Origin of the sequence: Chthonobacter albigriseus (assembly GCF_013839445.1) — a bacterium.
GTDB lineage: Bacteria > Pseudomonadota > Alphaproteobacteria > Rhizobiales > Pleomorphomonadaceae > Chthonobacter > Chthonobacter albigriseus.
In genome coordinates, this window is record NZ_JACDIT010000004.1 from 1 (window position 1) to 55,226 (window position 55,226).

54 protein-coding genes and 3 tRNA genes are annotated in these 55,226 nt (G+C 66.2%); 19 read left to right on the forward strand and 38 right to left on the reverse strand.

Features of this window, described 5'->3' with window-relative positions; all coding sequences use genetic code 11:
- The first annotated feature begins 772 nt into the window (after positions 1-772).
- A complete protein-coding gene (locus HZ321_RS12215) occupies positions 773-1,123 on the forward strand; it encodes a PilZ domain-containing protein (RefSeq protein ID WP_181702647.1) in 351 nt (116 codons plus the stop codon).
- On the opposite strand, the gene HZ321_RS12220 is transcribed toward HZ321_RS12215, so the two are convergent.
- The gene (locus HZ321_RS12220) at positions 1,113-2,066 is read right to left on the reverse strand and encodes a 1-phosphofructokinase family hexose kinase (protein ID WP_181702648.1); all 954 of its coding nucleotides are present in this window, start codon (positions 2,064-2,066) and stop codon (positions 1,113-1,115) included. The genes HZ321_RS12215 and HZ321_RS12220 overlap by 11 nt on opposite strands.
- Positions 2,067-2,198: 132 nt before the next feature.
- Positions 2,199-3,023: a nucleoside triphosphate pyrophosphohydrolase gene (gene mazG, locus HZ321_RS12225; protein WP_181702649.1), complete on the reverse strand. Its 825-nt coding sequence runs from the start codon at positions 3,021-3,023 to the stop codon at positions 2,199-2,201.
- 246 nt (positions 3,024-3,269) lie between these two features.
- Between mazG and HZ321_RS12230 the strand changes: the two genes are divergently transcribed.
- Together HZ321_RS12230 and HZ321_RS12235 are read left to right on the forward strand one after the other, a co-directional pair.
- Positions 3,270-3,827 carry a regulatory protein RecX gene (locus HZ321_RS12230; protein ID WP_181702650.1) on the forward strand — a complete coding sequence of 186 codons (558 nt, stop codon included), beginning with the start codon at positions 3,270-3,272 and terminating at the stop codon, positions 3,825-3,827.
- Between the two features lie 717 nt (positions 3,828-4,544).
- Positions 4,545-5,105, forward strand: coding sequence for a hypothetical protein (locus HZ321_RS12235; protein WP_181702651.1), 561 nt, complete (start codon positions 4,545-4,547; stop codon positions 5,103-5,105).
- Positions 5,106-5,121: 16 nt separating this feature from the next.
- On the opposite strand, the gene HZ321_RS12240 is transcribed toward HZ321_RS12235, so the two are convergent.
- The 6 genes from HZ321_RS12240 to HZ321_RS12265 all read right to left on the reverse strand — a co-directional run bounded on the left by HZ321_RS12240 (position 5,122) and on the right by HZ321_RS12265 (position 11,526).
- Positions 5,122-6,249 (reverse strand): ABC transporter ATP-binding protein, encoded by a 1,128-nt coding sequence (locus HZ321_RS12240; RefSeq protein WP_181702652.1) that lies wholly within the window; start codon positions 6,247-6,249, stop codon positions 5,122-5,124.
- Between the two features lie 82 nt (positions 6,250-6,331).
- Complete coding sequence (locus tag HZ321_RS12245) at positions 6,332-7,300, reverse strand: glycoside hydrolase family protein (RefSeq protein ID WP_206682776.1); 969 nt, start codon at positions 7,298-7,300, stop codon at positions 6,332-6,334.
- A 20-nt stretch (positions 7,301-7,320) separates the two neighbouring features.
- Positions 7,321-8,166, reverse strand: a complete 846-nt coding sequence (locus HZ321_RS12250; protein ID WP_181702654.1) for a carbohydrate ABC transporter permease — start codon at positions 8,164-8,166, stop codon at positions 7,321-7,323.
- The gene (locus HZ321_RS12255) at positions 8,163-9,056 is read right to left on the reverse strand and encodes a carbohydrate ABC transporter permease (protein ID WP_206682777.1); all 894 of its coding nucleotides are present in this window, start codon (positions 9,054-9,056) and stop codon (positions 8,163-8,165) included. Before HZ321_RS12255 ends, HZ321_RS12250 begins: the two co-directional genes overlap by 4 nt.
- Before the next feature lie 76 nt (positions 9,057-9,132).
- The gene (locus tag HZ321_RS12260) at positions 9,133-10,440 is read right to left on the reverse strand and encodes an ABC transporter substrate-binding protein (RefSeq protein ID WP_181702655.1); all 1,308 of its coding nucleotides are present in this window, start codon (positions 10,438-10,440) and stop codon (positions 9,133-9,135) included.
- Positions 10,441-10,506: 66 nt separating this feature from the next.
- Positions 10,507-11,526, reverse strand: a complete 1,020-nt coding sequence (locus HZ321_RS12265; protein ID WP_181702656.1) for a substrate-binding domain-containing protein — start codon at positions 11,524-11,526, stop codon at positions 10,507-10,509.
- 305 nt (positions 11,527-11,831) lie between these two features.
- Here HZ321_RS12265 and HZ321_RS12270 point away from each other — a divergent pair, with 305 nt between their 5' ends.
- A complete protein-coding gene (locus HZ321_RS12270) occupies positions 11,832-12,833 on the forward strand; it encodes an ABC transporter substrate-binding protein (protein ID WP_181702657.1) in 1,002 nt (333 codons plus the stop codon).
- Between the two features lie 50 nt (positions 12,834-12,883).
- Here the strand turns inward: HZ321_RS12270 and HZ321_RS12275 are convergent, their stop codons facing one another.
- The 8 genes from HZ321_RS12275 to HZ321_RS12310 form a co-directional block, all read right to left on the reverse strand.
- Positions 12,884-13,696, reverse strand: a complete 813-nt coding sequence (locus HZ321_RS12275; RefSeq protein WP_181702658.1) for an MBL fold metallo-hydrolase — start codon at positions 13,694-13,696, stop codon at positions 12,884-12,886.
- Positions 13,693-14,487: a TatD family hydrolase gene (locus tag HZ321_RS12280; protein ID WP_181702659.1), complete on the reverse strand. Its 795-nt coding sequence runs from the start codon at positions 14,485-14,487 to the stop codon at positions 13,693-13,695. The genes HZ321_RS12275 and HZ321_RS12280 overlap by 4 nt, the downstream gene beginning before the upstream one ends.
- A gap of 132 nt (positions 14,488-14,619) precedes the next feature.
- Positions 14,620-16,167, reverse strand: coding sequence for a methionine--tRNA ligase (gene metG / locus HZ321_RS12285; protein ID WP_181702660.1), 1,548 nt, complete (start codon positions 16,165-16,167; stop codon positions 14,620-14,622).
- A 120-nt stretch (positions 16,168-16,287) separates the two neighbouring features.
- Complete coding sequence (locus HZ321_RS12290; RefSeq protein WP_181702661.1) at positions 16,288-17,346, reverse strand: DNA polymerase III subunit delta'; 1,059 nt, start codon at positions 17,344-17,346, stop codon at positions 16,288-16,290.
- 3 nt (positions 17,347-17,349) lie between these two features.
- A complete protein-coding gene (gene tmk, locus HZ321_RS12295; protein ID WP_181702662.1) occupies positions 17,350-17,997 on the reverse strand; it encodes a dTMP kinase in 648 nt (215 codons plus the stop codon).
- 48 nt (positions 17,998-18,045) lie between these two features.
- Positions 18,046-19,233: a D-alanyl-D-alanine carboxypeptidase family protein gene (locus HZ321_RS12300; RefSeq protein WP_181702663.1), complete on the reverse strand. Its 1,188-nt coding sequence runs from the start codon at positions 19,231-19,233 to the stop codon at positions 18,046-18,048.
- Positions 19,234-20,622, reverse strand: a complete 1,389-nt coding sequence (locus HZ321_RS21520) for a septal ring lytic transglycosylase RlpA family protein (RefSeq protein WP_206682778.1) — start codon at positions 20,620-20,622, stop codon at positions 19,234-19,236.
- A gap of 217 nt (positions 20,623-20,839) precedes the next feature.
- A complete protein-coding gene (locus tag HZ321_RS12310) occupies positions 20,840-21,283 on the reverse strand; it encodes a hypothetical protein (RefSeq protein ID WP_244635839.1) in 444 nt (147 codons plus the stop codon).
- Between the two features lie 212 nt (positions 21,284-21,495).
- On the opposite strand from HZ321_RS12310, the gene HZ321_RS12315 reads away from it, so the two are divergent.
- Positions 21,496-21,585, forward strand: a tRNA-Ser gene (locus tag HZ321_RS12315).
- A 286-nt stretch (positions 21,586-21,871) separates the two neighbouring features.
- The gene (locus HZ321_RS12320; protein WP_181702664.1) at positions 21,872-23,275 is read left to right on the forward strand and encodes a pilus assembly protein TadG-related protein; all 1,404 of its coding nucleotides are present in this window, start codon (positions 21,872-21,874) and stop codon (positions 23,273-23,275) included.
- Between the two features lie 90 nt (positions 23,276-23,365).
- On the opposite strand, the gene HZ321_RS12325 is transcribed toward HZ321_RS12320, so the two are convergent.
- From HZ321_RS12325 to HZ321_RS12380, 12 genes are all read right to left on the reverse strand, one after another.
- Positions 23,366-24,547 (reverse strand): DegT/DnrJ/EryC1/StrS family aminotransferase, encoded by a 1,182-nt coding sequence (locus HZ321_RS12325; RefSeq protein WP_206682779.1) that lies wholly within the window; start codon positions 24,545-24,547, stop codon positions 23,366-23,368.
- 91 nt (positions 24,548-24,638) lie between these two features.
- The gene (locus HZ321_RS12330) at positions 24,639-25,406 is read right to left on the reverse strand and encodes an SDR family oxidoreductase (RefSeq protein WP_181702666.1); all 768 of its coding nucleotides are present in this window, start codon (positions 25,404-25,406) and stop codon (positions 24,639-24,641) included.
- Positions 25,403-26,398 (reverse strand): ABC transporter permease, encoded by a 996-nt coding sequence (locus tag HZ321_RS12335; RefSeq protein WP_181702667.1) that lies wholly within the window; start codon positions 26,396-26,398, stop codon positions 25,403-25,405. Before HZ321_RS12335 ends, HZ321_RS12330 begins: the two co-directional genes overlap by 4 nt.
- A gap of 63 nt (positions 26,399-26,461) precedes the next feature.
- Positions 26,462-27,502: a sugar ABC transporter substrate-binding protein gene (locus HZ321_RS12340; protein WP_181702668.1), complete on the reverse strand. Its 1,041-nt coding sequence runs from the start codon at positions 27,500-27,502 to the stop codon at positions 26,462-26,464.
- A 24-nt stretch (positions 27,503-27,526) separates the two neighbouring features.
- Positions 27,527-28,300: an ATP-binding cassette domain-containing protein gene (locus tag HZ321_RS12345; protein ID WP_181702669.1), complete on the reverse strand. Its 774-nt coding sequence runs from the start codon at positions 28,298-28,300 to the stop codon at positions 27,527-27,529.
- Positions 28,297-29,454, reverse strand: a complete 1,158-nt coding sequence (locus tag HZ321_RS12350; RefSeq protein WP_181702670.1) for an ROK family transcriptional regulator — start codon at positions 29,452-29,454, stop codon at positions 28,297-28,299. Before HZ321_RS12350 ends, HZ321_RS12345 begins: the two co-directional genes overlap by 4 nt.
- Positions 29,455-29,568: 114 nt before the next feature.
- Positions 29,569-30,384 (reverse strand): IclR family transcriptional regulator, encoded by an 816-nt coding sequence (locus HZ321_RS12355; RefSeq protein WP_181702671.1) that lies wholly within the window; start codon positions 30,382-30,384, stop codon positions 29,569-29,571.
- Positions 30,385-30,411: 27 nt separating this feature from the next.
- Entirely contained in the window at positions 30,412-30,795 is a 384-nt protein-coding gene (locus tag HZ321_RS12360) for a RidA family protein (protein WP_181702672.1), read from the reverse strand.
- 19 nt (positions 30,796-30,814) lie between these two features.
- Positions 30,815-31,585 carry an amino acid ABC transporter ATP-binding protein gene (locus HZ321_RS12365; RefSeq protein ID WP_181702673.1) on the reverse strand — a complete coding sequence of 257 codons (771 nt, stop codon included), beginning with the start codon at positions 31,583-31,585 and terminating at the stop codon, positions 30,815-30,817.
- A 10-nt stretch (positions 31,586-31,595) separates the two neighbouring features.
- Positions 31,596-32,255 (reverse strand): amino acid ABC transporter permease, encoded by a 660-nt coding sequence (locus tag HZ321_RS12370; protein ID WP_181702674.1) that lies wholly within the window; start codon positions 32,253-32,255, stop codon positions 31,596-31,598.
- A 5-nt stretch (positions 32,256-32,260) separates the two neighbouring features.
- Complete coding sequence (locus HZ321_RS12375; RefSeq protein ID WP_181702675.1) at positions 32,261-32,923, reverse strand: amino acid ABC transporter permease; 663 nt, start codon at positions 32,921-32,923, stop codon at positions 32,261-32,263.
- A 118-nt stretch (positions 32,924-33,041) separates the two neighbouring features.
- Complete coding sequence (locus HZ321_RS12380) at positions 33,042-33,872, reverse strand: transporter substrate-binding protein (protein WP_425305401.1); 831 nt, start codon at positions 33,870-33,872, stop codon at positions 33,042-33,044.
- A gap of 135 nt (positions 33,873-34,007) precedes the next feature.
- On the opposite strand from HZ321_RS12380, the gene HZ321_RS12385 reads away from it, so the two are divergent.
- Complete coding sequence (locus tag HZ321_RS12385) at positions 34,008-35,066, forward strand: alanine racemase (protein WP_181702677.1); 1,059 nt, start codon at positions 34,008-34,010, stop codon at positions 35,064-35,066.
- A 54-nt stretch (positions 35,067-35,120) separates the two neighbouring features.
- On the opposite strand, the gene HZ321_RS12390 is transcribed toward HZ321_RS12385, so the two are convergent.
- On the reverse strand, positions 35,121-36,551 hold the full coding sequence (locus HZ321_RS12390; protein WP_181702678.1) for a TadE/TadG family type IV pilus assembly protein: 1,431 nt from the start codon (positions 36,549-36,551) through the stop codon (positions 35,121-35,123).
- 180 nt (positions 36,552-36,731) lie between these two features.
- On the opposite strand from HZ321_RS12390, the gene HZ321_RS12395 reads away from it, so the two are divergent.
- From HZ321_RS12395 to HZ321_RS12410, 4 genes are all read left to right on the forward strand, one after another.
- Positions 36,732-37,772 carry an ABC transporter substrate-binding protein gene (locus HZ321_RS12395; RefSeq protein ID WP_181702679.1) on the forward strand — a complete coding sequence of 347 codons (1,041 nt, stop codon included), beginning with the start codon at positions 36,732-36,734 and terminating at the stop codon, positions 37,770-37,772.
- 102 nt (positions 37,773-37,874) lie between these two features.
- Positions 37,875-38,963 carry an ABC transporter ATP-binding protein gene (locus HZ321_RS12400; RefSeq protein WP_181702680.1) on the forward strand — a complete coding sequence of 363 codons (1,089 nt, stop codon included), beginning with the start codon at positions 37,875-37,877 and terminating at the stop codon, positions 38,961-38,963.
- The gene (locus HZ321_RS12405; protein ID WP_181702681.1) at positions 38,947-40,191 is read left to right on the forward strand and encodes an ABC transporter permease; all 1,245 of its coding nucleotides are present in this window, start codon (positions 38,947-38,949) and stop codon (positions 40,189-40,191) included. Before HZ321_RS12400 ends, HZ321_RS12405 begins: the two co-directional genes overlap by 17 nt.
- Positions 40,192-40,196: 5 nt before the next feature.
- Complete coding sequence (locus HZ321_RS12410; RefSeq protein WP_181702682.1) at positions 40,197-41,006, forward strand: ABC transporter permease; 810 nt, start codon at positions 40,197-40,199, stop codon at positions 41,004-41,006.
- Between the two features lie 12 nt (positions 41,007-41,018).
- Here the strand turns inward: HZ321_RS12410 and HZ321_RS12415 are convergent, their stop codons facing one another.
- The 7 genes from HZ321_RS12415 to HZ321_RS12445 form a co-directional block, all read right to left on the reverse strand.
- Positions 41,019-41,948 (reverse strand): LysR family transcriptional regulator, encoded by a 930-nt coding sequence (locus tag HZ321_RS12415; RefSeq protein ID WP_181702683.1) that lies wholly within the window; start codon positions 41,946-41,948, stop codon positions 41,019-41,021.
- Between the two features lie 81 nt (positions 41,949-42,029).
- Complete coding sequence (locus tag HZ321_RS12420; protein WP_181702684.1) at positions 42,030-43,271, reverse strand: M24 family metallopeptidase; 1,242 nt, start codon at positions 43,269-43,271, stop codon at positions 42,030-42,032.
- A gap of 115 nt (positions 43,272-43,386) precedes the next feature.
- Positions 43,387-44,127 carry a DUF2459 domain-containing protein gene (locus HZ321_RS12425; RefSeq protein WP_181702685.1) on the reverse strand — a complete coding sequence of 247 codons (741 nt, stop codon included), beginning with the start codon at positions 44,125-44,127 and terminating at the stop codon, positions 43,387-43,389.
- Positions 44,127-46,901: a valine--tRNA ligase gene (locus tag HZ321_RS12430; protein ID WP_181702686.1), complete on the reverse strand. Its 2,775-nt coding sequence runs from the start codon at positions 46,899-46,901 to the stop codon at positions 44,127-44,129. Before HZ321_RS12430 ends, HZ321_RS12425 begins: the two co-directional genes overlap by 1 nt.
- Before the next feature lie 123 nt (positions 46,902-47,024).
- A complete protein-coding gene (locus HZ321_RS12435) occupies positions 47,025-47,705 on the reverse strand; it encodes a PopZ family protein (protein WP_244635840.1) in 681 nt (226 codons plus the stop codon).
- A 159-nt stretch (positions 47,706-47,864) separates the two neighbouring features.
- A complete protein-coding gene (locus tag HZ321_RS12440) occupies positions 47,865-49,223 on the reverse strand; it encodes a TolC family outer membrane protein (protein WP_206682780.1) in 1,359 nt (452 codons plus the stop codon).
- A 228-nt stretch (positions 49,224-49,451) separates the two neighbouring features.
- Positions 49,452-50,114, reverse strand: coding sequence for a protein-L-isoaspartate O-methyltransferase family protein (locus HZ321_RS12445; RefSeq protein WP_181702687.1), 663 nt, complete (start codon positions 50,112-50,114; stop codon positions 49,452-49,454).
- Between the two features lie 202 nt (positions 50,115-50,316).
- On the opposite strand from HZ321_RS12445, the gene HZ321_RS12450 reads away from it, so the two are divergent.
- The 3 genes from HZ321_RS12450 (at position 50,317) to HZ321_RS12460 (ending at position 51,176) form a co-directional block, all read left to right on the forward strand.
- Positions 50,317-50,390, forward strand: a tRNA-Cys gene (locus HZ321_RS12450).
- A gap of 211 nt (positions 50,391-50,601) precedes the next feature.
- Positions 50,602-50,790 carry a hypothetical protein gene (locus HZ321_RS12455; RefSeq protein ID WP_181702688.1) on the forward strand — a complete coding sequence of 63 codons (189 nt, stop codon included), beginning with the start codon at positions 50,602-50,604 and terminating at the stop codon, positions 50,788-50,790.
- A gap of 83 nt (positions 50,791-50,873) precedes the next feature.
- Entirely contained in the window at positions 50,874-51,176 is a 303-nt protein-coding gene (locus tag HZ321_RS12460; RefSeq protein WP_181702689.1) for a hypothetical protein, read from the forward strand.
- A 12-nt stretch (positions 51,177-51,188) separates the two neighbouring features.
- Here HZ321_RS12460 and HZ321_RS12465 read toward each other — a convergent pair whose 3' ends face one another.
- Complete coding sequence (locus HZ321_RS12465; RefSeq protein WP_181702690.1) at positions 51,189-51,473, reverse strand: PGPGW domain-containing protein; 285 nt, start codon at positions 51,471-51,473, stop codon at positions 51,189-51,191.
- Between the two features lie 136 nt (positions 51,474-51,609).
- On the opposite strand from HZ321_RS12465, the gene HZ321_RS12470 reads away from it, so the two are divergent.
- The 3 genes from HZ321_RS12470 (at position 51,610) to HZ321_RS12480 (ending at position 53,283) form a co-directional block, all read left to right on the forward strand.
- A tRNA-Asn gene (locus HZ321_RS12470) sits at positions 51,610-51,685 on the forward strand.
- A gap of 193 nt (positions 51,686-51,878) precedes the next feature.
- Positions 51,879-52,256 carry a DNA-binding transcriptional response regulator gene (locus tag HZ321_RS12475; protein WP_181702691.1) on the forward strand — a complete coding sequence of 126 codons (378 nt, stop codon included), beginning with the start codon at positions 51,879-51,881 and terminating at the stop codon, positions 52,254-52,256.
- Between the two features lie 280 nt (positions 52,257-52,536).
- Positions 52,537-53,283 (forward strand): lytic transglycosylase domain-containing protein, encoded by a 747-nt coding sequence (locus HZ321_RS12480; RefSeq protein ID WP_244635842.1) that lies wholly within the window; start codon positions 52,537-52,539, stop codon positions 53,281-53,283.
- Positions 53,284-53,288: 5 nt separating this feature from the next.
- Here the strand turns inward: HZ321_RS12480 and HZ321_RS12485 are convergent, their stop codons facing one another.
- Positions 53,289-54,122: an aldo/keto reductase gene (locus HZ321_RS12485; RefSeq protein WP_181702693.1), complete on the reverse strand. Its 834-nt coding sequence runs from the start codon at positions 54,120-54,122 to the stop codon at positions 53,289-53,291.
- 136 nt (positions 54,123-54,258) lie between these two features.
- Between HZ321_RS12485 and HZ321_RS12490 the strand changes: the two genes are divergently transcribed.
- Together HZ321_RS12490 and HZ321_RS12495 are read left to right on the forward strand one after the other, a co-directional pair.
- Positions 54,259-54,432: a DUF1328 domain-containing protein gene (locus HZ321_RS12490; protein WP_181702694.1), complete on the forward strand. Its 174-nt coding sequence runs from the start codon at positions 54,259-54,261 to the stop codon at positions 54,430-54,432.
- Positions 54,433-54,451: 19 nt separating this feature from the next.
- A complete protein-coding gene (locus tag HZ321_RS12495) occupies positions 54,452-55,225 on the forward strand; it encodes a substrate-binding domain-containing protein (protein WP_181702695.1) in 774 nt (257 codons plus the stop codon).
- Position 55,226: the final 1 nt, after the last annotated feature.

The window sequence follows — 55,226 nt, forward strand, 5'->3', positions numbered from 1 at the left end:
GTCCGCCTGCGCGGACCATGACGATCGGAGGAGGGGTGGATCGGCTCTATCGACACGACGGCTCCACCTGCGCGGACCATGACGATCGGAGGAGGGGTGGATCGGCTCTATCGACACGACGGCTCCACCTGCTTCTCCACCACTTTCCCCACTTCCCCTTCCGCCGTCATGGTCCGCGCAGGCGGACCACCCACGCATTTTTCCGGGCCGGCGCCCAGCCGCTCGCGCCCGCCCGTACCGGATTCAACCCGAACTTATCCCCGCCTCCCCAACCCGTGCCTACACTCACCCATCCCTCCCATGCGGGGACGTGCTCGGATCCAAGTGCCGATCCATGGGGGAGGGTTGCGGTCCCGCGGTTGCCGACTGGCGGCGCCCCGGGCGGCTTGGCTTGGACACACTGCCCGGCACTACGACCGGGTGCCTAGTGCGTTGGCGATAGGCGCTGAATCGGCCGAAAGGCACGGCGGCGCTGAAGAAATGTCCTCGAACCTGTCCGTCGCCTGGCGGCAGGGGCCGACAAAGAACCGCACGTGGGCGCGGCAGGGCTGCACCACTACCAGTACCCGTCGCGGCCCTGCCGCGCCCACGCCCCGCGCATCGGGGCGAGCCTTGCATCCCATGCTCCGGCGGCACTCCGCGCGGAAACGAAGAGGTGCGCCGCCGTCGACCCGCCCCCGTCGCCAGCGGTAAAGTTAATTCTTTCTTTCACTTCAATTCAAGCGTGTGGGGGCTTATCAGAACATTTGTTAAATATACGGAGATCCGCGTTATGGCCGAAAGACGGAAATACCCGCGGCGAAGGAGCTATCTGGCCGGACGGGTCGTGTTCGCCAACCGCTACTGCTCGATCGATTGCCTGGTGCGCGATATATCCAGGGCAGGGGCCCGGCTCGTCCTTCCGCGTGTCCGGTTTCTGCCGCTCGAATTCGAGCTGATCCTGACCGACCGCAAGCGCACGGTCCGGGCGAAGCGGATCTGGAGCGACCCCAACGACGTCGGCGTCCGCTTCGAGGAGGAGGGCGATTACCTCTCGCCTCTCAGCGAAGCGGAGGAGCGGATCCGTCGCCTGGCGCAGGAGAACGGCCGCCTGAAGGCGCGGATCGACCAGCTCACGCCGTAGTCGGCCGGCCGAACGGCTGCCGCCGGACTTCCGCGTAGAGCCGGTCGATGTCCGGCTTGGCACAGAGCTCGGTTCCCGGCGTCAGCACAGCGGCGGTGCCGGTGGCGACTGCCAGCCGGAAGGCTTCCTCCGGCGGCTCGCCGCTTGCCAGCGCAAAAACGAAGGCAGCGACGAAGCTGTCGCCGGCGCCCGACGCGCTCTTCGCCTCAGCCGGCGGCGCCTTCAGCGACCATACGCCCGCCGCAGTCGCCATCACCGCGCCTTCGTGGCCGAGGGTGACGGCCAGGATCTCGGTGCGGCCCGCCGCGACCGCCTCCGCGGCGGCGGCCATCACGGCCTCGACGGTCGGCAGCTTGCGGCCCATCAGCGCCTCGAACTCGCCGCCCGAGGGCTTCACCAGGTGCAGCCCGCCGTGCGCCCAGGCCGCCTTCAGCGCCATGCCGGACGTGTCGAGCACCAGCTTGGCGCCGCGGCTGTGGGCGGTGCGGACGAGCCGGACGTAGAAATCGTCCGGCACACCGCGGGGCAGGCTGCCGCTCGCCACCAGATACTGCCAGCCGATCGCCTCCACGGCGGACAGGCACGCCTTCCACTCGGCTTCGGCGATCACAGGCCCCTCCGGCACGAAGCGGAACTCCCGCCCGGTAGAGCGCTCGTAGACCACGTGGCTGACCCGCGTGTGATCGGCGATCGGCACCCGGATCCGCTCGATCCCCCGTGCGTCCAGCAGTTCGTCCAGCACAATCCCCGTGGCACCCCCGGCGAGGTAGACTGCCGTTGCGGCCCCCCCGAGCGTCCGGATCACCCGGGCCACGTTGATGCCCCCGCCGCCCGGTTCGTAGCGTTCATTGGAAGTGCGGATCTTGTGCGTCGGAAAGACCGTGTCCGTCTCGCTGGCGCCGTCGATTGCAGGATTGAGGGTGAGGGTCACGATGCGCTGCATGGGGCCGCCGCTTCCAGAGTCTTTGGTCCCGGCACCCTAACCCGTCCGCTCCCCCTGATCACGTCGGGTCTGACGCGGATCCTTCGAAGGCCGAAGTTATTCCCGAAGCGTCGCCCGACCGTACACTCCGGCTTAGGCGTCCGGATTGGTCTTGGCCTGCTGCCACAAGGCTTCCATCTCGTCCAGGGTCGCCTCCGACGGTGTCCGGCCGGACTCGGCCAGTCGCCGCTCGATGAAGGAAAAGCGCCGCCGGAACTTCTCGTTCGTCCCGCGCAGCGCCGCGTCGGGATCGATGGAGAGGTGACGGCCGAGATTGGCGAGCGCGAACAGCACGTCGCCGAGTTCCGCTTCGACGGAGGGGGAGGGGGCTCCGTGGTCGATCTCCGCTTCCAGCTCGTCCAGCTCCTCGCGGATCTTGGCGATCACCGCGCGCGGGTCGTTCCAGTCGAAACCGACGCTTCCGGCCTTGTCCTGCAGCTTCACGGCCCGGGCGAGGGCGGTCATCCCCGCCGGCACGTCGTCGAGCAGGCTCGGCGCCGCCGCGACGCCCTGGGCGTCCAGGCGTTCCCGGCGGGCGGCCTTCTCCTCGGCCTTGATGCGTTTCCAGGCGTCCTTCGCCATGGTTGGCGAGCGAGCCTCCTCCGGCCCGAAGACGTGGGGATGCCGGCGGATCATCTTGGCGGTGATCGCTTCCACCACGTCGGGGAAGCCGAAGGCGCCGGCCTCTTCGGCCATCCGGGCGTGGAACACGACCTGCAGCAGGAGGTCGCCCAGCTCGTCGCAGAGGTCGCCGAGATCGCCGCGCTCGATGGCGTCGGCCACCTCGAAGGCCTCCTCCACCGTGTAGGGGGCGATGGTGCGGAAGGTCTGCACCACGTCCCAGGCGCAGCCCGTCTCCGGATCGCGGAGCCGCGCCATGATGTCGAGAAGCACGCTGATGTCCCGGCCGGCCTGCATGTCCCACTCCCTTTGTCCCCGCTTACCAGAACCGAGGGAGAATGCCCATGGACGAGGTCGGCGGCGCTTACACTGGCCATGGCGACGCCGGCTTCAGAACCATAGGTTAATGCGACTACAGAGAGTTACAGGACATTCCTCACGTAAAGGCACGATGGCACTTCAACAGCGCCAACCAAACCCATGATCAACTGAGCTTTTCGTGTTCCTCTGGACCGCTCCGCTGCGCCATGGTCCCTTGTTGCGATGAACGACTCGGATTCTCTTTCCACGCCCCTCGACAGGGCTTGGCTCCGGCGTGCGGCCTTCCACTACCTGGAGCGCTATGCGACGTCGGAAGCGAACCTGGAGCGGGTGCTCCGGCGCAAGATCGCCCGACGGCATCCGGACCCGCCGCCGGCGGAGGTGGTCGCCGATGCGATCGCCGTGGTCCTGGATGCGTGCCGCGACCTGGGACTCCTCAACGATGCTGGCTTCGCCGAGATGAAGGCGGCGTCCGGTCGTCGAAAGGGCATGTCGGCGAAGAAGCTGGTCGGCGTTCTGACGGTGAAGGGGATCGACAGAGCCGCTGCAGAGCAGGCCGTCGCCCAGGCGGAAGGGGACGATCGGCAGGCGGCCATCCGCTTCGCCCGCCGGCGACGCCTCGGGCCCTGGCAGACCAGGCCGGGAGACGATCGGCACCAGAAGGACATCGCGGCCCTCTGCCGGGCGGGCTTCGGTTATGGCCTTGCGCGGGAGGTCGCCGGGATGACGGCGGACGAGGCGGAAGCCGAACTGGCGGCTCCACAAGGCGATATCGAATGACGGCAACCCGGCACTTGACATCTATTATACGAGCGTATAATAAGGAGGTAGAAAAATAACGGGCAAACCGAAGCTCGCACGGAAAGACGCCCGACCGCCGATTACGCCGTCCTTGGCCATGGCCTGCGACGGGACGCCCGGTGGTTTCACGGCCCACCACCGCCAGCGCCAGTGCCAGACGGTCGCTTTGAGCCGCATGCTCAGCCTGACAGGACCTTGGCCCCGGATCCGGGAAGTGACCGGAAAGCGAACGGCGCGGCCGAGCTGGGCCTGGCCAACCATGAACCGTCCAGCCATGGACGACCGTGATGACTCGACAGCGCAACGTCCGATCCAGGCGATCCGATGAACCGAGCGCGGACTTTATCCTCGCGGATTCCGCGCGGCTTAGATTGGCTGATCATCGGGGGAACACGACTTTCTCGACTCCGCCGGCATCACCACCCAGCCGTTGCCTGGAGTTTTCAAGCCAGGTTCCTTCGGCGAAGAGCCTTGTCACCGCCCTTCCGGCCCACTCCTTAAGTTCCATAATATCCCTTATGCGAATCAAACCACCAGCAAAGGCGGAAGCCTGGCCCGGATGGTCCGACCGGCCGACGGCACGCTTCGCGCACCGTCCCTGCGGCGCAAACGCGCTGGCGGAAACCGATGCATCCGCGTTGTCGTATGAAAGGCACGAGACCGCCAGGGAGAAGCGGGACGATCGAGGAGGACGCGATGACGGGTTCGATACTCCGGACGGGATTTCACGCGGGAGCCGCACTGTTCGGCGCGGCGGCCATGATGGTGGGGCTCGCCGCCACGACGCCGGCTCAGGCTGCCGCCAAGGGCTGCTTTGCCGGGTGCATGGCCGAGACGCCGCCCAAGAACGACGACTATTTCGCTTACCAGCAGATCGTCCGCGCATGTCGCGACAGGTGCGATGCGGCGGCGCTGGACCAGCTGAAGGCCGACGGTCTCTACGAGGCCTACGCGGCCTGCAAGCCGGAGCCGCTCACCAAGACAGAGTTCCGCGATCTCCGGGCATCCAATCCGTCCTGGCAGGCCCAGTTCAACATCTTCAGCTGGGACGTCACCAACACCCTGCCGGACAAGATCCTGACCGAGATCGAGGTCGAGACGCAGGACATGAACCTCGTCAACGTCAGCTTCACCGCCAGCACCGTGATCGCGCCGAAGCAGTCCGGCACCTTCGTGGTGGAGGACTTCTTCGACGGCTATCCGGCGGTCCGATACGCCACCAAGGTCCGCGGCGCCAAGGCCTGCACGATCAAGTGACGGGCGACAGCCACGGTCAGGCCGCGGTACGTCGCGTCATCCGGGCGATTTCCGGCAGATGGAAGCGCTCCATGGCCCGGCCGCTCTCGCCGAAGAGATGGGCGTCGGCCGGATCGAAGCCGAGCGTCAGCGTCTCACCCGGCCGGACCAGCGTGGTGCCGTCGAGCAAGGCGGTGACGGTCGCCCCGCCCGCGGTCGCCACCTCCACGACGGTCTGGTGGCCGAGCCGTTCGACAAGCTCGACCCGGCCTTTGAACGTCACCGGCCGGTCGCCGCCCGTCACGTGCTCAGGGCGGATGCCGAGAACGGCCTTGGCGCCGGCGACGGCCGCATCCGGGGCGACCGGAATCAGCGTCCGCGCCAGGTCCGCGGAAGCGACCGTGACACCGCCGCTGCCCGCCTCGGCGATCTCGACCGGGATGAAGTTCATCTTCGGCGAGCCGATGAAGCCGGCGACGAAGCGGTTCTGCGGGTTGTGATAGAGCTGCAGCGGCGTTCCGGCCTGCTGCACCACCCCGGCCTCCAGCACCACGATCTTGTCGGCCAGCGTCATCGCCTCGACCTGGTCGTGCGTGACGTAGATCATCGTGGCGCCGAGGTCGCGATGCAGCTTGGAGAGTTCGGCGCGCATGGTCACCCGCAGCGCGGCATCCAGGTTGGAGAGCGGTTCGTCGAACAGGAACACCTCGGGGTTCCGGACGATCGCCCGGCCGATCGCGACCCGCTGGCGCTGCCCGCCGGAGAGCTGGCTGGGCTTGCGGTCCAAGAGGTGCTCCATGTGCAGGATGCCGGCCGCCCGCTTCACCTTGGCGTCGATCTCGCTCGTCGGCGCCTTGGCCAGCTGCAGGCCGAAGGCCATGTTGTCGTAGACCGTCTTGTGCGGATAAAGCGCGTAGGACTGGAACACCATCGCGATGCCCCGCTCCTTCGGGGACAAGTCGTTGACCACCCTTCCCCCGATCGACAGCGTCCCGGAGGAGATCTCCTCCAGGCCGGCAATCATCCGCAGGAGAGTCGACTTCCCGCAGCCGGACGGCCCGACGAAGACGACGAATTCCCCGTCGGCGACGTCGAGGTCGATGCCCTTGATGACCTCCACCTTGCCGTACTGCTTGCGGACATCCTTCAAGGCCAGTCCAGCCATCACAAACCTCCCGGATCTTGTTCCCGCCCTTCGAGGCCGTGGCAAAGTGGGTCCACGCCCCCTGCCCGGCCGGGCTTCCCGTTCATGTCGTCAGTGAAAGGAGTCCCGTCTTCTCGTCTTCCATCACCGGAACCGGATCGCTCACGGTGCCAATGAACCGTCCCTGTTCGTCCCAGTAATCGAAGCCCATCAGGAACAGCCGCCCGTCCACCTCGACCAGCTTACCGGCGTAGCGGCGGCAGATCTCGTCCCCGTCAAGGAACGGCCCCGGCGCGACGGTCCAGGGGCCGAGGTGGCTGTCCGCGATCAGGTAGTGCGTACCCGTCGTGCGCGGACCGCCCTGCCCGGCCGTATAGGCCTCCGACCAATGTTCTCCCGCCGTGCAGAACAGGCAGTACCAGCGCCCGTTGCGCTGGAACACCTGCGGCACCTCGAGTTGCCCGAAGCTGCCGGTGAACACCGGCTTCTCCAGCCGCCAGGTGGCGAGATCGTCCGAGCGGGCGAAACCGATCGCACCGCGTGCGTTCATCTCCTCGCCCACCGGCACCCGAGCGGTGAAGTACATGATCCAGCCCGGCCCGTCGGGATCGCGGATCACCCAGGGATCGCGCATGGCCCGGCCGTCCCACAGCGCCGGGTCGTACTCCTCGTAGACGCTGTCGTCGGGGAGATCGAGGATCAGCCCCGTGCCGACACGGGTCCAGGTGTGCAGGTCCGTGCCGACGGCATGGCCGATGCGTTGTTTCCGGCCGTCCTCGGCATTCGAGGTGCCCGTGTAGAAGAGGTGCCAAAGGCCGCTGTCGTCCCGGATGACGCTGCCGGTCCAGGTCGTGCGGTCGTCGAAGGCCGGGCTTGGGGCCGGTGCGAAGGTGGTGCCCAGGTGGGTCCAGGTCTTCAGGTCCTGCGACACGGCGTGGCCGTAGGTCACGTTCCAGTGGCGCATTTCTGGATCCCCCAGGCTCTTGTCGGCCTGCAGGAAGTAGATGTGCCAGTCCGCCCCGTCCTTGGCGAACCAGAAGTCCCAGATCCACTTGTCATTCAGGGAAAGCACCAAGACATCATCCTCCCGCATCAACCCTTCACGCCGCTGCCGATGGCCGACTGGATGAACCAGCGCTGGAAGGCGATATAGATCACCAGGATCGGCAGCGACATCAGCACGGAGAACGCCATCACGTCGCCCCAGATCGGCGGCGGTGTCCCGAAGAACTGCGCCAGCGCCAGCGAGATCGGCCGGACGTCGGATCCGCGGGTCACCATCAGCGGCCAGAGGAAGGCGTTCCAGTATTCCAGCGACTGCAGGATGGCGACTGTCGCGATCGTCGGCAACGACAGCGGCATCACGATTTTCCAGTAGGTCTGCAGCCGCGACGCGCCGTCCACGTAGGCCGCCTCGTCCAGGTCCTTCGGCAGCACCGCGAAGAACTGGTAGAACAGAAAGATCGAGAAGGGGTGCGCGATGAACGGCACGATCTGCGCCTGATAGGTGTCCACCCAGCCGACCTGGTTCATCATCAGGAGCAGCGGAACCGCAAGGCTCTCCATCGGCACGATGATCAGCGCGATCACCGCGATCACCAGGATGTTCCGGCCGGGAAACACAAGCCGGGCGAGCGCATAGGCGGCCAGCGAGTTGACCAGGATGCCCAGCACCACGATCGAGACGACGATCAGCACCGAATTCGCCATGTAGCGCAGCACTGGGAAGGTGTCGTTCCCCAGCACCTGCCGGAAGTTCTCCAGCGACATCTCCGACGGCCAGACCCAGAAGGCGTTGGCGTTGCCGAAGTCGCGCAGGATCTGGTTCTCGTCGGCCTTGAAGGCGGTCGCGAACATCAGGAACAGCGGCGCCAGCACGAAGGCGAGGACGACCACGGCGATGATGACGAGAAGGAGGTGTTCTCCGCGGGTCTTCATTGGATCGCCCTTTCTTCCTTGAGCAGGCGACGCTGGACGAGGCTGATGGCGAACACGAGGAGGAAGAACAGCACCGCGGCGGCGGCGGCCAAACCAACTTTCCCCTCCCGGAAGCCGGTCATGTAGATGTAGCGGACCAGCGTGTCGGTCACCCCACGCGGCCCGCCCTGCGTCAGCAGCTGGACCTGGGTGAACAGCTTGAACGCAAGGATGGTGGTGGTCATGACGACGAGGATGTGGGTGTTGCGCAGCGCCGGGATGGTGATGTGCCGGAACTCCTGCCAGCGGGTTGCGCCGTCGATCCGGGCGGCTTCGTAGAGGTCCTTGCTGATGCCCTGCAGGCCGGCGAGGTAGACGACCATCTGGAAGGGAAAGCCCTGCCAGGCGGACATCAGCACCAGCGACGGCATGGCCGTCCAGGGGTTGGCCAGCCAGTCCACGGGTTCGAGCAGCCCGAAGCTCGCCGCCCTCAGCGCCGCGTTGAAGAAGCCTTCCATCTGGAACAGCGAGGCCCAGACCACCGAGACCACGACCATCGAGATCACGGTGGGGAGGAAGTAGATGCCGCGGAAGACGTTGCGCACCGGCAGCGTCGTGTTGATCAGCATCGCCGCCCCGAGGCCCATCGCGCACTGCAGCGGCACGACGAGGATCACGAAGGTGGCGGTGCGCAGGAAGGCGTTGCTGAACGTGTCGCCGTCGAACAACCGCTCGAAGTTACGCACGCCCACGAATTTCGTGGTGATATTCGGGTTCGGTACCAGGCGCTGGTCGGTGAAGGCGAAGATTACCGACAGGGCGAAGGGGACCACGATGAACAGGCCGATCAGCAGGAACGCCGGGGCGAGCATGGACCATGCGCTGGCATTGTCGGATTTTCGGAACGACATCGGCGTCTCCCACCGGTGGAGCGAGGTCACGTCGGCGGGGAAGGACACCCTCCCCCGCCGTCGATGGTTGGACCGATCAGTTGCCGCCGAAGGGCGGGTAGCCGCTGTTGTCCTCGATGTCCTGGTCGATGCGCTTGGCCGCTTCATCCAACGCGGCCTTCGGATCGACGCCGTCCACCACGTCCGCCACGGCCTTGGCGAAGGCGGCGGTGATGGTCGGATAGGCCGGATGCGCCGGACGCGGCACGCCGAGGCCGCCGTTCAGCTGCTGGATGTAGAGGTTGAGCGGTCCGCCGTCCTTGTAGAGATCCACCGACGGGGCGGCAGACTTGACGCCCGGCACGCCGCCCATCGCGTTGGAAAGCGCCGCCACGTTCTCCGTGCTCATGAAGAACTCGAGCAGCTTGGCGACGTTCTCCGGCTGCTTGGAAGTCTTGGTGATGCCCCAGCACCAGCTGCCCATGCCGGTGACGTGCTTGTCGCCCCACTTCGGCATCGGCAGCAGCACGAGGTCGTTACCGAGCGCCTTGCTGTGCGCCGGCCACATCCAGTGGCCGACGAAGGAGAGCGCCGCGGTCTTCTTGCCGTAGAAGGCATCATCGCCCTCCGAGGCCGGCGCGACGTAGCCGGCCTTGACCCAGCCCTGCAGATGCGTCAGCGCCTTGACGGCCGCCTCGCCGTTGATCGTGCCCTCCGCCTTCCAGGTGGTGCGGTCGATCAGGTCGCCGCCCATCGACTGGACGATCGGCGAGAAGCCATAGGTGTACCACTCGCCCTGGCCGTAGTTGAGCTTGATGTCGAGCGCGTACTTCACGCCCTCCACCTTCTGCAGCTTGGCCAGTGCGTCCTCGAACTCGGCCATCGTCCAGGCGTCGGCGACGCCGGTCGGAATGCGGACGCCCGCCTTCTCCAGCAGCGACTTGCTACCCCAGATCGAGAGGCCGGAGTCGCCGGTGCCGAGCGAATAGACCTTGCCGTCCGGCGGATAGGTACCCTGCGCGATCACCGACGGCAGCGTATCGTCGAGCAGCTCCTTCGACACCAGGTCGTTGAGCGGCAGCAGGTAGCCGGACCACACGTAGTTGGCGTAGTTCGGGCCGTCGAAGTCGAGGAGATCCGGCAGGTCGCCGGAGAGCGCGGCCGCCTGGACCTGCTCGTTGTAGGCGCCTTCCGGCTGGATCTCCAGCTCGGCCGGGATATCGGGGTTCTGCTTGTTCCAGGCGTCGATCATCGCCTGGATGCGATCGCGCTCGCCGTCTCCGCGGCCGCCGTGGTGCCAGACCTTGATGGTGTCGGCCAGCGTCAGGCTGGTGGACAGAAGCAGCGCACCAAGGGCGACCATCGCCCGAACCGAACCGCGGGTGCGGTGTGTCAACGTTGTCATTCGTTTACTCCCTTTTCCCAGATTGTGGCGACCGCTCCTCCGCGAGCGCCTTTTTTGCCGCCCCCGTCAGATCGGGCGGCAGGATTCTCTTGTGATAAGCGGGCAGTCGACCAGAACGGGCTCGAAGGTCGCCGCCGGAGCCCGGTCGGGCATGCCGGTGAGGGTCTGCACCGCCAGTTCGCCGATCTCGTAGTAGGGCAACCGAACCGTCGTCAGGGACGGCCGAAGCGTCTCCGCGATCACGGTCAGGTCGTCGTAGCCCATCACCGACAGGTCACCCGGGATCGACAGTCCAAGCGAGGCCGCCGCCGCATAGACCTGCAGCGCCACCTTGTCGTTGCCGCAGATGATGGCGGTCGGCCTTTCCCGTCCGCCAAGCATGTCCCGGGCGACGTCGTAGGCAACCAGGCGTTCGTTTGCCACCGACCCCTGAAAGGCCGGAACCTCCATCGCCGGGTCGTAGGATACGCCGGCCTCGGCGAACGCCTTTCGATAGCCGGCCCCACGCAGCACCGTCGCCCGGATCGCCGGAAGCAATGTCAGGATGCCGATCCGGCGATGGCCGAGCTGCAGCAGGTGTTGCGCCTGATGATAGCCGCCGCGCTCGTCATCCGGGACGATCGACGGCCGGTCCGCGTTGCCCGAGTAGCAGTTGGCGAGCACGATCGGACCCTGGAAATCTGGCGTGCGCAGATCCAGCGGCCGGTGGTACATGGTCGCGTAGACCACCCCGCTCACCTTGTGGGCGCGGAACATGCGCCAATACTCGCGCTCGAGAACCGGGTCTCCCTCGGTGTTGGCGATAAGGAGGGTCTTCCCCTCCCCTTTCAGTTCCTGCTGGGCGCCGCGAACGATGTCGACGGAATACGGCGTCGTCGCCACCACGTCCGTCATCAGGCCGACGACGGTGGAGGTCGCCGTGCGCATCATGCGGGCGGCCTCGTCGGGCACGTAGTTCATGGCCCGAACGATGGCCATGACCGCATCGCGCGTGTTCGCGCTGACCGCCGGATCGTCGTTCACGACCCGCGACACGGTCTTCGGCGACACACCCGCCTGACGTGCGACGTCGCGCAGGGTTACCACGGCCTTGATCCTCCCGATCACACCACCCGTTGCTTCTTGTAATCGGATGATGACGGCGTAGACACCGTAAATCTCTCAATCCATGTCAACGATGTCAAGATCTTTGTTGACAGGAAGGAGCGCTCTGAAGGCAGGCAAGATTACGATAATTTAAGGCGGCTGCGCCGATCCGTCGGATTGCCCCTGCCATCCCGGGCCCATAGGCTTATTTCCCAAGGCGCTCTTCGGTATCGAGCGGGCCAGATGGCGCACGTGTTGCGCTGGGCGAAAAAATCGGGCGGTACAGCCCGGATCGGGAGGTTGGAATGTCGGGACTGCAACTCAACAAGCGTGAATTCATGGCCCTCATGGCCGGCGCTGGCGTCGTGCTGTCGTCAGGGCCTGCGCTCGCCGCCGGTAAGATCCGCATCGCCGTGCTGAAGACCGGAACGGTGAACTGGGAACTCGACGTCATCAAGTCGAACGGTCTCGACAAGAAGCACGGCTTCGAGCTCGACGTGGTCGAAGTCGCCAACAACGAGGCGACCCGCATCGCGCTGCAGGCCGGCGACGCCGACATCATCACCTCGGACTGGTTGCTTGTCGCCCGTGAACGCGGCGAGGGCAGCGATCTCGTCTTCGTGCCCTTCTCCTCGTCGGTCGGCTCGATCGTCGTTCCCGCCGACAGCCCGATCAAGACGCTGGGCGACCTGAAGGGCAAGAAGGTCGGCGTCGCCGGCGGTCCGCTCGACAAGAACTGGCTGCTGCTGCAGGGCGTCGCCAAGCGCGACTTCGGCGTCGATCTCGCCGCCGAGACGGAGCCTCAGTTCGGCGCGCCGCCGCTCTTGTCGGAAAAGCTGGAGTCCGGCGAACTCGACGCCGCCCTCACCTTCTGGAACTTCGTCGCCCGGCTCGAGGCCAAGGGCTTCCGCAAGGTGATCAGCGGCGAGGAAGCCGCCATCGCCATGGGTGCCAAGGGCGCCATCTCCGCAGTCGGCTACGTCTTCTCGGAGAAGTGGGCTGCCGAGAACCTCGACGCGGCAAAGGGCTTCGTGGCCGCCTCGCGCGAGGCCAAGGAGATCTTCAAGACCTCCGACGCCGAGTGGGAGCGCATCCGCCCCATGATGAACGCCAAGGACGACGCGGTGTTCGCGGCCCTGCGCGATCGCTTCCGCGAAGGCATCCCCTCGCGCGCCGTGGCCGACGAAGTCGCGGACGCCAAGGCGCTGTTCTCCGTTCTGGCCGGACTGGGCGGCGAGGAACTGGTCGGCAAGGCCACTGCCTTCCCGGACGGTACCTACTGGGCCGAACTCTCCAAGGGCGCCTGACGCCGATCGGGTCGGGGGAGGTTCGCCTCCCCTGCCCTCTGCCTTTCCGTTCAGGCCGGCAGTTCGATCACCATGCCGTCGTAGGCCGGCTCGACATCGGCCGGCAGGGCGGCATGGAGGGCCCGGTAGTCGAGATCGATGTGCATGTGGGTGAGGATCGTCCGCTTTGGCGCGAGCACCTTCGACAGCACCAGGGCCTCGTCGAGCGAGAAGTGGCTGGGATGCGGCGTGTAGCGCAAGGCGTCCACCACGAAGACCTCCAGGTCCCGCAGCAGCGGCAGCGATTCATCCGGCATCGCGCTGACATCCGAGGAATAGGCGAAGTCGCCCACCCGGAACCCAAGGCTGCGGATATCCCCGTGCTTCTGATCGTATGGTAGAAGCTCGATCGGCCCGCCCGGCCCGTCGATGGTGAACGCCTGCCAGGGGGTGATCCGATGCTCCTCCACGATCGGCGGGTAGCTGGAGCCGTGCGGCGTCACGAAGCAGTAGTGGAAGCCTTCGTGGATCCTCCGGGACGTCGCCTCGTCCATGTAGACGTCGACGCGGCGGCGCCGGTTCAGCACGAAGGACCGGAGATCGTCGATGCCATGGATGTGGTCGGCGTGCGCGTGGGTGTAGACCACGCCGTCGGCCCAGCCGATCTCGGCGGACAGCATCTGCTCGCGGAAGTCCGGCCCGGTGTCGACCACGACGACGGTCTTCTTCCCGTCCGGCGTGACGCGTTCGATCAGCAGCGACGCCCGACGCCGCCGGTTCTTCGGTTCGCGCGGGTCGCAGGATCCCCAGTCGTTGCCGATCCGCGGCACGCCGGGCGAGGATCCGCAGCCCAGAATCGTGAAGCGAAGCAGCGCGCCGGTCATTCAGCCGTCACCGCATCGCGCGGCACCTTGGAGAACAGGCGCAGGAAGTTGGCCGTGGTGGCAGCCGCCATCTCCGCCTCGCCGATGCCCTTCACCTCCGCCAGCACCTTCGCGGTATGCGCGACATAGGCCGGTTCGTTCCGTTTGCCGCGCCAGGGTTGCGGCGCCAGATATGGCGCGTCGGTCTCCACCAGCAGTCGATCGAGCGGCACGTCGGCGGCGATGGCGCGGATTTCCTCGGACCGCTTGAATGTGAGGATTCCGGAGAAGGAGACGTAGAGGCCGAGGTCAACGCCAACCTCCATCAGCCGCCTGCCGGAGGAGAAGCAGTGGAGGAGTGCGGGAAATATCCCCTTGCCAGCTTCATCCTGCAGAATGGCGATCATGTCGTCGTCGGCATCCCGGGCGTGGATCACAAGCGGCAGCCCGGTTTCGCGCGCGGCGGCGATGTGGCGGCGCAGGCCCGTTGCCTGCGCCTCGCGCGGCGCCTTGTCGTAGAAGTAGTCGAGCCCCGCCTCGCCGATCGCCACGCAGCGCTCGTAGGCCGACAGACGGACGAGATCGGCGGTGGTGACGTCGGTCTCCTCGCCGGCGTTGTGCGGATGGGTGCCGACCGAGCAGAAGATCCGCGGGTCCGACTCGGCGAGGGCCTTGATGCGGTCGAACTGCCGAACCCGCGTCGAGATCGTCACCATCAGCCCTACCCCGGCATCGCTCGCGCGCTGGAGCAAGGCCGGGAGTTCGCCCTCAAAATCGGGGAAGTCGAGGTGGCAATGGCTGTCGACGAGCATCGTACGCGATCAATCCGTTCCCTGGGCGAGCCTTCCCGAGATAGCGGGCCGGACTTGGCGTGTCGAGGGCGGTGCGGCAGGAATGCTGCCGCACCGCGGGATAATGCCTCGCGAAACCTCGAGCCGGCCCGGTCAATCCGCCGGCTTCTCCTCGACGAAGCGTGGGAAGATGCCCACCGGCGGCGGAAGCGTGCCGCCCGCGACCAGGCGATGATTCGGACCGAGCCGATCGAAACCGCGCTCCTCGACCGGAACGCCGAGCAGGTCCAACAGCTTGGCGGCGCTGCCCGGCATCACCGGCTGGATCAGGATCCCGACCTGCCGCAGCACTTCGGCCGTCACGTAGAGGATCGTTCCGAAGCGGACCTCGTCGGTCTTGCGGACCGCCCACGGCGCCTCCGCGGCGAAGTAGCGGTTGGCGTCGGCGACCACCGCCCAGATCGCGTTCAGCGCCTGATGGATCTGCTGGCGCCCGATCGCCTCCCGGCAGACCGGCAGAAGGGCATCGGCCGCGGCCATGATCTCGCGGTCGCTGTCGGAGATGTCGCCGGCCTTCGGCAGCACTCCGCCAAGGTTCTTGGCGATCATCGACAGCGACCGTTGGGCGAGGTTTCCAAGGTCGTTGGCAAGGTCCGCGTTCATCCGGGCGATGATGGCCTCGTGGCTGTAGTTGCCGTCCGAGCCGAACGGCACCTCGCGCAGGAAGAAGTAGCGGACCGGGTCGAGGCCGTAGGTGTCCACCAGCTCCTTCGGTCCGACGACATTGCCGACCGACTTCGACATCTTCTCCCCACGGTTGAACAGGAAACCGTGGGCGTAGACGCGCTTGGGCACCGCGACGCCCGCCGACATCAGGAACGCGGGCCAGTAGACGGTGTGGAAGCGGACGATGTCCTTGCCGATGATGTGGACTGCCGGCCAGTACTTGGTGAAGGTTTCGCCGGAGACATCGGGATAGCCGACGGCGGTGATATAGTTCGTCAGCGCGTCCACCCACACGTACATCACGTGGCGCTCGTCGCCGGGCACCGGGATGCCCCAGTCGAACGTGGTGCGGCTGATCGAGAGATCCTTGAGGCCGCTCCGGACGAAGCTCAGCACCTCGTTGCGGCGCTCGTCGGGGCCCATGAAGTCCGGATTGTCCTCGTAGAGCGCCAGCAGTTTGTCCTGGTAGGCGCTGAGGCGGAAGAAGTAGCTCTCCTCCTCCACCCACTCCACGGGCGTGCCCTGCGGCCCGTAGCGCACACCGTCGGCGCGCACTTCGGTCTCGCCCTCCTGGTAGAAGGCTTCGTCCCGCACGGAATACCAGCCGGCATAGCTGTCCAGGTAGATGTCGCCGTTTGCCTTCATCGCCTCCCAGATCGCCTGGCTTGCCTTCTTGTGGCGCGCCTCCGTGGTGCGGATGAAGTCGTCGTTCGACAGGCCGAGGAGCCTCGCCATCTCCTGGAACAGCGCCGTATTCCGATCGGCCAGTTCGCGCGGGCTGATGCCCTCCTTGCGCGCGGTCTGTAACATCTTGATGCCGTGCTCGTCCGTCCCAGTGAGGAAATGCACGTCATGGCCGTCGAGCCGCATGAACCGGGCGATCGTATCCGTCGCCATCGCCTCGTAGGCGTGGCCGATGTGGGGAGCTCCGTTCGGATAGCTGATCGCCGTCGTGATGAAGAATGTCGGTTTCATGGGGTCTCGTCGGTTCGGCCGCCGGCAGGGCGGCCCGCGTCCTTCGATAAACAACCGGGAGGGGGTTCCGCAAGCATCGTGGCCGGCGGTCGCCGCAAGACCGTGCCGCGCCGCTTGCCTTCAACCCCGTTCGGCTGCGCGGGCCAAAGCTTCCATCAGGCCGATCGCTGCCTGCTTGCGGTCGAGATTGAGACCGTCGGTCTCGGCGATGATCCGGTTCACCGCATCCCAGGCTTCGGCATAACCGGCCACCGCACCGGCGCCCTCGGGTGCCTTCGCCCGCATCGCGTCGGCCAGCCACTGCCGTGCGAAATCGGCAACCAGGGAAAGGCTGTCGTCGCCGCGCCGGCCGCCGGCGAGTTCTGCGAACCGGTGCAGCGCACGGCGGTCCAGCCGCGGCAGACCGTTGACGACCTGGACGAAGGCGGCATGCAGAGCCAGCCCTTCGCCTTCCAGGCATTCGGCCGCCCGTCGGACGCTGCCCTCCGCGATGGCTGCGAGCGCGGCTCGGACATCGGCGTCCACGGCGACGTTGAGCGTATCGAGTGCCGCGAGCAGGTCCTGGTCGCCCAGCGGTTCCAGGTTGAGCCGGCGGCATCGCGAGCGGATCGTCGGCAGCAACCGGCCGGGCGCATGGCTCAGCACCAGGAACATGGCGCGTGGCGGCGGCTCCTCCAGCATCTTCAGAAGCGCGTTGGCAGCGTTCGGGTTCATCTCGTCGGCGGCGTCGACGATGGCGATCCGGTAGCCCCGGCCGCCCGCGGATGTCCCGAAGAAGGCACCAGCCCGGCGGACCTCGTCGACAGTCAGCAGGGTCTTCAGCTTCTTCTTGTCCTCGTCCCAGGGTCGGCGGAGGTGGAGAAGATTGGGATGGGCGCCGGCTGCGATCTGGGCCGCGACCCTCGGGTCGACCGGCGTCAGCGGCTCGCCCTCGGCCGGCGGCGCCTTGGTGGGATCCGGATGGGACAGCGCGAACCGGGCGAAGCGGAAGGCGAGCGTCGCCTTGCCGATGCCCTTAGGTCCGGTCATCAGCCACGCGTGGTGCATCCGGCCGGAGCGATAGGCTTCGTGCAGGGTGCGGGCAGCATTCGCATGGCCATGAAGGGCCGTCTGCTCCCGCGGCAGCGGCAGCCCCTCCAGCCAGTCGGCTTCGAACGTGTGATCGACGATCTCCGCCATCCGCTATCGGGTCCGTTTCTCAAGGCCGAAGCGGTCGGCCACGGCGGCCCAGATCGCCTGTCCGACCGTTTGCGCATCCGCAGTGCCGTCGACCACCACGCAGCGCTCCGGCTCGGCCCGGGCGATCGCCAGGAAGCCTTGCCGCCTCGCCTCATGGACCGCGATCGCGTCGGCCTCGAAGCGGTCCGCCGGTTCTGTACCGGCCCGGGCCTTGGCGCGCGCCAGCCCGACGTGCACCGGCAGGTCGAGAATGATCGTCATTGTCGGCATCAAGGCACCAATGGCGGCCCGCTCAAGGTCGCCGACCGTTGCCGGATCGAGCCCCCCTGCCCCGCCCTGGTAGACCCGCGTGGAGTCTGTGAAACGGTCGCAGAGAACAAAGGCGCCCCGGTCGAGCGCCGGCCGGATCGTTTCCGCGATATGGTCGATACGGGCCGCTGCGAAGAGGTAGGCTTCGCCCAGAACGCCGAGCGGCCGGGCGCGTCCGGAGAGAAGCAGCCCCCGGATCGCCTCGGCTGTCGGCGATCCGCCGGGTTCACGGGTGGTCGTGACGTCGAAGCCCAACACGCGCAGTCGATCGGCAAGAAGCCGGACCTGCGTCGACTTTCCCGCCCCCTCGCCGCCTTCGAAGGTGATGAACCTTCCAGCCACCTGCGCTCCGCCCCTATCCGTCGTCCGGGCGTTCCCGGTAATCAGCTTCTACCACCAACCGACGAGGAGTTCGCGAAGTCCGTCACGGGCGCGATTGGCCATGGTCCCGGCCGGGACGTCCGCCGCAGCGACGAGCGGGACCTGCTGGTAAAGGCGCCCATCGACGCGAATCTCCAGCATGGCCACCGTGGAACCGGCGGTCACGGGTGCGCGGATCGGGCCATCGTAGACCACCTTGGCGCGGAACTCGTCCCGTTCTCCGTTCGGCAGCGTCACGTCCACCGAGGTCTTTCCCTTGACCGCCACCCGTGTCTCGGTGCCGCCGAACACGCGAACCGTGGTGACGACGACGTCCGCCGGATAGAGAGTGACGCGGGCGAATTCCGCGAAGGCGGCGTCGATCAGCGCGCGCACTTCCGCGTCGCGCTCGGCGGGCGACTTCAAACCGCTGGCGAGCACCAGCATCCGTCGCCCGTCCCGTTCCACCGTCACTACCGCCCCGAACCCGTCCGTTTCGTCATAGGCCATGATCATGCCCGAGACGCCCGGAATATCGCGCAGGAAGGTCGTCTTGTTGGTCTGCAGGATCTTGTTCCACTCGAACTCGGCAAGCCGATAGAGGCCGAAGAGATCCGGCCGATCGGTCTGGACATGGGCTACCAGCCTGGCAATGTCGGACAGGCTGGTCCTGGCGCCCTTGGCGTTCAATCCGGTGGGATTCACGAACCGGGTCTGCCGCATGCCGATCGCGCGGGCGAGATCGTTCATCCGCGCCGCGAACGCCTCCTCGGTACCGCCGATGCCTTCAGCCAGAATGATCGCCGCGTCGTTGGCGTACTGGACGACGAGGCCCTTGAGCAGCGCGTCGACGGGCACGGACGACCGGACGGCGGCGAACATGGTCGTCACGCGGGCCGGCGCGCCGCCGGTGCGCCAGGCATGCTCGCTGACCTTGTAGGACGTCTCCGGTTGGACCTCACCCTTGGCCAGAGCGTCCGCGACCACGGCAGCGGTCATCAGCTTGGTGAAGTTGGCAGGCGCGAAGGGGCGTTCGGCCGCCTTGCTGTAGAGGATGGAGCCGGTTCCGGTCTCCACGATCATGGCGCGCGGAGCAGCCGTTTCCACTGCGCCGGCCATGGTCGTCAGCGTCAGGAGCCCAAGGCAGAAGACCAGGAACAGCTTCACGTCGGCCTCGAAAGCCCCCGAACGATCGTCGCCGGCCGGTACGGACGGCAATCAGCGAACCGCGCGCGCGCCCGCAGCACCTGCCTGAACCGCAGCCGCAACGGCGTCCTCGACCGCGACGCCCGGTACCAGAGCTGCGATCCGCACGCGCTTCATGATCTTGCCGCCCACCTCCACATCGTCGATGGCGACTCGGCCGATACCGGCGAGCGCATCCGCCACGCGATCGGCGTTCTCCGGATTCCCGAACACGCCGACCTGAACCACCGTGTCGGGCAGAGTGCGATTGGATGCCCTCTCCAGGCTCTTGGCGAGATCACCGAGCGACACGCCGGAGCCGACGGCCTCCACGGCCGCATAGGCGAGGTCGACGCGCTCGGCCGCATAGGACGAGCGCGGCGGCGCGGCCTCGGGCAGCGGCACCTGGAGGCTCGGCTGTCCCTGGATCGCACCTTGATCGAAACCGATCGGCTGAGCCCCGACCTGGAATGAGTTGACCGTGAAGCCTGCCAGCGTCGGGCGGATGGTCTCGGCGGCTGCCGGTGCGGCGGCGACCTGGATCGGCTGGCCGCCGGCCGCGTAGTAGGCGTCGGCCGGGTCGAGCGAGGCGACCATGATGTAGGCTTCTTCCGCCAGCGGAGCCGGGCGGATCGGCGGCAGAGCCGCTGCGACCACCGGATAGGACGGCGCGGCGACCGGAGCGGCAGGAGCCGTCGAAGGCGCGGCCTTGGGCGCGCTTACGCCGGGCAGCGGTTCAGCCGAGGCGACCATCGTTTCCGGCATGCCGATCGGGCCGGGCGCCGGCCCCTGGTAGGAGGCCAGCAGGAAGCTGGAGTCGTCGCCGTCACGCGGCGCGGCGCTGACGTACTCGACCTTCACCTTGGCGATGCCGGCGCGGCGGATCCCGAGCATCTCGGCGGTTCGGCGCGACACGTCCATGATCCGATTGCCGTGATAGGGCCCGCGATCGTTGACGCGCACCATGATGCTGCGCCCCGTGGTCATGCTGGTGACCCGGGCATAGGACGGCAGCGGCATGGTGGGATGGGCGGCAGTCAGCGCGTTGGCGTCGTAGATCTCGCCGTTGGCAGTGTAGCGGCCGTGGAAGGCGTCGCCGTACCAACTGGCGAGGCCAACGTTGCGATAGTCCGGATCGAGGCGGGGCACATAACGTTTGCCGGCAACCGTATAGGGCTTGCCGACCATCTTGCGTCCGCCGCCCTTCGGCACGGCCTCTCCGACCTGGATCACTCGGGGGCTCGGAGCGACGCCGAGCTTGGGATCCACCTCGGACTTGGCAGTCTTGATGGGGGTGGTCGGGACACTGCTGCAGCCCGCCAGGGCGATGCAGAGGAAAACGGAACCAGCGACGGCGGTGAGGAGCGATGGGCCGGGCTTTGCTTTTTCAAGCGAACTCGGAAGCGGCCGCCGTGCGTTCATGTCGTGTACCCTAACTGTCGACGGCAGCAGTCGAGCACACGAGCATTCGCAGACGCATGTGACCATGCATCCGTTCCGCATCGCAGAGCCGCAACCACCGTCCCCACGGTCGTCGCGCCCATAGTCCAGCCGATTGGTTAACTGAACGTTAACAATTCAGGATCGGCTGCCCGGTTCGAGCTGTCGTTCGTTTGACCCCTGCCGGACCGGTTCTCTTTCAAGGCCCGATCCGCGCCTCTCCTTCTAACCCGTCGTCGCGTTTCCAGTAAAGAGTGGTTTCACTGAGCCGTGACAGGACGAAGCACTGGCGCTTTCCGTCGTACCACTCCTGCCATTGCTGGCAGAGCATGTCGGACTCGATCCACCACTTTCCCTTATCCTTCGGCGCCATGAATCGCCCGAGGCCGAGCGCCTCGCCGCTGCCGTCGACCGTGCCGTCGGTCTTGTAGTAGAGCGGGAACTCGCCGCCGAGCGGCGTCTGCAGGTAGATCCGCTTGCCGCGCACGGCCTTGCGGATCTCCGTGCTGGACAACGCAGGCACATCCGCCCGCGCCTCGTCGGCCGGAAACATGGCACCCACCGGCAGCAGCCCGACCAACAGGCTGGACACGATGATCGCCTTGCGGCGTGCCACGTTGAAGCCAGGGAAACCGAGCGCCATGGATATGCCTCCTCTTCGAACGAGACCGCACCGATTCGGCCTCTCGGCCGTCAGGCCGGCCGCTCTATCGTCCGACGATCCCCGGACCGACGGTTCTACGAGGCAAGTCCCGAAACGGTTTTGCCACAGCCATACTGGACACGAGAGCGCGGGATCGGCTAGCAACGCCCTCAGTCGAAGGCCTCCGGCCCCCCGCGGGCCGTTTGCGCGACGGATGGGTGGCCGAGCGGTTTAAGGCACCGGTCTTGAAAACCGGCGAAGGTGCAAGCCTTCCGTGGGTTCGAATCCCACCCCATCCGCCATGTCATTGCGCGACAGCGATACGCTCCGGTCCAAAGCCGCTTCATCCTCGCACAAGCCTGTGCAGGGGTGGCAGCTGTTTGGAGGGATGCAGGGCGTTCTTCTCTGTGCCGAACGTGTGGGCGACATCAGATTGTCGCGCTGGAGTTTCGGCACTTCAACAGCAGTGACGTTATAGAACAAATGCTTACGCATAATTATCATGCATATAGTCATTTAGATTTTCGAAATAGATGCAATTCACAATGTATATCTGTTTTGCAATTAATAGCTCAGTCGGACTAGCCGATGCCCTTGTCGCCCATAGGCCGTTCCTTTCGTCGCGATACGCGGGGGAGTATCGCCATCTACTTCGCGGCGACAATGACGCTCGCGTTCGCCGCGGTGGGTTCAGCCGTGGACTATGGCAGAAGCCTGGCGGTTCAAACGCAAATGCAGCACGCCGCGGACGCGGCTGCTCTCGCAGCAGCGGTTTCGAGCGAAACTTCTGAGCGTGGGCTGAAGGCCGTCGCGGACAAGTTTCTTCTGAAGAATCCGGTCAGCCAGTATCTAAGTTTGCCGGATGCATCAGACCTCAAGTTCATGGACAGGAAGAGCGGTTCTTTCGAATACCAGCTTTTCGGGCGTTCGGAGAACGTGGTGATGTCCCTGTTCGGCTATCCGGTAACCGAGGTTGCCGTCAAATCCGCCGTGAATCTCAATTCGTCAGAGTTGGAATTGGCCTTGGTCCTGGACAACACCTACTCCATGACCACCGTCGGGGCGAACAAGCGAACCCGACTCGAAACGTTGAAGATGGCCAGCAAGGATCTGATTCAGGCTATCAAGCCGAACCCGAACAACAACGTTCGTGTGGCGGTCGTGCCGTTCGTCGATTATGTCAACGTTGGCTTGGAAAATCGGCAAGCACCTTGGATGTCTGTGCCGCCTGACAGCAAGACGGTCGGCGAACGGGTCTGCGAAGTCAAAGACGTATACGAAAAGTTCAACTGCAGGTACGAGGACAAGCAGTGCGAGAAGGACGGCGTATCTGAAGAATGCGAGAAGAAGATCTGTGAGAAGCGAAAAATAGGAACGGAGACGGAGTGCTCCACGCCGACCGAGGAGTTCGAATGGAGGGGCTGCGTCGGATCGAGGCCCGAACCTTTCTCGACCGCTCCCAACGCGGACGGGGTGCCCTATCCGGGGGTCATGAACAAGTCATGCGCCACGGAGGTGACACCCCTGACCTCGATCGAAGGCAGAGCTATCTCGGCGATATCTGCGATGGAGGCCCGAAACGAGACCTACATCACGGCGGGCATGCTTTGGGGAATCAATGTCCTGACGCCCGAAGCGCCCTACACCGAAGGGCGGGCTTTCGACAGCACCAATGAGAACAGGTTTCCGCGCAAGACCATCATTCTCATGACCGACGGAACCAATACCAGATCTCTCAAACAGCCCTATCACAACGGCGAAGACAAAGAGCACGCGGATACGATGCTGCTTGAGGAATGCAATATCGCCAAAAAGCTCGGCATCGAGGTCTTCACCGTTTCGTTCGGTGTCACGGACAAGTCGACAGAAGATCTACTGATGGAATGCGCGAGCAGTCCCGATAAATTCTTCGATACAGACTCTGACGAGGAATTTCTGGAATCGTTCGGCGCGATCTCCTCCGACCTCAAAGGGATCCGGCTTGTGAAGTGAGGGTCCCGCACCGCCGAGGCGGTCGGGATCTGGCCTGCCACGACCATCCGGGCACTCGAGGCTCCGTCCGCCACACGCGTGGCCGGAGGCTCATGAGAGCCAGCCGTCATCAACGGGTACGCGGGCTGTCAGCGCGTCGACAATCGGGGGAATGTCCGCGTCGCGCAGGCAGAGCGGGTTGATCACGATCAGGTTCTGCGCGCGGCGCGAGGCGTCGACGTGGATGCTGGGCCGCCCATCGATCAGAGCGTTGATAAACGCCTCGACGCGGCACTGCGGATCGGCCGGTGCGAGCACCAGAGTGGGCACGCAGGTCCGGTCTTCCGCGCCTTCGATGCGGACCGAAAAGCCCGCGGTCCCGGCGAGCCCTGCCTGGATGTTTCGCAGCAGCTCCAGCCAGCGCGCATGGCGGACCGCGTCGCCCTCCTCGACGAACAGGCGCAGCGCCGTGAGCAGCCCGACGATCTCTTCTTTGCCCACCTTTGCCGACCGCCCGATGCCGTGCGGCGGGACACCCTTCATCCGGCTTCGGTCGATCAGCGTCGACGGCGGCCGCCACATGTCTTCGAAGACGTCGAGGTCGAGATGCTGGAGCGCGGCGGACATCACGAGGTCCCTCCGGCCGCAGAGGAAACCGCTCGCCTGCGGTCCGCCGATCACCTTGCCGCCGGAGAAGGCCACCAGGTCGGCGCCTTCCGCGACGAACCGGCGGAGGTTCGCCTGGGGCGGCAGTTGGGCCGCCGCATCCACGATGACAGGAACGTTGTGGCGAGACGCGAGCGCGGTGACGAGCGGGAGATCCGGCAAAGCGTTCGCGTCCGCCACGTAAAAGATTGCCGCAGTGGCCTCGCAGAGGGCCGCCTCGATCTCCCAGACCTCCGCATCGCGAACTCCGGAGCCGGCGTGCCGGTCCGGCAGCCCGACCTCCACGATGGTCGCGCCGGCCGCGCGGATCGCGTGGTCGTAGCCGTTGCGCTGGCTGCGCACCATGACGATCTCGTTCGGCATGCCCCGCGCATCGGGAAGCCGCGCCATCCGCGCGACGTCCAGCCCCGCCAGGCAGGCCGCTGCCGCCAGCAGCAGGCACGCCGACGCCCCCGCGGCGACATAGCCCGCCTCGGCCCCGGTGATCGCTGCGATTTCGCGCGAAGCGGCGGCTTGCAAGTCCGCCATGTCGACGCAGTGCCGCGCCGCGTCGGCCATCGCCTCGGTCACCTCGTCCCGCATCCGCCCACCGGACAGGCGCGTGGCCGTGCCCTTCGCGTTGATCAAGGTCGGCACGCCGAGGCGATCGTAGACGGACATGGTGTGGTGCTTCCCGGAAGCCCGCGAGGGCTGCGAAACGGACGAGCGATACCGCCCTTCAGGGCGGCGCGATGCGGAAGTCGGCCCCTTCCGGGATCAGCTGCCCGCCGTCCACCACGATCGTCGTGCCGGTGACGTAGCTCGCCTCCTCGGAAGCAAGGTAGAGGAAGGCGTTGGCCACGTCGCGCGGCGTACCGAGCCGCCCGAGCGGGATCGCCGCCTCCATGCTGGCGATGTATTCGGGTCCGCGATGCTCCTGGATCGCCTCGGTCATGATGTTGCCGGGCTCCACGCCGTTGACGGTGATGCCGTAGCCGGAGAACTCCAGCGCCGCCGCCCGGATGAAGCCGTTGATGCCGGCCTTGGTGGCGGCGTAGTGCCCGTGGCCCGGGTTCGTGACGTGCGGGCCGGTGATGGACGAGGTGAACAGGATGCGGCCATAGCGCTGGGCGCGCATCGGCGGCAAGGCGGCGCGGGCCGCATTGAAGGCGCCGCGCAGGTTCACGCCCATCACCCGGTCCCAGTCTTCCGGGCTGGTCTGCTCGATCAGTTGCCAGGGGTAGATCCCGGCGTTCTGGACGATGATGTCGAGCCGTCCGTGTTTCGCGATAGCCGTGGCCACGGCGGCTTCGGCGTCGGAGAGGCTGGAGATGTCGGTACGCACGAATGTGGCGCCGAGCTGGTCCGCAGTCGCCTGGCAATCCGCATCGGTGTCGCCGAGCACCAGCTTGGCTCCCTCCTCCGCGAAACGTTGGGCGATGCCCTTGCCGATGCCGCGCGCGGCGCCGACGATAACGGCCGTACGGCCTTCCAGGCGGCCTGTCATGCTAACCTCCGTCGAACCGACTGCTTGAGCGTGTCGAGCATGACCGCCGCAAGCACGAGCAGGCCATGGATGACCTGGGTGAAGTTGGCCGGCAAGCCCATCAGGTTGATCGCCGTGTTGATCGAGGACAGCAGGAGCACGCCGGCGTAGACGCCTGGCAGCGAACCGACGCCACCCTTCAGGCTGACGCCACCGATCACCACCGCGGCGAAGGCGTTGAACAGCAGTCCCACGCCGAGGTTCGCCGTCGCGCCCGACGTGCGCACCGTCAGCAGCCATCCGGCCAGCCCGGCGATCGCCCCGGCGAGCACGAAGGCGATGACGAGGTTGCGGGCCACGCGGATGCCCGCACGATAGGTCGCAGTCTCGTTGCCGCCGATCATCTTGAGGTGCCGCCCGTAGGGCGTCTTGGCCATCAGGACCGAGAAGACTATGAAGCAGGACACTGCGATCCAGGCAGTGAGCGGCAGGCCAAGCACGCGCTGGATGCCGAACCAGCGGATCGCAGGTGCGAGGTCCTGCGCCGATCGGCCGCCGGAGACAGCGACCACGAGGCCGCGGACCCAGATGAAGGACGCCAGCGTGATGATGAAGGCGTTCATCTTCATCCGCACGATAAGGAAGCCGTTGAGAAGCCCGACCAGGCCGCCGACGGTGATGGCGACCAGCAGAGACACCGGGACCGCCAACCATTCCGGCTGCAGTTGCACGCCGATGCCGATGCCGGCCGAGCAGAACAGGATGCCCACCGCCATCGCCGACAGCGCCGCCACCGACTCCACGGATAGGTCCATGTGGCCGGCGATGATCACCAGCGACAACCCGATCGAGAGCACGCCGAGCACGCTCGACGCTTCGATGATGTTGGCGAAGATGCCAAGCTGGAAGTAGTTCGGAACGAAAGTCGAGAAGACGATCAGGACGAACAGCAGCATGAACCAGACGAGGTTGTCGAGAACGAACTCGATTCCTCGGCGCGTGCGCGGGGTCATTTCCCACCCTGTCGGTTGGATGGCCTCCGGGATGTTCCCGGAGGCCGTTGTCCGGCCTTGTGGTCAGGGCACCGGCGAGATCGGAGTCGCGGGCGGCTTGAGGTTGCCCCAGAACTTCGGATCGTCGACGTTGTCCTTGGTGATCGCGGCGCCGGGGATCTTGATGTTCGGCCCCCAGGCTTCGCCGGTAACCGTCCCCTCGAGCCCGAGGATGTCGTAGGTGCCGGGCTTGATCTCCGCCTTGGCGACGATCTTGTCCATGAACATGGCCACCGCCGCTGCCTGGGCGTAGAGAGGCTGCTCGACCTCGACGTTGAGCCAACCCTTGCGGATGAGATCCAGACCGACGGGCGCACCGTTGGAGCTCATCATCATCACCTCGCCGGGCTTCTTGCCGGCTGCTTCCAGCGAGGCGACGGCGGCCACCGACAGATGCGCCGCGTGGTTGAAGATCAGGTCGATGTCGGGGTTGGAGACGATGGAATCCGCCACGATCGTACCGGCGTTGCTCGCCTCCCACTGCATGGCCGGTTGCGAGATGATGGTGACGCCCGGGAAGGCCTTCATCTTCTCCTCGAAGCCCTTCTGGATATCGAGGGTGTAGGGGTCGCCGGGGTCGCCGAGGACCTGGAGGATCTTGCCCTTCACGTCGCCGTTCTTCTCCTTCAGCAGCCGCTCGGCCTCCGCCGCGGCGACATGGCCGATCTCGATCGTTCCCGCGACGGAGGTGAAGTCCGACATCGTCGAGGTGATCTGCCGGTCGAACTCGACCACCGGGATCCCGGCGGCGCGGGCCGCCTCGATCGACGGCTTCAACGCGTTGAAGTCCACGGCGGCGAGGATGATCGCGGCCGGCTTCAAGGCGATGACGTCGTTCATCTGCGATTGCTGTGCGTCGGTCTTGTTGTCGGCGTTGAGAGTCTGCATCTCGTAGCCGACCTGTTTCAGGAACATCTCAAGCGCGCTGACCGACCCGGTCTGGAATTCGTCGAGCAGCGTCGGGACCAGATAGTAGACCGTGCCCTTGGACTGGGCAGCAGCGGGGACGAGCATGGCGCCGATCAACGCCAGCACTGTCGTCAAACCGAGCAGTAGTCGTTTCATCGTGTTCACTCCTCTGCCGGACTTTTATCGTTTCGCCGCTGCCGGTCCGGTGCCGGCAAGCGCTTCGCCCGTGATCATCCTGATCACGGCATCGGGCGTCGTCTGGTGGGTCGGGACATCTCCGGCGACCACCCCCTGACGGATCACGACGATCCGGTCGGCGACCTGGAAAGCCTGCTGCATGATGTGGGTGATGATCACGACGCCGATGCCCTGGCTGGCGACGTGCCGGATCATCTCCAGGCCGCGGCGGGTCTGCTCGACGCCGAGCGCCGCGAAGGGTTCGTCGAGCAGCACCAGCTTGCCGCCCCAATGAACGAAGCGGTTGAGCTCGATCGCCTGCCGCTGGCCGCCCGAGAGGTGCTCGACGTTGACACGCAGCGACGGGATGCGGGTTCCGGCTTCCGCGAGAGCCTTGGCGACTTCGCGCTCCATCGCCTTCTCGTCGAGAATGGGGATGCCGAGCACGCGGCGCGTGATTTCGCGGCCCATGAAGAAGTTGGAGACGACGTCGACGTTGGTGCAGAGCGAGAGGTCCTGGTAGACCGTCTCGATCCCCATCGCCTTGCCCTCGGCAGGGGTCTTCGCGCGATACTCGCGGCCCTCGAACAGCATACGGCCGGAACTCGCCTCGTGGCCGCCGGCTATGATCTTGACGAGGGTCGACTTGCCGGCGCCGTTGTCGCCGAGCAGCGCGACGACCTCCCCCTTGCCGATCGAGAAGCTCACGCCCTTCAGCGCTTCGATGGCGCCGAAGTTCTTGCGGATGTCCTCCAGGACGAGAAGCGGTTCGGTCATGCGCGCACCTCCCTGCCGCCAATCCTGGTCAGTTCCGGGCCGAACATCTGGCCCTGGCGTGGCGAGAGCGCCCCCCGGACCGCCAAGGCGGCGGCGCCGCGCAGCACTGCTTCGCCGCCCTCGCCGCCGCTGGCGACGACCACCCGCGGCAGGCTTCGGTCGCGGCGAACGGCGATGGAGTTGCCGAAATCGGCGCCCGGCGCGGTGACAGTGTCGAGCAGCCCGGCTGGTGCGTAGCCACCGACGACGATTGTCTCGGGGTCGAACAGGTTTTCGATGGTCCGGACCGCCTGGCGAAACAGCGGGTCGACCGCCTTTGCCCAGGCAGCCTCGCCAAGGCCGCTGCGCCTTAGGGCTTCCAGCGAGACGTAGCGCTCAAGACAGCCCCGATTCCCGCAGAAGCACGGTTCGCCGTCCGGAACGACCGTGATGTGGCCGAGTTCGCCGGCATTGCCCCAATTGCCGCGCAGCACCTCGCCATCATGGACCATCGTCCCGCCGAGGCCGACGCCGAAGAACAGGTAGTAGTAGTCGCGCAGCGCAGTGCCCCGGCCATAGAGCTGTTCGCAAAGCGCAGCGGCAGCCATGTCGGTCTCGACGAAGGCGGCAAGCCCCGTCGCGTCCGCCAGACGGCCCAGGATCTCCGTTCCCTGCCAGCCGGCCATGGTCGTGGAGCCGATGAAGCTCATCGATTCCACGCCGAACGGGCCAGGCATTGCCATGCCGACCCCGAGCAGCCGGCGCGCCGGATCGGCAGCGCGCAGTTCGGCGACAAGATCGCGGATCAGCGCGAAGCCCTCGTCCGGGGTGGCGCGCTCGGCGTCCCGGCGCACCCGAGCGAGAATGTCGCCGCGCAGGTTGATCAGAGCCGCCTCGACGCTGAGCGGGGTGATGTAGACGCCGATGGCGAAACCGCCGTCCGGGTTCACGGCCAGCTTGCTGGGCGGGACGCCCCTGCCCTTAGGCTGTTCACGCTCGGAGACGAGGAAGCCGTCTTCCTCCAGTTCGCGGACGATGGTGGAGACGGTCTGGACGGTCAGGCCGACGCTGTCGGCGATGTCGGTCCGCGCGATCGGGCCCCGGCGCCGGATCAGCTCGAGCACGATCCGCTTGTTGAACGGTCGTCCCGTTTCCTGGTTCGTGCCCTTCAGCATGAGGCCCGCTCCCTCGACATGCAGAGAGTTGCATGGACCCCATATTTCGTCAAACGGTTTTCAGAAATAGGCGGAGATCGGTCTTGGACCCTTTTGCTTCCGGCTTTCGCGGCCCTAGCCGGCCGTTGCGAAGCGGGCGAGGTCCTTGTCGGAGGCGTCGTTCAGGAAGAACACCCGGAGCCGTTCCGCGCTGCGCAAAAGGCAGTCGAGGTAATCCGAACGGTTGCGTCGGGCGTCGGCTCTGGGTGCGACGAGGCAAAGCGTCGCCGCCGCGCGCCCGTCCGGCCGACGCACTGGCACCGCGAAGCAGTGCGTGTAGCTGTCGACGATGCTGTCGAAGGTGAAAAAGCCGTCCCGCGAAGCCTGGCGGACTTCGGCGAGGTAGGTCGCCGGGTCGAGCCAGTCGCCGGAGGGGAGACGGAAGTCCTCCGGCGGGACGAAAGAGAGGATCTCGCCGTCCGAAAGATGATCGAGCAGCAAGCGACCGGAAGCGGTCCAGGGGATCGGCGTCCGTTCGCCGACGCTGGACGAGATGCGGAACGGTCTGGACCCCTCACGCATCATCGCCACGGTATACTTGTTGCCGTCGAGAAGGCAGAACTGCGCCGTCTCGCGCGTCTCCTCGACGATCTCGCCCAGCAGTTCGGAGCAATGGCGCAGCAGGTCCGACTGCTCGGAGTATGCGGCCCCGAACAGGAACAGCTTGCGGCCCAGGAACACCCTGCCCTCTCCGCCCTGGTATTCGAGAGCTTCCAGTTTCAGGAGCACGCCGATCAGTTCGTAGATGGTCGATCGCGGCGCTCCCATGGCGCTCGCGATCTCGTTGGGGCGCATCGGCCGGCGGCTGTTGCGCAGGCAGTCGAAGATGTCGAAGGCCCGCTCAAGTCCGCGGGACCGACGTGTCGTGGCATCATCGACGGGCTTGTCCATGCGGTCTCCTCTGCGCAACGCTCCTGCTTATTTCCGCCGGAAGGCGACGCAGTCAATCTCCACCTTGCAGTCGACCATCATCGACGACTGGACGCAGGCGCGCGCCGGCGGGTTCGCGCCGAAATACTCCGCGTAGACGCCGTTGAAGCTCCAGAAGTCGCGGGGATCGTCGAGCCAGACCCCGACCCGGACGACATCCTCCACGCCGTATCCGGCCTCGTGCAGGATTCCGATCAGGTTCTCGATCGTCTTGCGCGTCTCCGCGACGATGCCGCCGCGGACGATCTCTCCATTCTCCATGGCGACCTGGCCGGACACGTAGAGCCAGCCGTCGGCCTCCACGGCGCGCGCGAAGGGAAGCGGTTGCTTGCCGGCACCGGTTTCGCCGGCTCCGTAACGGGTGATGGACATCGGTGTCTCCTGGATGTGTTCAACTGAAACGGGAGTTCTTGAGGAACTCGGCGAGCCGCTCGGTGGAGGGATTGGCGAACATGGTCTTGGGGTCGCCTTCCTCGCCGATCCGCCCCTGGTTCATGAAGATGACGCGATTCGAGACGTCGAACGCGAACCGCATCTCGTGCGTGACGATCAGCATGGTCATGCCATCACGGGCAAGGTCGGTGATGACCTGCAGAACTTCGGCCACGAGTTCCGGATCGAGCGCGGAGGTCACCTCGTCGAACAGCATCAGGCGCGGGCTCATCGCGATGGCGCGGGCGATCGCGACACGCTGCAGCTGCCCGCCCGAGAGCTTGGACGGCCGGTGGTCCTTGCGGTTGAGAAGGCCGACCCGATCCAGCCAGCCCTCCGCCGTCGCGCGTGCCGCGTCCGCCGGCATCTTCTTGACGAGCGTTAGCCCGAGCATGACGTTCTCCAGCGCCGTCATGTGCGGGAAGAGGTTGAACTGCTGGAAGGCCATGCCGGTCAAGGCGCGTTGGCGGGCGATCTCGCGTTCCGGCTTGCGCCGCCGCCGTCCGCCGTCGGTGAGGTACCCGATCTCCTCGCCGTCGATCCGGATCGAGCCCCCCTCGAAGTCCTCCAGCATGTTGACGCAGCGCAGCATCGTCGTCTTGCCCGAGCCGCTGGACCCTATGATCGAGATCACCTCGCCGGCCTGCACCGTGCAGTCGACGCCTTTGAGAACCTCAACGGATCCGAAGCTCTTGTGGAGGTCCCGGATTTCCAGGAGGGGGGCGGACATAGCGAACCCTTCAGTCGGTCGCGACGCGGCGCTCGACATAGCTGCCGAACCGCTCGATGGCGTAGTTGATCGCAAAGTAGAGCGCCCCGGCCAGGAGGTAGAACTCCAGGCTGTGGAACGCCCGGGAGATGACCTCCTGCGTCCGCAGAAGCAGTTCCGCGACCCCGATCACCGAAAGCAGCGTGGAGGCTTTCACCATCTCGGCTGCGGTGTTGATCCAGGCGGGCAACCCGAGCCGGAGAGCCTGCGGCGCGAGCACGTAGCGGAAGGTCTGGCCGAAGCCGAGACCGATGGCCTTGGCGGCTTCGGTCTGTCCTCGCGGGATCGTCTGCAACGCACCGCGAGTGATCTCGCCAACGTGCGACGAGCAGAAAACGGTCAGCGCCAGCACGCCGGCCTGAAAAGGCGAGAGATCGAGACCGATCGTGGTAAGAATGTAGTAGCTGGCCAGCACCAGCACGAAGACCGGCGTGCCACGGACGAAGTCGGTGTAGAGCCGGCCAGCGAACCGCCATGCGAGGTTGCCGTAGGCAAGCACCAGCCCCAGCCCCACGCCGATCACGGTTCCGCCGGCAATCGCCAGTGCCGAGATCAGCACGGTGGTGCCGAGGCCGTAGAGGATAGGCCAGCGTGCCGACCAGATGAGTTCGAGGATGGTGGGGGATTCCATGCCGGTCACCCCGCCAGCGAGAGGCGAGCTTCGACCCGGCGCAGCAACGCGGCGAGGATCGAGCAGGTGCCGACATAAAGGGCGCTCGCAACGAGCCAGGTCTCGACCACACGGAAACTCTCGACATTGATCTTTCGCGCCTCGAACGTGAGTTCCGGCACGGCGATCGCGGCGGCAAGCGAAGTGTCCTTGAAGAGACCGATGAAGGTGCTTCCGAGCGCCGGAAGCACGGCGCGAAGCATGATCGGCAGGATGATCCGGCGCCGGATCTGGCCCTCGGTGAGGCCGATCGCAAGACCGGCCTCGCGCAGGCCCTTCGGCACCCCGAGCAGGCCGCCGCGGAACACTTCGGCGAGATAGGCGCCGGAGTAGAGCGACAGCGCCAGCACGAAGGAGTTTGTCTTCGAGAGGCGCAGTCCGAGTTGCGGCAAGGTGAAAAAGGAGATCAGCACCAGGACGAGCAACGGCGTGTTGCGGAACACCGTGACGTAGAGGCCGGCCGGCGCGCGAAGCAGGGGTTGCCGCGCGGTTTGCCCGAACGCGAGCACCAGCCCGATGAGGCAGCCGATGCCGATCGAGAGCACGGCCAGGAGGAGGCTGAGGCCGAGGCCGAACAGCAGGTCGTCGAAGCTCCGCCAGACCGCGGAGAAGTTCAGCGTATAGCCCATGGACCCGCCCGGACCTGTGGTGGCGCCGCGCCATGACGGCGCGGCGAGGAGCAACCGAAAAACGCAAAAGCCTTGCGGCGCCGATGGTGCGTGCACCGCCGGCGCCGGTCAGGCCCCGTTATTGGAACTCGACGGGGAATCCGATCGCCGGCGGCGGCAGGTCCTTGCCGAACCACTTCTTGAAGGAAGCCGCATAGGTATCGAACTCGACGCCGGTCATCGCTTCGTGCAACGCGGTGTTGACGAAATTCAGCCAATCCGGATCGCCCCGCCCGACAGCGCAAGCATAGGTCTGCGGGCTCCAGCCGTAGCCGGCATCCTTGTACTTGCCCGGGTTCTGCGTAATGTACCACGCGATCGACGACTGGTCCGTGGCCGCCGCATCCGCACGTCCGGACTCCAGTGCCTGGTAGATCAGGTCGACCGCGTCGTACTGGTCGACGGTCGCCTCCGGAAGCGCCTTGTGGACGAGTTCTTCCGCATAGACGTTCTGCAACACCGCGATCGTCACCGACGATCCAGCCGCCTTCAGCGCGGCGTAGTCGGCGTAGGATCCGCCCTCCTTCAGCATCAGCCCGACGCCTTCCCGGTAATAGGGCACCGTGAAGTTGACCTGCTGCGCACGCTCGCCGGTCACGGTCATGAACTGGCAGGTGATGTCGACCTTGCCCGTGGTGATGTTCGGGATGCGGGCGTCGGATGCCTGGTTGACGAACTCGATCTTCTCCGGATCGGCGAACAGCGCCTTGGCGATAATCTTGGCCACATCGACGTCGAAGCCCTGAAGGGTGTCGTCGGCGCCCTTGAAGTGCCAGGGCGCGTTCGTGCTGCCGGTGCCGACGATCAGCTTGCCGCGAGCCAACACGTCTTCGAGTTTTCCGGCCTGCGCGCCGGTTGCCGCGAGCGCCATGACGACGGCTGAGGAAAGGCCAAGCAATTGCGACTTCATGTTCATGACGCCCTCCAGTTCGATCCCCGATTTGGTATATCCGCTATAATGGACACATGCCTGAAATAGCGGATTGACGTATTAGCCGCGCTGGTTCAAACCTTGTCAAGGCGCGGTTGAAGGGATTTCCCGGCGATGTTGGACGAGCTCGATACACCCGCAGTCTTGGTGGATCTCGCGATCGCGACCGCCAACATCAGGCGTTTCCAGGACTTTGCCGACCGGCGCGGGCTCGTAACGCGCCCCCACATCAAGACCCACAAGCTGCCGCAGCTAGCCCGCTTGCAGATCGAGGCGGGCGCCGTTGGCATCACCTGCCAGAAGATCGGCGAGGCGGAGGCCCTCGTCGCCGCCGAACCCGCTATCCATGACGTGCTGCTTACCTACAACGTCATGGGCGCCGCAAAGCTGGCGCGCCTCGTAGCGCTGTCCGACTGGGTGCGCCTGTCAGTGGTGGCCGACAGCCGTTCCGTGGTCGACGGGCTGTCATCAGCCTTCGCGAGCCGGCCGAACCCTTTGATCGTTTTGGTGGAATGCGACACCGGAGGGCAGCGATGCGGCGTGACCAGCCCGGCCGCTGCAGCCGACCTGGCGGCGGCTATCGAGGAAGCGCCGGGGCTTTGCTTCGGCGGGCTGATGACCTATCCGGCCGCCGGAAAAGCGGCGGATGCCGCGGCCTTTCTCGCGGAGGCCAAGCGGCTGATCGAAGCCGGGGGACTTTCCGTGGACGTCGTCACGTCGGGCGGAACACCGGATATCTGGAAAGCCGAGACCGCCGGCGTGATCACCGAGTATCGTCCGGGAACCTACGTCTACAATGATCGGTCGCTGGTGGCGCGCGGTGTCGCCACGCCAGCCGATTGCGCTCTCACCGTGCTGGCGACCGTCGTCTCGGTGCCGACGCCGAACCGGGCCATCGTGGACGCGGGCTCCAAGGTGCTCACCTCCGACCTCCTCGGCCTCATCGGCTACGGGGAGGTTCTCGGACGCCCGGACATCACGATCGACCAGCTGTCGGAGGAGCACGGCCGCCTTGTATCGGATGGTCCGATCGGGCTCGCGGTTGGCGACCGTGTCCGCATCCTGCCGAACCACGCCTGCGTGGTGACGAACATGGTCGACGCGGTGTCGGTGCTACAGCTGGACGGTCGCGTCGAGACCTGGCCTGTTGTGGCGCGTGGTCGGGTTACCTGACGGTGTCTTGACCGCGCCGCCAGCATCTTTCCCGGAAGCGGACGACGCAACCAGCTACCGCGTCAACCGGATCGGCACGGCTTTGCGGAACAGCGTCTGGAAGCTGTTGGTGACCTGCTCGGGCGAGTTGGCCGTCATGTGGAGATCGCCGCCGCATTTCTCCAAGGCATGCGAGACGTCGTCGATGCGCTGCATGCCGGGCCGGCCGAGAAGGCTGGGCTGGCCCAACGTTTCGCCATAGCCCCAATCCCAATCCATCTTGAGGTAGGGAACCTGGACCACGCCGATCATGGCGCCGTCGGCGCGGATCTGGTCGCAGGCCGTCCAATCGAATTCCCGGACATAGGCGCGCAGCGGCACGTCGGACGTCCAGGTGCGGTTGGGGTCCTGGACGCCGTCGGTCAGCATCAGGAGCAGTTGAGTCGCTTTTCCGCGGGTCGAGCCGTCGCCGGATTTGGCGACCAACGACGGAAGGGTGGAGGCGAACTCCCAGAAGCGGGTCCCTCCGACAGTCTCGCTTGAAGTCACAGGATCGGACGGCAGGTTCTTGCGCAGGTTGTTCATGCTGGCGTTCAGCGGCGACAACTGGGTCAGCTTGTCGTTGAACTCGTACAGCTGGACCTGGATGCGACCGCCCGAATTGAAGTTTTCCAGGTAGTCGGCCAGGTTCAGGATGGCGTCGCGGATCAGGTCATAGCGCAGCTTGACGCCGTTGGACCTTGCCCAGGAGTAGGAGTCCGCTCCGGGATTGTCGTGGCAGGCGAAAGCGCAGCCGAACTGGTTGCGCAGCCGGTCGATGTCGGCTTCCGACGCGCCCAGGGCCATCGAGGCCGACGTGTCGACGACCAGCGTGAGATCGATATAGGGAAAGCCGGTCGCCACCGCCGACGCGGTGCCCCCGATCGCGACGGTATCGAATCCGGCGATCGACATCACCGTCGTATCGACGGTGCTGTCGTACCGGGCGAAGATGTTGATGTCGACGCCGTCGCGCACGATCGACGTCACGACTTTCTCGACCGGAATGTCCGAGATGTTCGCGCTCCAATATCTCTCGACGGTGGCGCGGGCAAGAGCCAGCGCCGATGCATCCGTCGCCTGCGCCTTTCCGTCGTTGCGGAGCGCCTCTGCAGCCGCCAGCACGGCGGCGTCCAAGGCAGCGGCGGCGCGGGACTGCGTGGAAATCGCGCGTCCATAGTCCACGGCTGATCCGACGATGCCCATGATGGCCATGAAAACAATCGCAAAGAGCATTGCAACATTGCCGGTCCGGTCCGCGATCACAGCTTGGCCCCCAAGTTTCTGCAGCCGAACTACTCCGTACATCAGGTTTGTAAATATCTTATATTTAATAACTTTTACCGAGGCGAAACGCGCATCGGTCGTCCCGAGCACCCAAGCCGGGCGTGCAGGGCATCGATGGGGTGGCGTTTTGGGGCGTGGACATCGCGATTGCCACGCATCAAGCGGCCGTTCGGTGCTCATCCGACCGAGGCGCTCCGGTCGGTCCGGCAACCGGCAGACCGCGGCCCCTTTCAGACCTCCAGGCCTAGCGCCCTCGGCGCTTATGGCTGCATTTAGACAACGAATTTCCGAACAGCGCGGGATTCATCTTCAATCGACGGGAGCGTTCTTGCTGGCGACGACAATCCGGAGATTTAAGAGATGAGGGGCACTTTGAAACATCTTGCCATTGGCGCTGCCTTTGTGGCCGCCTCGATGTCGATGGCCTCCGCGGCCGAGCTTTCGATCATGAGCTTCGGCGGCGCCTATCAGGAGGCGCAGCGCAAGGCCTACTTCGAGACCTACACCGCCAAGACCGGTACCAAGATCATCGAGCAGGAGTACGGCGGGGAAATCGCCAAGATCAAGGCACAGATCGAGGCGGGTGGAACCACGCTCGACGTGGTCGACGTGGACGCGCCGACCCTGCAGCAGGGTTGTGACGAAGGCCTCTACGAGATCCTCGACTGGTCCAAGATCGGCCCGCAGGAAGACTGGATTCCCGGTACGTCGAGCGATTGCGGCGTCGGCACCATCGTCTATGCCACGGTTCTTGCCTACGACACCGAGAAGCTCGCCAACGGCCCGACCACTATCGCCGACCTCTTCGACACCGCGAAGTTCCCCGGCAAGCGCGGGCTCTGGAAGAACCCGATGAGCAACCTGGAATTCGCGTTGCTGGCCGATGGCGTGCCGGCGGCCGAGGTCTACGCGACGCTCTCCACCCCGGAAGGGCTGGACCGGGCCTTCGCCAAGCTCGACACCATCAAGAAGGACGCCGTCTGGTGGGAAGCCGGCGCGCAGCCGCCGCAGCTTCTGGCGTCTGGCGAGGTGGTGATGACGACGGTCTGGAACGGCCGCATCGCCAACGCCAACAAGGAAGGCAAGAAGTTCGCGATCGTCTGGGACAACCAGCTCCTCGACACCGACTACTGGGTGATCCCCAAGGGCGCCAAGAACCTCGACCTCGCCTACGACTTCATCGCCCACACCGCCGATCCGAAGGTGATGGCCGGTATCTCCAACTACATCACCTACGGTCCCGTCCGCAAAGCGGCCGCCGAGTTCATCAATCCGGAAATGCTGGACAAGCTGCCGACGGCGCCGGCCAACATGACCAAGGCGATGACCATCGACTACGGCTTCTGGGGCGACAACGGCGAGGAGATCCGCAAGCGCTTCACCACCTGGCTCGCCCAGTAGGCGATTGCCGGCACGGCTCTTGCCTGCATACCGCCGGGGCCCGCGAACGCAGGCCCCGGCGCATTCCAAAGCCTCGCACGCTCCGCCGACCAGGATCCGTCCATGCTCGTCAAGACACCCGTCGGAACCGAAGCCCTCGTCGCCTTCGAGCGTGTGACGAAGAGCTATGACGGCGCGACGCTGGTCGTTAAAGCTCTGGACCTGACCGTCCGCCGGGGCGAGTTCCTGACTCTGCTGGGGCCGTCGGGTTCCGGCAAGACCACCACGCTGATGATGCTGGCGGGTTTCGAGCGCCCGACCTCGGGCCACATTCTCCTCGACGGCGCTCCGGTGGAGAAGCTGCCGCCGGAGAAGCGGAACATCGGCGTCGTGTTCCAGAACTACGCGCTCTTCCCGCACATGAGCGTGGAGGAGAACATCGCCTTTCCATTGCGGTACCACGGCGTCACTGGGCCCGCCGCCAAGGAGAAGGTCGACAAGGTTCTCGGCATGATCCACCTGGAGGGCTTCGGCGGCCGTCGCCCGACCCAGCTGTCCGGTGGTCAGCAGCAGCGCGTCGCGCTCGCACGCGCCCTGGTGTTCCAGCCGAAGCTGGTTCTGATGGACGAGCCGCTCGGCGCGCTCGACAAGCAGCTGCGCGAGCGGATGCAGGTGGAGATCAAGCACATCCAGCGCTCGCTGGGCGTCACCATCGTCTTCGTGACGCACGACCAGTCCGAGGCCTTGACCATGTCGGACCGGATTGCCGTGTTCTCCGACGGCATGGTCCAGCAATTGGCCGGACCGACGGAGCTCTACGAACGGCCGGCGAACCGCTTCGTGGCCCAGTTTATCGGCGAGAACAACGTGCTGCCGGGCGACGTGTCGACGGACGGTCGCGCGCTCAGGCTGGCCGGCGGCGCGGTGGTGCTGCTACCGGCGGCGATCGCTCCGGGCGCCGTCGAGGCGACAGTCCGCCCGGAACGGCTGCAGGCAGCCGATCGCGCCTCCGACCGGGCGATCCGCTTTCCGGCGACGGTGCGGGAAGTGTTCTTCCTTGGCGACCACGCGCGGCTCACCTGCGAGGGCCTGGGCGTTGCGGAACTCTCGGTGAAGATGGCCGCGGCGGAGTTCTCCGTCCTCCAGCCCGCGGCTGGATCGAGCCTGACGCTGGCCTTCGAACCGGAGGCCATCCATGTCCTCGCTCGCTGAGCCGGCGCACCGCAGCCTGCGCGCGCAGACGTTCCGCGCCGCCCTGCCCGACCGGCTGATCGCGCTTGGGCTCGTGCTCCCTGCCCTCCTTTTTCTGGTGGTCACCTTCATCGCCCCGATAGGCGCGCTCCTGATGAAGTCGGTGGACAATGCCGAACCGGCAGCCGTCCTTGTGGAGACGCTGCCCGCGATCGGCGCCTGGGACGGCGTCGGCTTGCCGCCTGAACCTGTGTTCGCGGCGCTTGCAGCCGATCTGAAAGCCGCGCAGAAGAACCGGACCGCGGCAGGTCTGGGTAAACGGCTCAACTACGAACTGCCGGGCATGCGGTCCAAGATCCTGTCCGCGGCACGCGCGGTGAGCAAGATCGAGACCCCGCCGGCAGGCGGGTGGACCGAGGCGATCACCGGCATCGATCCCGTCTGGAAGGACACGCAGACCTGGTCGGTCCTCCAGCGCAACGCCTCCCCGGTCACAGCCCACTATCTCCTGAACAGCCTGGACCTAACGCGGGGGCCGGACGGAGCGATCGCGGCCGTACCGGAAAGCGAGGCGATCTTCCTGACCATCCTCGGACGCACGCTGTTCATCGCCGCCGTGGTGACGCTTGGAACGCTGGTGCTCGGCTATCCCCTGGCCTATGCCGCCGCCATCGCGCCGCCGGCGGTGGCGGCGACGCTGATGCTCTTCGTGCTGCTGCCGCTGTGGACATCCCTGCTGGTGCGAACCACGGCATGGGTCGTGCTGCTGCAGTCGAACGGCGTGATCAACGACTTCATGATGCGACTCGGATTCACCAGCGAGCCGGTGCAGTTGATCTTCACCCGGTTCGGCACGCTCGCTGCGATGATCCACATCCAGCTGCCGTTCACCGTGCTGCCGATCTACAGCGTGATGCGGCAGATCCCGCAGACGCAGCTCAGGGCGGCACGCTCGCTCGGCGCCGGCCCGCTGTCGGCCTTCTGGCGCATCTATGCGCCGCAGACCATCCCGGGCGTCTCGGCCGGCTGCCTGATCACCTTCATCCTGTCGCTCGGCTACTACCTGACCCCGGCGCTCGTCGGCGGCGCGACCGACCAGATGATGTCGAACTTCATCTCCGACTTCATCAACCGGGATCTCAACTGGGGTCTCGCCTCCGCCCTCGGAACCGTACTCCTCCTCACCACCCTGGCGCTCTACGCGGTCTACGTCCGCGTGCTCGGCGCCGATCGCATCAGGCTGGGGTGATCGCCATGTGGCTTCCGCAATACGCGACCCCTGGCGAACGGATCGGACGGACCTTCGTGGTTCTGTTCGCCGTGCTCGTCGCCCTCTTCCTCGTCGCGCCGCTGCTCGTCGTGGTGCCGCTGTCCTTCGCCGACCAGCCGTTCTTCACCTTCCCCGTGCCGTCCTATTCGGTGCGTTGGTATGCGGACTTCTTCTCGTCCGAGCGCTGGATCGTCTCGGTGTTCAACAGCCTGGTCGTGGCGGTGTTGACGGCGGTCATCGCCACCGTGCTCGGCACGCTGGCGGCGCTCGGGCTGTCGCGACCCGACTTCCCCGGCCGCGGCTTCGTGATGGCCGTCCTGATCTCGCCGATGATCGTGCCGATCGTGATCGTGGCCGTCGGCGCCTACCTCTTCTTCGGCAACCTCGGCCTTGCGAACACCCGCACCGGCCTCGTGCTGTCGCACACCGCGCTCGCCCTGCCCTTCGTGATCGTCACGGTCACCGCGACGCTGTCCGGCTACGACCGCAACCTCTCGCGCGCGGCGGCAAGCCTGGGCGCGCCACCCCTCGACGTCTTCCGCCGCGTGACCTTGCCGCTGATCGCGCCGGGCGTCGCTTCGGGCGCGGTCTTCGCCTTCGCGACGTCGTTCGACGAAGTGGTGGTGGCGCTTTTCCTGACCGGCGCCGAACAACGCACCCTGCCGGTGCAGATGTTCTCCGGCATCCGGGACCAGATCAATCCGACCATCATGGCCGCCGCAACGATGCTGATCGCGCTCTCGGTGGCTCTGTTCGTGACGGTGGGCTGGCTGGCGCGCCGCGCGAAGGGATGAGCGGCCGGCGGCTCAGGCCGCGGCCGGCTTCTCCATCGTGTTGTAGAACATGTCGGCGAAGGTGTTGGCGAGGAGGTTGACCTCCGGCGCCTTGATGCCCGGCCGCACGTAGAGGCCGCCGACCACATCCGACAGATCCGGAAAGCCATCGGCGCGCCCGAGCTTGGAGAGACCCGGCAGCGCCGTCCGTCGGGACACGACCGTATAGCCGAACCCGGTCTTCAGCGCGGCAACGAGACCCGGCAGGCTGGGACTCTGGTAGACGATCTCGTAGCTCCGGCCCTCCCGCTGCAGGGCGGCGAGCGCCTGCCGGCGGTAGTTGCACCCCTCCGGATAGGCGATCAGGCGGAGCGGGTCGGACGGATCCACCGCGCCCGGCAGACCGATCCAGGTGAGCGGTTCGCGCCAGGTGAACGAAGCGCCTTCGGCCGGGCCGTCACCCGTCTGCGCAACGATCACGTCGAGGTCGCCGTCGCGAAACGTGCGCAAAAGGTTGACGCTGAGGTCGCACGTGACCTCCAGGGCGACGTTGCCGTCGTTGTCCTGGAAGGCGCGCATGATGTCCTGCATATACTGGTCGGCATAGTCGTTCGGCATGCCGATCCGCAGGCGGCCGCTGCGGCCCTTGCGCTGCAGGCGCATGATGAGTTCGTCGTTGAGAGCCAGGATCCGGCGTGCGTAGGAGGCGACCTGCTCGCCCGCCTCGGTCAGCACCGGAACCGTCTGGTCTCGATCAAGCAGTGGGACACCGATGGTCTCCTCCAGCCGCTTGATCTGCAGGCTGATCGCCGGTTGGGACCGCCCGAGCCGCTCACCCGCCCGCGTGAACCCTTTGAGGTCCACCACGGTGATGAAGGCTCGCAATAGATCGGTCGGTACGTTGCGCACCCGCTGCCCCCGAAAGGTCGCCATCGCATGCGACGGATCGACTTCGGCATGCATGATGTGACAACGCCTCCCCTCTGCGCAAGACGAGCTTGTTGGCAGGGCCTGCCTCCGTTCTGTGCAGACCCTGCCGACGCGTCAGGACGCGATGATGTTGTGGGCCGGTCCGTAGGGGAAACCGGTGATGTTGTCCGCACCGCTTTCGGTGACGACAAGGATGTCGTGCTCGCGATAGCCACCGGCGCCGGGCATGCCGTCCGGGATCGACAGCATCGGCTCCATCGAGACGACCATGCCGGGCTTCAGCACGGTGTGGATGTCCTCGCGCAGCTCCACGCCGGCCTCGCGGCCGTAATAGTGCGACAGCACGCCGAAGGAGTGGCCATAGCCGAAGGAGCGGTAGCCCAGGAGACCTGCTTCCCGGTAGATCTCGTTCAGCTCCGAGGCGATTTCCGAGCACTTCGCGCCCGGCTTGATCAGCTCCAGCCCGCGCTCGTGCACCTTCACGTTCAACTCCCAGATCTTCAGCGAGGCGTCGTCGACGTGGTCGCAGAACAGCGTCCGCTCCAGGGCGGTGTAGTAGCCGAAGATCATCGGGAAACAGTTGAGGCTGAGGATGTCGCCGCTTTCGATCTTACGCGAGGTGACGGGGTTATGCGCGCCGTCGGTGTTGATGCCCGACTGGAACCAGGTCCAGGTGTCCATCAGCTCGGCCTGCGGATAGGTGCGGGCGATCTCGCGAACCATCGCCGAGGTGGAGGCGAGCGCCACCTCGTGCTCGGGCACACCGGCCGCGATCGCCTCGGCGCAGGCGGCGCCGCCGATATCGGCGACCCGCGCGCCCTGACGGATCAGCGCGATCTCCTCGGGCGTCTTGATCGTGCGCATCCACATGGTTGCCTGGCCGATGTCGACGAACTCGACGCCCGGGAAGGCTTCCTGCAGGAGGCGGAGGTAGTCGACGTTGAGATGGTCGAACTCCACGCCGATACGGCGGACGCCGGGCAGCTGCAGCTGGAGCGCATAGAAGAAGTTGTCGCGGCGCCAGTCGGTGTAGGTGACGTTGTCGCCGTAGCTGCGGCGCCAAGGTTGGCCGGCATCGATGCCGGCCGTGATCGAGACCGCCTGCTGGTCGGTCACCACGAAGGCGTAGCGCCGGCCGAAGTAGCAGTACATGAAGCCGGAGTAGTAGCAGATGTTGTGGTAGGAGGTCAGGATCGCTGCGTCGATCGACTTCTCCGCCAGGAGACCGCGCAGCCCGTCCTGGCGGCTCTGCATTTCCGCGTCGGAGAAGGCGCGCAGCTGGCGCTCCCCGAAATGCATCGTCTGGACGCGGGCGAGATCGTTGGAATGGCCGATCGGCCGGACTGCCTCGTTCATGGTCGTCTACCTCATCGCTGTGCACCGGAACCGTGGCGTCACGATAGGGAGGCGGCATGCCACCGGGAAATTTGTTTGTGTGATCGCGCGATGACCGCCGGAAATGAAGCCGTGCCTATGGCACCGCGCGCCATCGCAGTTCGGCCATCAGCCCGGCCGGCAGCGTCGCCGTAACGGCCGAGGCCGGAAGCCCGGCGGCGTGGAGAACATCGGCCGTCCAATGATTGCACGTCATCAACGCACTGTAGGCGAGGTCCGAGCGGTAGAAGTTGGAGTCGCCGTAGATCCCGACGCCGAGGTCCACCGGCGCGCCGCCGTGGATCATGAAGCCCTCGGCCACGGCGTTCGCGAGCCGCGAGAAACCGGCCTCGGACAAGCTGAGGGTAAGGATGTCGCTGGCGGGAAAGACCCGTGCCGGGTCGTCCGGCAGGCCGACGACGTGGAACACGGACGAGCCGCCGGTGCCGGTGATCGCTGCGATCGCGATCCCCCAGTCGATCTCCCACCACGTGGGAACGTAGCGGTAGAAACCCTCGTCGCCCCAGCCGATCTCGACCCACGGAGAAGCGTAGAACCGCTCGCCGACGGTGATGAGCGGCTGCCGGTCTTCCTGGTAGCCGATCTGCCGGAGTCGGTCGACCGGGACGATGATCGCGCTGTGCAGGCCGTGGTTGACCACGTGGACCATGATGGTCGGGGCGCCCGGCGCTGGCGGGTAGAGGTCTGGCACGGCGCTCCGGGCGGTCGCAAGGGCGGCCACCGCGAAGGCGAGGGCCAGCGCGGCCGCAATGAAGACCGTCCCGCGGACGAGGGATGCAAGGATGCGTCGGTCGCCGTGTCGCACCCTGCCCCGCATCAGTCGCCCTTGAGCCGCTCCAGCGCTGCCCGCACCTTCGCCAGGCGCTCGACGTAGCCGTCGCGCTTGGCGCGCTCCTCCTCGACGACCTCTTCCGGCGCTCGCGCGACGAACTGCTCGTTGGAGAGCTTCTTGTCGATCCGGCCGATCTCGTCGAGGAGCTTGGCCTCCTCCTTGGTGAGACGAGCGCGCTCCGCGTCGAGGTCCACCACGCCCGCCAGCGGCAGGGCGACGATACCGTCGGCCATGACGATCTGGGCCGACTGCGGCGGAGCGGCGTCCGCCGTTAACACCTCGGAAACGCGTGCCAGACGCTGGATGGCCGCCGTATGCGTGCCGAGCCACGCCCGAGCCTTCTCGGATGCCCCCACAAGGACCAGCGGAACTTGTGTGGCGGGCGTCATGCCCATTTCGGCCCGGACGGAGCGGATCTCCGAGATGACGTCGACCAGCCAGTTGATCTCGTCCGCCGCCGCCGATGCACGCACCGGCCCCTCCGGCCAGCGGGTGAGGCAGAGCAGGTTTTCGCGGGCGGGACCCCACGATCCCGTCGCCGCCCAGAGCTCTTCCGTGATGAAGGGCATGAAGGGATGCAGCAGCTTAAGGATCTCATCGATCACATAGGCGCAGGTTGCCCGCGTCTCTGCCTTGGCCGGACCGTCCTCGCCGGTGAGGATCGGCTTGGACAGCTCCAGATACCAGTCGCAGAAGCTGTTCCAGACGAAGCGGTAGATCGCCGCCGCCGCGTCGTTGAAGCGGTATGCGTCCAGCGCCTCGGTCACGTCCGCCGCCGCCTTGGAGGCTTCGGTGACGATCCAGCTGTTGATCGTCTCCGTCACCGCGGCGGGATCGAAAGCCGCGTCGCGCGCGCAGCCGTTCATCTCGGCGAAGCGAACGGCGTTCCAGAGCTTGGTCGCAAAGTTGCGATAGCCGCCGACCCGGGAGGTCGCGAGCTTGATGTCGCGGCCCTGCGCGGCCATCGCCGCCAGCGTGAAGCGCAGCGCATCAGCCCCGTACTCGTCGATCAGCTCGAGAGGGTCGATGACGTTGCCCTTCGACTTCGACATCTTGGCGCCCTTCTCGTCACGGACGAGGGCGTGGATGTAGACGTCGCTGAACGGCTCGGTCTCCATGAAGTGGAGGCCCATCATCATCATCCGGGCGACCCAGAAGAAGATGATGTCGAAGCCGGTGACGAGGACATTCGTCGGGTAGTAGCGCTTCAGCTCCGGCGTCTCGTCGGGCCAGCCGAGCGTCGAGAACGGCCAGAGCGCGGACGAGAACCACGTGTCGAGCACGTCCTCGTCGCGAGTTAGTTCGATTCCACTTAACTTCGCGGTCACTTCGAAGGTCTCGTCGGTTGCCTCACTGCCTTGATAGTGCCGAATAGCTTCGACGTAGGCCTCCGCTTCGCTTTCGGCGACGAAGACCGTGCCGTCCGGTCCGTACCAGGCCGGGATCTGGTGGCCCCACCAGAGCTGGCGGGAGATGCACCACGGCTGGATGTTCTCCATCCAGTCGTAATAGGTCTTCTCCCAGTTCTTCGGAACGAAGGCCGTGCGCCCCTCGCGGACGGAGGCGATCGCCGGCTTGGCGAGCTCGGCCGCGTTCACGTACCACTGGTCGGTGAGATAAGGCTCGATCGGCACGCCGCCGCGATCCCCGTGGGGAACCTGGTGGGTGTGCGGCTCGATCTTCTCCAGGAAGCCGCCCTCCTCCATCCGCGCCACGATCAGCTTGCGGGCGGTGAAGCGGTCCTTGCCGTGGAAGTCGGCAACAGTGCGGTCGAGTTCGGCCGACGCCGGAACACCGGCGAGGAAGTCCTCGTTGCCCGCGACGGCGACCTGCGCCTCCACGTCGAGCACGCTGATCTGCGCCAAGCCATGTCGCTTGCCGACCTCGAAGTCGTTGAAATCGTGCGCAGGCGTGATCTTGACCGCCCCCGAGCCCTTCTCCGGATCCGAGTACTCGTCCGCGACGATCGGGATCAGCCGGCCGACCAGCGGCAGGCGGACCTTGCGGCCGACGAGGGCCGTGTAGCGCTCGTCCTCCGGATGCACTGCGACGGCGGTGTCGCCCAGCATCGTCTCCGGACGCGTCGTCGCGACGACGATGAAGGTCGCCGGGTTCTCCGGGTCGAAGACCTCGCCGTCGATCGGGTAGCGGAAGTGCCAGAGGTGGCCCTTCACCTCGGTCTGGACGACCTCCAGGTCCGAGATGGCGGTCAGCAACTTGGGATCCCAGTTGACGAGGCGCTTGTCCTTGTAGATCAGGCCTTCGCGATAGAGCCGGACGAACACCTTGAGGACGGCCTTCGACAGGCCCTCGTCCATGGTGAAGCGCTCGCGCGACCAGTCGCAGGACGCACCGAGGCGCTTCAGCTGATTGACGATGGTGCCGCCGCTTTCCGCCTTCCAGGTCCAGACCTTCTCCACGAAGGCCTGACGGCCGATGTCGCGGCGGTTCGGCTCCTGCCGCTCCATCATCTGCCGCTCGACGACCATCTGCGTGGCGATGCCCGCGTGGTCCAGCCCCGGCTGCCAGAGCACGTCCCGCCCCCGCATCCGCATCAGGCGGATCAGGATGTCCTGCAGCGTGTTGTTGAGCGCGTGCCCCATGTGGAGCGAGCCGGTCACGTTCGGCGGCGGAATGACGATCGTGTAAGTGTCGGCGCCCGGCGCGGCGCCGCGGCCGGCCCGGAAGGCCTCGGCCGCGTCCCAGGCCTTGGAAATGCGCGGCTCGACAGCCGCCGCCTCGAAAGTCTTGTCCAGCATGGCGCCCGTGTTTTTTCTTGAGATTTGGTCGGCCGTGGGTAACCGGACCACCCGTGCGAAGTCAAACGGAAACGCGGGCGGAAGCCCGGCTCCCGCCCGCGCTTCAGAGGCTACGGACTTGGTTTAGCGGCTGCGGCTGACGCGCTCGATCTCGGCGCGCACGAGACGCTCCACGATCACCGGCAGGTTCTCGTCGAGCCAGTTCTTCAGCATCGGCCGCAGCATCTCGGTGACGAGATCATCGAGCGTCTTGGCGTTCTGCGACAGGATGGTGTGGTTGAGCGACCCGAACGAGGCGGATACCGACGCTGAGGTTCCGGCGGAGACCAGCCTCTCGGCTTCCCTCGCGATCGGCTCCGGATCGATCATCCTGGGCGGCAGGCGCGGCGGTGGCATGGGCACCGGTTCCGGCTCAGGCTCGGGTTCCGGTTCGTCGAAATCCATGTCCATGCCGGACAGGTCCGGCTCCTCGTCCTCCGCCGCGAAGGCGACGTCGGCCTCGTCGGGCATCAGGCCTTCGACGATGCCGAGGTTGTCCTCGGCGCTGAAGTCTTCCGTCAGATCCAGGACGTCGTCCGGCTCGGCGACGGATTCGTCCAGCTCGAGGATCTCCTCGTCGTCCTGGGAGAACAGCTTGTCGAGGTCGTCCTCGCTGATCCGCTCCGGTTCGGGCTCCGGCTGCGGGGCGGGCTTGGCGGCGGCCGGCGGGGGCGACGCAGGCGGCGTATCGTCGGAGATGATCCGACGGATCGATGCCAGGATTTCCTCCATGGAGGGTTCCTGGGCCGTGTTCGCCTTCGCCATCGATGAAGACCCCTGAAACGTCACTCAACTACGCGCCGCACGCACGCTTCACCGCGAGCTGATTCGCCCGCGTTCTGCGAGTATAGGCGGTAAAATCGTATGACACAGGGGGCGACGGGCCGTTTCCGGGGCTTTTCCCCGGTAACGGTGACCTGCGTGTTACTCTCCGGCCGGAGTTCTTAATCCAAACCACTTGTCGCGCACCTGCGCGTAGTGCACTTCCGCCTTGTAGGCCGGCACCTTCAGGCCGAGCGCATCCGACGACAACCGTCCGATCGACGCGATGACGGAGTAGCTCGCCACCACGGAGTCCCGTTCGGCCTGCACGAGCGCGATCTGCGCATTGACCACCTCATTCTGCGCGTTCAGCACGTCAAGCGTCGTCCTCTGGCCGACTCGCTGCTCCTCTTCCACGCCCTCCAGAGCCAGCCGCGACGCCTCGACCTGCGACCGCGCGGCCTTGACTTGGGCGCGTGCCGCCTCCAGACCGCCCCAGGCTGCGTAGAGCGCCGCCTGGACCTGGTCGCGCGCGACGTCGACCTCGATGCGGCGCTGGCCGAGCACCTCCTTTGCCTCGCGAACGCGGGAATAGACCTGCCCGCCTTCGTAGATCGGTATGTTGAGCCGGCCGACGATCTGGGCGCTGTTGCCGGTCTCCGCACCGAAACCCCGCTCCCAGTCGCGCTGCGCGGAGGCTTCGATCGTCACGGTCGGCAGCAACTCGCCTTCGACCACGCTGACATTGAAGCCGGCCACATCGGCATTGTACTGCGAGGCCCTGATCGCCGGATGATCGCTGCGGGAGGCGGCGAGCGCCTGCTCGAACGATCGCGGTACGAGGCTGTCGAGGCCCTTCGCCTTCGCCAGCTTGCCCGGCTCCCGACCGATCACCTGGCGATAGGTGCCGGCGGCCGCCTCCAGGTTCGCCCGGGCGAGCGCGATCTCCGAGCGCGCCGCCGCCAGCCGCGCCTCTGCCTGCGCGACGTCGGTGCGCGTTCCGTCGCCGGCCGCGAGGCGATCGCTGGCGGCCGTCACCTGGGCCTTCACGTAGCGGTAGTTGGCCTCGCGCAGGTTCAGGATGGAGCGCTCGCGCACCACGTTCATGTAGACGGTCACGGCGTCCAGCAGCGTGTTCTGCTCGGTGTTGCGCAGCGATTCCCGCGCCGCCCGCACGGCCGCCTCGGCCGCCTTGACCCCGTTGACGGTGCGGAACCCGCTGAACACCGGCTGGGTCACGGTTATGCCGGCGCTCGCCGAACGACGGTTGCCGCTGCCGGCCGTGCTGTCGGTCGAAGACGTGCCGGCGCTGGCGAAGGCCGAGATCGTCGGGCGGAAACCGGACAGAGCCTGCGGCACGCCCTCGTCCGTCGCGCGGACGCCCGCCCGGGCGGCGTTCAGGGACGGGTTGTTGGCGTAGGCCGCGGCCATAGCCTCCGTCAGCGTCTCCGATTCCACCGGCGTCGAGACGAACAGCGCGGTCAGGAGGATGGCGACGGCAAGCGGGCGCGAAGGGAGCACGTGCGGGAGTCCTTCAGGAGACGATCATCCGCTCGACTTCAGACAGCACGGACACCCCGCAACACTTCGTCAAAGTTGGTTAAGAATGTCTTTCACTGGGTCCGGTTCGCAGGTCGGCCGAAAGATTCCACGAGCGTCGGTGCAGCCGGCACGCGTATCGGCAAGGCCAGCCAGAGCCAGCCCTTTGCAGGGGCGGACAGTCGCCGCTCCGCGCAAATGTTCGGACGATCAGAACTCGAAGGCCGGCTCGCGGGCAAAGCCCGGCAGCAGCGGGGCGGCCGCGTTCATCAGCACGCGCGAGCTCACGTCCTTGCCGGATCGGGTATAGAGCAGCGCGCGCGCAGCCTGGCCGACTCCCTGGATGGCCAGCAGCCGGCCACCTTCCGCAAGCTGCTCGGTCAGTGCGACGGGAAGGACTTCGATCGCACCGCTGACGATGATCACGTCGTAAGGCGCGCCGGCCGGATAGCCGGTCTTCAGCGGCCCCGTGACGACCTCCACGTTGCCGGCGCCGACCGAGGCGAGAGCCGACTTCGCCGCGGCAGCAAGGGCGGCATCCTCTTCGAGCGCCACCACCTTGGCAGCGAGCCGGCCGGCGATCGCGGCGCTGTATCCGGTGCCCGCGCCCACCTCCAGAACCGTGTCGTCCGACGTGATCTGAGCCTGCTGGATCAGCCGCGCCTGGATCATCGGCTGCAGCATGTGACGTGCCGCCGGCCCCTCGGAGATCGGGATGTTGCGGTCGATGTAGGCGAGCTCGCGGCTGTTCGCCGGCACGAAAAGCTCGCGCGGGATCTCCAGCATGGCATCGAGGATCCGGTAATCCGTCACGTCATTGGGACGGATCTGCCCGTCGACCATCTTGGTGCGCAGCGCGGCGGCATCGACCATGTCGAAATTCCCGGTTCGGAAAGGATCTTCGTTTCCCTTAGCCCTCTCGCGCCTGCGAGACAAGGGCCCGAAACGGGCAGCCGTGACCATACGGACAGCTGCGTCGCACCGGGCAAGGCCGATCCGCATTCGCCATCTTTCAACAGGTACGTCCGGACCTCTTGCGCAACGGCGCACCCCACCGTATGAACCTCCCCCGTGGGGCCACGTGGCGGAGTGGTTACGCAGCGGATTGCAAATCCGCGTACGGGGGTTCGATTCCCTCCGTGGCCTCCATCCCTCTCCCGACAACGCAATCCCATCATCGCGGCGACGGCAACCTGTTCGCCTGCGGCACGGATCGTTGCGCCAGACGGCGGATTGTCGGCACCGTTTCCGCTTCCGCTTGCACGGATTCGGCTCTCCGCTTATCCCTCCCACTGTCCCCGGCTGATGGAGTGCTTCGGCCTCGCCGGGTGGGTGGGCACTTCAAGCGGCGGACATGGTCGTGAGCGAAAATCTTCAGTTTCTCTTCTGTGTGCTGGTCCTGGCGGCCACAGGCGCGGCGACGGTCCGCGTGTTCCTTCCCAACGTTCCCGATTACGCCAAGGACCGGCGCGACCTCGAGGCCGTGGCCTGGCTCTTCACCACCGGCAGCGTTCTTCTGCTTGCCGCGCTGACGCTGCTGGTGAACTGAACGCGATCACATTTCATTGCCGCTGGGAACCAAGGCCGTGCTCTCGCTCTTTGACGGGTCATCCCGCTGGGGAGGAGCCACCCATGGCACGAAGATCCGCGCTTGTTCTGATCGCAAGTCTGCTGTCCACGTCAGCCGCCGGCGCGCACGAAGCGCCGTCCGGATGGACCTATGAAGCGATCTGCTGCTCCGACAAGGACTGCCGGCCGATCAGTTCCGGAGACGTGGAGGCCACGCCCTACGGCTGGCGTCTCAAACTGACTGGTGACGTGGTCGCCTTCAGCCAGGCGCGACGATCGCGGGACGGCGCGTTCCACTGGTGCACCGTCGGTGGCCGGAACAACGGCAAGACGATCTGCCTCTATGCGCCCGAGATGACACAGTAGGATGGCGCCCGGCTAAGGCCGTCGCTCGTCCGCCTTCTGATGCCGGGCGTGATGATCGCGCCTTGCCTTGTGTTCGCGCCACCACCGCGTCACCGCCACTTCGACCCGGCGACGGATCCGCCGCGCCCACGGAAAATCGACCGACAGGATCAAGAGCCCGACCGGCACCATCCAGAAGCCGAGAACGGGAAGAAAGCCGACGAACCCCATCAGGATGAAGATCGCTCCGATCGCTGTTCTGAGGATTCGCGATCGGGGGAGCGGGATCTTCCGGCCTTGAAAGGTGACCTTGGGCATTCTCTCTCCGTGCTCTCCCGCCACCCTGGGGCTGGATATGGGGTGTTTTTCGGAGCTGTCCAGGGAAGCCGAGGCGCGATGCGCAAAGGGGCTTTGCAAACCAAAACCCCGGTGCTATACGACCGCCCATCGCTGATCCGCGATAGCTCAGTTGGTAGAGCGTTCGACTGTTAATCGAATGGTCGCTGGTTCGAGTCCAGCTCGCGGAGCCAGCGTTTTCAAAGCCTTAGCGGTCCGCCGCTGAGGCTTTTGCTTTATGTGGCATTGAAACATTCTCTCTTCGCGCCAGTTTATGTCATTCGAAATGAATGACAATTGGGCGCGCTATTTCCGGCGCACGGTATTTCGTCGCGAACAATCCAGACACTCGCGCGTTTCCCTTGCAGATGCAGCAGGGAGGCAGCCATGGCGCGCGCGATCCGACCGGACGAATACCTGATCGTCTCACCCGATGACGAGACCCGTTTCTTCGCCGAAACCCTCTTGGAGGAATCCGGCTTGAAGGTCCGGTCCTTCGGAGCCGCGAAGGCCTGCCGGTCCCATCTGTCGTCCCATGCGGCGCAGGTGGCCATGGTGTTCGTCGATCTCGCCGCGCTGACCCGCTCCGACAGCGACCTGATGGAATCGATCGGGTCCGACTTCCCGTGGATCCAACTGGTCTCCACTGGCACTGCCGACGAACTCAGCCGTGTCCGCGGCGACGCGCTGCGCATGACCAAGCCGTGGCTTCCGATCGAGTTGCTGATCGCGGCCGAACGGGCGCGCGCAGCCTCCGCTCCTTGATCGACCCGGCTGGACACGCCGGCCTCGCTCTGGAATCTTCGCCGCGCCGCGATAGCCGCGTCGGCGTGGGCGAAGCACCGGACGGAGCATGTCAGCACCAAGAAGCAAGCGCCTGAGCCGGTTCGGCCGCGCGATCCTGTCGCTCGGTCTTCTCGTTTCCGATCCCGTTTTCGCGCGCCATGACCTCACGCCCGATGCATCCGCCTGGGGACCCGTGGAGGGTCCCCTCCCCCGTCCTCGGCCGAGTCTTGTTTCGCGTGCCGGCGGACCGGCTGCGGCCATGATCTGCGGCCTCATCGAAGCGGCCGCACCGCGGCACGGCGTGCCGGTAGACCGTTTCACCCGGCTGATCTGGCGGGAAAGCAGCTTCCGACCGAAGGTCACGAGCCGCGCCGGCGCTCAGGGCATCGCCCAGTTCATGCCGGGAACCGCCGACGAGCGCGGTCTTGAGGATCCCTTCGATCCGGAGGAGGCGATCCCGGCATCGGCGGCCCTGATCGCCGACCTCACAACACGATTCGGAAACTTCGGCCTCGCCGCGGCCGCCTACAATGCCGGGCCGAGGCGGGTCGAGCGGTGGCTCGCCGGCGATACCGGGCTTCCCTGGGAAACGCAGGCCTACGTACGCTTCGTTACGGGCCGCGAGGCGGAGGACTGGAAAGCCAGCCGCATCGAAGGGGATGGCGGCCAGCCGCAGTCCTGCCTGAACGTGGTCGCGGAGATCCGCGCCTCCACAGCGAGCGAAGTCGCCTCCAGCCCCTATGAGGGCACGTTCGCGCCGTGGGGCGTGCAACTCGTCGGCAACTATTCCAAGGACCGCGCCCTCGCCGGTTTCGAGAAGATCCGGGCCCGCTACGGCAAGGTGATGGGCGATGCGCAGCCGCTGATCCTCGGCACACGGGTCGGCGGCCGTGGTCCGCGGCAGTTCTACCGCGTGCGGGTGCCCTTCCAGTCGCGCAAGGCCGCGAACGCGCTCTGCCGCCAGCTTCGCAAACTCGGCGGCAGTTGCATCGTCCAGCGCAACTGACCGCGTCAGATCATGGCGAGCGGCTGCTTGCGGCGCGGCGCGGGGTGCCGCGCCTCGATCTCGGCGAGGTCATCGGGGGTCAGCACCAGGTCCGCCGCGGCGGCGTTGTCGGAAACGTGCTCCAGCGACGAGGCCTTCGGAATGGCGATGACATCCCCGGCCCGGATCGCCCAGGCGAGCGCCACCCGCGCCGTGGAGACGCCGTGCCGCCGGGCGACGGCCGCGAGCGCCGGTGACTTGAGCAGCCTCCCGCCCTGGCCGACCGGCGAGTAGGCCATTGTCGGAATCCGGCGTTCGGCCTGCCATGGAAGCAGGTCGAACTCAGGGCCGCGTTGATCCGGATTGTAGAGGATCTGATTGGTGGCGCAGGCGTCCCCGCCGGGGAGCGCGAGCAGATCCTGCATATCGTCCAGGTCGAAGTTGGAGACACCCCAGCGGCGGATCTTGCCGGCGGCGAGCAGGTCCTGGAACGCGCCCAGCGTTTCGGCGAGCGGCGTGGCACCCCGCCAGTGCAGGAGGTAGAGATCGAGGGTTTCGACGCCCATGCGGCCGAGGCTGGTTTCGCAGGAGCGGATAACCGCGTCCCGACGGGCGTTCGAGGGCAGCACCTTGGAAACCAGGAAGCATGCGTCCCTGCGACCCTTGATCGCCTCTCCCACCATATCTTCCGCATCGCCGTCGCCGTACATCTCCGCGGTGTCGATCAATGTGAGGCCCAGATCGATTCCCGCCTGGATCGCGCGGATCTCCCGCTGCCGTTCGCGGGCCCCGCCCATCATCCAGGTTCCCTGGCCGATTGCGGGCACGGTGGTGCCGTCCGGGAGTTCGACGCGATGCATGGTGATCTCCTGAATTATATTCATAATTTTTCATGTTTTGGGGAACGCCGGACCGGCTTCCCGCATTTCCAAGCGTGGGCGTGGCTGGAGGCTTCAACCGGCCGCGCCGGGCGCAGGACTTCGCGGAGCGTGACCGATGCTGAAATGGGCTGTGATTTTCCTCGTCATCTCGATCGTGGCGGGTGTTCTGGGTTTCACAGGGGTCTCCAACGTCGCCGGACGCATTTCCAAGATCCTGTTCGTGATCTTCCTGGTGATCTTCATCGTCCTCGTCGTCCTGGCGTTCGCCGCTGGCGAGTTGGTGTTCTGATGCGACGACCGGGGGCACGATGCGGACACTGGATCTGACAGCGACGCGGCCGACGGGTTCTCCCGCCACCGACGGGGCGATGCGGATCGAGACTCGATCCTGCGGCCTGTCGACGGCCTGGACAACACGTTTCGTGCAGGCCCTGCGCGCGAGCCTGCTCGCTCGGGGGCGCGTCTGCGAAATCGCCCATCACGCGCTGAACCCCACTGCCGCCGCTTGGTTGTCGGTCTCGGTCGGCGGCCCCGGTCGGTCATCGGGCTTCGTCGAGATCCGCTGGGGCGCACCCCTGGACCGGGCTGCAGGCACGTCGCTGCTGCTGATCGATGGCGCGGAGGTAGCGCGGGCGGCGACGGCCCATCTCCACAAGCTCGGCCATACCGCGATCGCCTTTCTGGCCGGTCCGCCGGCCGATCCCCTGCTGGTCGATCTGGCGGATGGCCATGTGCGCGCGCTGGCCGCGCTCGGTCTGCCGTTCGATCATGAGCTGATCGTGGTCGGCGACGGCTCGTTCGAAGCCGGGTTCAAGTCCGTAGGAAGTCTGGTCGGATCGGGGCGGACGTTCACTGCCGTGCTGGCCGCCACCGCCGCGGCGGCACAGGGCGCGCTCCACGCCCTCGAGCAGCACCGGATCCCGGCAAGCGTACTCAGCCTGGAGGAGGACGATCGAGTGTCGTGGTGCGCGGTCGCAGCCGACACCGTCGCGGCGTCAGTTGCCTCTCTTCTCACCGCCGATGCGGCGGGCGCGCGATTCGCTACGCCCCACCTGCTGCCGTCCACCCTGCGGGAACTCTGAA

Coding starts and splice junctions, on each gene's coding strand:
- HZ321_RS12375 (WP_181702675.1), bottom strand. CDS start 32,923: ATGGGCTATACGCTGAACTTCTCCGCGGTCTGGCGGAGCTTCGACGAC.
- HZ321_RS12495 (WP_181702695.1), top strand. CDS start 54,452: ATGCGGACACTGGATCTGACAGCGACGCGGCCGACGGGTTCTCCCGCC.
- HZ321_RS12475 (WP_181702691.1), top strand. CDS start 51,879: ATGGCGCGCGCGATCCGACCGGACGAATACCTGATCGTCTCACCCGAT.
- HZ321_RS12360 (WP_181702672.1), bottom strand. CDS start 30,795: ATGTCCATCACCCGTTACGGAGCCGGCGAAACCGGTGCCGGCAAGCAA.
- HZ321_RS12250 (WP_181702654.1), bottom strand. CDS start 8,166: ATGAAGACCCGCGGAGAACACCTCCTTCTCGTCATCATCGCCGTGGTC.
- HZ321_RS12420 (WP_181702684.1), bottom strand. CDS start 43,271: ATGAACGAGGCAGTCCGGCCGATCGGCCATTCCAACGATCTCGCCCGC.
- mazG (WP_181702649.1), bottom strand. CDS start 3,023: ATGCAGGCCGGCCGGGACATCAGCGTGCTTCTCGACATCATGGCGCGG.
- HZ321_RS12275 (WP_181702658.1), bottom strand. CDS start 13,696: ATGACCGGCGCGCTGCTTCGCTTCACGATTCTGGGCTGCGGATCCTCG.
- HZ321_RS12400 (WP_181702680.1), top strand. CDS start 37,875: ATGCTCGTCAAGACACCCGTCGGAACCGAAGCCCTCGTCGCCTTCGAG.
- HZ321_RS12480 (WP_244635842.1), top strand. CDS start 52,537: ATGATCTGCGGCCTCATCGAAGCGGCCGCACCGCGGCACGGCGTGCCG.
- HZ321_RS12330 (WP_181702666.1), bottom strand. CDS start 25,406: ATGACAGGCCGCCTGGAAGGCCGTACGGCCGTTATCGTCGGCGCCGCG.
- HZ321_RS12345 (WP_181702669.1), bottom strand. CDS start 28,300: ATGACCGAACCGCTTCTCGTCCTGGAGGACATCCGCAAGAACTTCGGC.
- HZ321_RS12310 (WP_244635839.1), bottom strand. CDS start 21,283: ATGGCGCTCGGTTTCCCTGGCTTCAACGTGGCACGCCGCAAGGCGATC.
- metG (WP_181702660.1), bottom strand. CDS start 16,167: ATGAAACCGACATTCTTCATCACGACGGCGATCAGCTATCCGAACGGA.
- HZ321_RS12255 (WP_206682777.1), bottom strand. CDS start 9,056: ATGTCGTTCCGAAAATCCGACAATGCCAGCGCATGGTCCATGCTCGCC.
- HZ321_RS12355 (WP_181702671.1), bottom strand. CDS start 30,384: ATGGACAAGCCCGTCGATGATGCCACGACACGTCGGTCCCGCGGACTT.
- HZ321_RS12415 (WP_181702683.1), bottom strand. CDS start 41,948: ATGCATGCCGAAGTCGATCCGTCGCATGCGATGGCGACCTTTCGGGGG.
- HZ321_RS12340 (WP_181702668.1), bottom strand. CDS start 27,502: ATGAAACGACTACTGCTCGGTTTGACGACAGTGCTGGCGTTGATCGGC.
- HZ321_RS12485 (WP_181702693.1), bottom strand. CDS start 54,122: ATGCATCGCGTCGAACTCCCGGACGGCACCACCGTGCCCGCAATCGGC.
- HZ321_RS12365 (WP_181702673.1), bottom strand. CDS start 31,585: ATGTCCGCCCCCCTCCTGGAAATCCGGGACCTCCACAAGAGCTTCGGA.
- HZ321_RS21520 (WP_206682778.1), bottom strand. CDS start 20,622: ATGAACGCACGGCGGCCGCTTCCGAGTTCGCTTGAAAAAGCAAAGCCC.
- HZ321_RS12320 (WP_181702664.1), top strand. CDS start 21,872: ATGCCCTTGTCGCCCATAGGCCGTTCCTTTCGTCGCGATACGCGGGGG.
- HZ321_RS12405 (WP_181702681.1), top strand. CDS start 38,947: ATGTCCTCGCTCGCTGAGCCGGCGCACCGCAGCCTGCGCGCGCAGACG.
- HZ321_RS12410 (WP_181702682.1), top strand. CDS start 40,197: ATGTGGCTTCCGCAATACGCGACCCCTGGCGAACGGATCGGACGGACC.
- HZ321_RS12290 (WP_181702661.1), bottom strand. CDS start 17,346: ATGGCGGAGATCGTCGATCACACGTTCGAAGCCGACTGGCTGGAGGGG.
- HZ321_RS12460 (WP_181702689.1), top strand. CDS start 50,874: ATGGCACGAAGATCCGCGCTTGTTCTGATCGCAAGTCTGCTGTCCACG.
- HZ321_RS12435 (WP_244635840.1), bottom strand. CDS start 47,705: ATGGCGAAGGCGAACACGGCCCAGGAACCCTCCATGGAGGAAATCCTG.
- HZ321_RS12350 (WP_181702670.1), bottom strand. CDS start 29,454: ATGCTGAAGGGCACGAACCAGGAAACGGGACGACCGTTCAACAAGCGG.
- HZ321_RS12380 (WP_425305401.1), bottom strand. CDS start 33,872: ATGAAGTCGCAATTGCTTGGCCTTTCCTCAGCCGTCGTCATGGCGCTC.
- HZ321_RS12445 (WP_181702687.1), bottom strand. CDS start 50,114: ATGGTCGATGCCGCCGCGCTGCGCACCAAGATGGTCGACGGGCAGATC.
- HZ321_RS12240 (WP_181702652.1), bottom strand. CDS start 6,249: ATGGCTGGACTGGCCTTGAAGGATGTCCGCAAGCAGTACGGCAAGGTG.
- HZ321_RS12430 (WP_181702686.1), bottom strand. CDS start 46,901: ATGCTGGACAAGACTTTCGAGGCGGCGGCTGTCGAGCCGCGCATTTCC.
- HZ321_RS12395 (WP_181702679.1), top strand. CDS start 36,732: ATGAGGGGCACTTTGAAACATCTTGCCATTGGCGCTGCCTTTGTGGCC.
- HZ321_RS12270 (WP_181702657.1), top strand. CDS start 11,832: ATGTCGGGACTGCAACTCAACAAGCGTGAATTCATGGCCCTCATGGCC.
- HZ321_RS12235 (WP_181702651.1), top strand. CDS start 4,545: ATGACGGGTTCGATACTCCGGACGGGATTTCACGCGGGAGCCGCACTG.
- HZ321_RS12465 (WP_181702690.1), bottom strand. CDS start 51,473: ATGCCCAAGGTCACCTTTCAAGGCCGGAAGATCCCGCTCCCCCGATCG.
- HZ321_RS12490 (WP_181702694.1), top strand. CDS start 54,259: ATGCTGAAATGGGCTGTGATTTTCCTCGTCATCTCGATCGTGGCGGGT.
- HZ321_RS12385 (WP_181702677.1), top strand. CDS start 34,008: ATGTTGGACGAGCTCGATACACCCGCAGTCTTGGTGGATCTCGCGATC.
- HZ321_RS12425 (WP_181702685.1), bottom strand. CDS start 44,127: ATGCGGGGCAGGGTGCGACACGGCGACCGACGCATCCTTGCATCCCTC.
- HZ321_RS12335 (WP_181702667.1), bottom strand. CDS start 26,398: ATGACCCCGCGCACGCGCCGAGGAATCGAGTTCGTTCTCGACAACCTC.
- HZ321_RS12370 (WP_181702674.1), bottom strand. CDS start 32,255: ATGGAATCCCCCACCATCCTCGAACTCATCTGGTCGGCACGCTGGCCT.
- HZ321_RS12220 (WP_181702648.1), bottom strand. CDS start 2,066: ATGCAGCGCATCGTGACCCTCACCCTCAATCCTGCAATCGACGGCGCC.
- HZ321_RS12390 (WP_181702678.1), bottom strand. CDS start 36,551: ATGAGCACCGAACGGCCGCTTGATGCGTGGCAATCGCGATGTCCACGC.
- HZ321_RS12230 (WP_181702650.1), top strand. CDS start 3,270: ATGAACGACTCGGATTCTCTTTCCACGCCCCTCGACAGGGCTTGGCTC.
- HZ321_RS12215 (WP_181702647.1), top strand. CDS start 773: ATGGCCGAAAGACGGAAATACCCGCGGCGAAGGAGCTATCTGGCCGGA.
- HZ321_RS12280 (WP_181702659.1), bottom strand. CDS start 14,487: ATGCTCGTCGACAGCCATTGCCACCTCGACTTCCCCGATTTTGAGGGC.
- HZ321_RS12260 (WP_181702655.1), bottom strand. CDS start 10,440: ATGACAACGTTGACACACCGCACCCGCGGTTCGGTTCGGGCGATGGTC.